Origin of the sequence: Micrococcus sp. IITD107 (genome assembly GCF_041927415.1) — a bacterium.
Taxonomy (GTDB): Bacteria; Actinomycetota; Actinomycetes; order Actinomycetales; family Micrococcaceae; genus Citricoccus; species Citricoccus terreus.
On sequence record NZ_JBHFFN010000004.1, the window covers coordinates 112904 to 170234 of the forward strand.

Below are 57331 nucleotides of genomic sequence, written 5' to 3' on the forward strand. Positions count from 1 at the left end.
ATCCGGAACACCCAGATCTCCTTCGATCGGGCTGGCGGATTCCCCTGGATTGAAGCGGACCGTCCGGCTGGCAGCACATCACGGACCACACATCATGCTCCGACTGCCGGAACTCGAACACAGAGCAACTACATCATGCCCATGCCCGCATGGTGGATGACGAAGATCCCCGGACGAGTCGGCCGCTTCTATCAGTCCAGAGTGGGAGACGGATACTCTCTCAAGGGAAACACCACCGTAGAGGCTGACAAGTCACCCTGGTGGTCAAAAGACCCGCGCAAGACCACCACGACCACCACGACACAGCATCGAACCGACGCCATCGACAACGCTGGTGGAAGGTGGGCCACCGCCGGACGCTTCCTCAGCAAAGCCGGATTCGTAGGAGACATCGTCGGCTTCGGCTTCACCGTGCACGATGAGAACGCCCAGGCACTAAACGAAGTGCACACGGATCCGCACTACGCCCATCTGACGGTCGGGGAAAAGCAGGCCGAGGTGGTTCAGAGGCGCAACGTTGCGGTGGCAAGCAACACCACGATCGATCTGGGCATCGCCGGTGGTGCCGCATTGGCTGGCGCGGCAATCGGCGGTCCAGCCGGTGCGGCTGTCGGCTTCGTCGGGCACTGCTCTGCTGGCTGCCGGACCGACACCCCGAGATCTCCTGGATGGCGTCGGTACCCTGCCGGAGTCTCATAGCCTCACGCTGGTGCGGGTGGATAACCAGTCTGTCCCCCGGTTCGCTGTCGCCTAGTTGGGCCTGGGACCCTCGTGGCGTGTGGATCTCTCCGACGCGCCGCTGACCGTCAAGGAGCTCGATAGGACGCGGGACACCGGACGCATGGTTGCTCTGACATCATCTTCGGCTGCAGCTCGCCGCTGCGAAGGGGCGCCCGTCCTGGACGTGCACCTCGACCAGGACGATGCCCAATCGGTTTTCTCCCTCATCATGATCGATGGAGTAGGACTCTTCCAGCCCGTCCCTGCCGATGACAGCGCGATGACAGACGCCAGCTTGCTCCGCCTGGTGACGGCCGGCTCTCGAGCCGTCAGTGATGTCATTATCGGAATCGTCTCGCAGGCAGTCTCTGAAGAGTGAGAGACCTGAGAATGGATAAGGTCACCAGATGTGGGGCGCCGGTTTGCGAGAACCGGGCAGGGCGGCGTCCACGCGCCACTGGTGCAGCCAGTCGGGGATCTGACGGCCGTCCGGGTTGGGCTGCCCCAGTTCCTGCTCCACGGCGCGGAGGATGTCCTCGTTGGAGACCGGTCCGTCCTTGCTGACCAGTCGGGTGGCCACGTAGGCACGGACGTAGATCTCCCCGTCCACCACGAAGCGCTGCTCGAACCAGACCGACTTGTCATCGGTGCCAAGCATCTTGGTCTCCAGGGTGTACTGCTGCCACAGGTTGATCGAGCGGCGGAAGGTGATCTGTTCGGACTGCACCACCGGGGACCACTTGTTGCGGCGCATCAGGTCCCAGACGCCCGAGCGCATCATCAGGTCGAACCGGCCCAGGTCCATCAGGGAGAAGTACATCCCGTTGTTGATGTGCACGGCCACGTCCACGTCCGTGGGCAGGGCGCGCAGCGGGAGGGACGAGGTGTCCCAGATGGTGAGCTTGGACTTGCGGCGGGCGCGGATCAGCAGCAAGAGCGTGCGGAAGATCAGATGCATGCTCCCCATGGTGCCACGGTTGGTTACTGACGAGTAGCCTGCGAGGTCGGAGCGGCGATGATCGATCCTCAGGAGCCGGAGAACAGCTCGCGGAGGTCGTCGGCGGTGATGGACTGGCTGAATGCGGCGTCCTCGTCCGTCAGAGAGCTGAACAGGGCGGCCTTGCGCTGCTGCAGGGCCAGCACCTTCTCCTCAATGGTGCCCTCGGCCACGAGCCGGTAGACCATGACGTTCTTGGTCTGCCCGATCCGGTGGGCACGGTCGATCGCCTGTGCCTCGGCTGCGGGGTTCCACCAGGGGTCCAGCAGGATCACGTAGTCCGCCTCGGTCAGGGTGAGTCCGAACCCTCCGGCCTTGAGGCTGATCAGGAACACGGAGGCGTTGCCCTCGCGGAACTCATTGACCACGTCGCCGCGGTTGCGCGTGGAGCCGTCCAGGTACGAGTAGGTGACGCCCGCAGCGGAGAGCCGTTCGGCCACCCGGCCCAGGAAGGAGGTGAACTGGCTGAACAGGATGACCCGGTGCTGTTCGGCCAGGATCTCCTGGAGCCGTTCCATCAGGTCCTCGAGCTTGGATGAGGGCACCTCGGCGTACTCCTCGTCCACGATCGCCGGGTCCAGGGCCAGCATGCGCAGCAGGGTCAGAGAGCGGAAGACGATGAACCGGTTCTTGTCCAGGTCCTGGATGAGGCCGAGGACCTTCTGCCGCTCACGCTGGAGCACCTGGTCGTAGAGGCGGCGGTGCTTGGGCTGCAGGGGCACCTCGACCACCTGTTCCTGCCGTTCGGGCAGGTCCTGGGCGACCATGTCCTTGGTGCGGCGCAGCATGAACGGCCGGATCCTGCGGCGCAGCCGGGCCATCCGCTCCTGGGCGCGGCGTGCGCCGTCGTCCGAGGGGTCTGGGTCCTCGATCGGCTTGATGTACTCCTGGGAGAACACACGCGGGGAGGCGAACAGGCCCGGTGCAGTGACGTTGAGCAGGGCCCAGAGGTCGGAGAGCGAGTTCTCCATGGGGGTGCCGGTGATGGCCAGCCGGAACGGCGCCCGCACGGCTTTCACGGCTCCGTGCACCTTGGATGAACGGTTCTTGATGAACTGGGCCTCGTCAGCGATCAGTCCGGTCCACTCCAGCGCTCCGTACTCCTCCTCGTCCAGGCGGAGCACGGCGTAGGAGGTGACCACCACGTCGGCCCCGGCCCGAGCTTCGGCGAGGTCGGTCTTGCGCTTGCGGGCGGTGCTGTCCAGCACGCGCACGTCCAGTCCGGGAGCGAACCGGGCTGCCTCCTGAGCCCAGACGGAGACCACGGAGGAGGGCGCGACCACCAGGAAGGGCGGATCCTCCGGGCGCAGCTGGCGGGCGCGGACCACCAGGGCCAGGGTCTGCAGGGTCTTGCCCAGTCCCATGTCATCGGCCAGGATCCCGCCCAGGTGGTGCTCGTAGAGGAAGCTGAGCCACTGGTAGCCCTCGAGCTGGTAGGAGCGCAGGGTGGCGTCGAGTCCGGGGGGCGCCGGGACCTCCGGGATCTGCTCCAGGTCCCGCAGCGCCCCGACGGTCTCCCGCCAGCTGACCGCCTCGAGCGACTCCTCGGCCAGGTCCTCGAAATCCTCCCACAGGGTCACCTGATAGCGGCTGATCCGGGGCTTGTCCGGCTCCCACTCCCCCAGCTGCTGGGCCTCGGCGATCAGGTCCCGCAGCTGGTCGAAGACGGGGTCGTTGAGGTTGAAGTAGGTCCGGTCCGGCAGGATCACGGACTTCTTGCCGCCAGCGAGCGCGGAGAAGACGTCCACGAAGGGGATGAGCCGCTCGCCCAGGGTGATCTCGAAGCCGAGGTCGAACCAGTCGGTGCGGGTGGTGTCCTCGGTGGTCATCTGGGTGATGCGCACGCGCGGCGCCCCGGTGAGCTCCTCATAGTCGGGCAGCTCTCCGGTGACGTTGACCTCCACGTGGTCCACGTCCAGCAGCTGGGGCAGGATGTGCTCGGCGAAGCGGGCGGTGGCCACCCCGTCCAGGGTCTGCTCATCCGTGGCCAGCGCGTCCGGCCAGATCAGTCGCACGGCCTCCAGCACAGTCTGCTCGTGCTGCAGCTGCCGCCCAGCGCCGACTCCCCTGCGCAGCACCGGCAGCTGCCGGTCCGGGGCGCTGTACTGCCAGAACCAGCGCAGTTCGGTGCGGTCATCCCCGGAGTAGACGGCCTGCAGCACCAGCACCGGCGGGGCCACCTCGGCCAGCTTCACGGTCTGGTCCGCACTGGTCACCTGGACCTGGGCCTGCAGACGCGGGGTGAACTCCCGCAGGAACTCACCCTGTTCCTCGCTCGGGATGATCATCTGCCCGCCCCGGTCCAGCAGCTCCCGAGCGGGGGCGGGGATCTCGTCCGCCGTGGGAATGAGCCGCAGCCGCACGGACCCCTTCGAGCTCCGGCCTGGGGACTCGGGCAGCTCCACGATGAACACGCCATAGGGGCCCACGCGGCGCGGGGTCTCCAGCTCCTCGCCGTCCGCCCCGACGACGACGCGCACGGCTATCGGTGAGGGCCCCTTCGTGACGGTGTCCAGGGAGGCGGCCGGATCCGTCTCGCCCAGGTCCAGGTGGACGGAGGCCTGATCGGTGGCGAGACTGACGTGCCCGAGGATTCCCCGGGGGTCGAACTCCACGCCGAGTGCCACGGCGCGCTGGAGCAGCAGCCAGGCGGCGGGGCTGCGGAAGCTCTCCCACTGCAGTTCGGCCTCGCTGCCATGCAGGTGCGGATTGTCTGCCTGGTAGAGCCGGTAGAGCTGGCCGAAGATGTCTGCGTGGTCCCGGCGCAGTCCGAACTGGGTGCCGGGGTACTGGAACGCGCGCCAGGTCAGTCCGCCCTTGATCCAGTTGTCCTTGGCGCCGGGTTTGAGCGGGATCAGACGGAGGCTGAAGCGGTTCTCCGGGTTCGTCAGGTCCTCGAGCGTGGTGGCGGTGGCACCCCAGCGGCGCGCACCGGGCTGGGGTTCGGTGCGCAGCTCCACGCCGATCGCCAGGGGCATCTCAGCGGCGGGCCGTTGGGTGAGGGGCCCGCGCGATCCCGCTCCCCCGGGGTTGCCGGAGAGCACCTGCCGCCAGGACGGCGGTGCCGGTGGCTGGGGTGCCTGGTAGGGCATCGGCGCAGCACCCGTGACACGGGACCTGGCCGAGGTCAGCGCCTCCGGTGGACGCACCTCATGGGAGCCCGGCAGGCGCAGGTCTGCCGGGTTGTAGGGTGCAGAGCCCGGGTCGTACTCGTCCCCGTCCCGACCATTCACCTGCTCCGGTGCGTGATCTGCGAGAGGTGAGGGGCCGTCGTCGGGAAAGCCGTGGGGGTTTGCGGCCCGCAGGGCGCGGCTGGTGGACTCGTACATCAGGGCGGCCACATGCTTGCACTCCGGTGCGACGGGGCAGGTGCACGAGCTGCGGATGGGACGCCAGAGCCGGACGGAGGCGGGGCCGGTGATGGTCTGTTCGTCCGCGTCCGGCCAGAGGATGACCGCGGCACCGTAGGCGTTGTTGCCGCTGCCGGCGACCGTGCCGAACAGGGTGCCCTGGAGCTGACGCTTGCCCTCGCGCGTGGTGCCGGTGCCGTCGATCGACCACTGCAGGCGGGTGACGGCGCCCTCTTCGGCGTAGATCCAGCCACGTTGGGCAGACTGCGGACCCACGAGCTCACGGATCTCGGCACGGCTGATCTGCGGGAAGGACGGTGCCTGGGCGTTCTGCAGCGCAGAGTTCCAGTTCGAGCGGGGTGGCTGGGAACGGCCTCCGCTGTAGTTCCGTCGCGACATCATGACTCCATGCTGTCACCTGTGGCGGACGAGGTGGGACGCGGGGGCGGATCTGAGGGGTGTGTGGGGACGGCGGGGGCGGACCGGTCCGCTGTGGAGGAGTCGGGCTGACGTGCTGTGGCCGACCAGGCCAGCCCGGTGCCCACGCCCATGACGAGACCGACGCCCACCATGCCCCAGTTGCCGGAGGCGAGGGACATCAGCACGCCGAAGAGGATGCCGGCCGGCACGGTGAGCAGCAGGCGGCGGGGCGAGGGGGTCATGGGTTCACGGTACTGAACGTCATGCTCGGCGGCGGGGAGCGCTGTGCTGGGTGAGGATGCGTTCGAGCCGTGAGGGGTTGCGCAGATCCAACCAGATCCAGCGGGCCACGTCATGCCCGGCTCGGCGGAGAGCATCCTCGCGTCGCTTCTCTGCCACGACGGTCTCGCTGGGCGGTGTGGAACCGGCGAAGGTGCCGGAGTACTTCTGCAGACCGTCGAACTCGCCGACCAGGCCGGTGGACCTCCAGAGACCGTCCACCCGGGCGATGAGCTGGCCGGCGGCGTCCCGGATCTCCACCTGCGGCTCGGGGAGTTCGAAGCCGAGGTGATGGATGACCACCCGGCTTAGTGACTCACCTGCACTCTCTGCGCGGGCGTCCGCGAGGGCGAGGACCGAGTCGAACCGGAGCTCCTGGGCCCGGGAGGGGAGCGTGTCCCGGAGCGCGGTGACGGTGGTGAGACCATCGGTGTGGCGGTGGAGGTAGGCATCGAGCGGCGGGACGGCGAGCTCGAGGTCGCCGGTGCGCATCAGGGCCACCAGGGCGATGGGTGCTGGGTCGGCGAGGACCGTGCCGACGAAGGTCCCGTCGCTGAGGGTGACCGGGACAGTCTGCGCAGGGTAAGAGGGGTGGCTGGGCAGGTTCCAGTGGCCGTGGACGACGGGAAGATCCGGCAGACGATGCGGGACGGTGCCGGTCTTGGCGAGAGCCCGGCGCAGAGTCTCGGCGGTGGTGCGATTGCCGTAGGGGGATTCTCGCTTGCGGCGTCGCGCTGACGGACGGGCAGCGGCCCGGAAGCTGATGGTGGCGGGCGTGGACACCAGCGGGAGACCATGCACCGCAGCAGCCGAGGCACCGGCCAGGACGAAGGGCTGCTGCACACTCTGGGCGTAGGCAAGGGCATTGAGCAGGTGCCGGTCCCACGGCACAGCCTTCAGCCACACCTCTGTGGGGCAGTAGACCCCGCGTGCCAGACGGACCAGATGCCCACGATGGAAGTCCCGGTCCAACGCTCGGGCGAAGGCTCCGCCGTCTCTGCGGTGGGTCACGATCAGCGGGCTCGAGGACTCGTGACGTCCGGCGGACGGACTGCCTTCGAGAGTGGAAACAGTGGTCATGCGTCCAGACTGGCGAAGGCGCGGCGCACGAGAGTCGGGCCGGCTCCGGATCACGGCCGGACCGTGGACAGCTCGGTGCGCACGGTCCGCTGTGCAGGAACGCGTGGGCTCGTCCGACCGTGGTAGACGGGTGGATCTGAGAATGTGTCGTCTCTGCGACTTGTCGTACCGGCAGTCGGTACGACAAGTCGCAGAGACGACGCAGAATGCTCAGAGGCGGCCCGGGGAGGTGCCCCGGGCCGAACCGATCAGAGCAGGTGGTCGGTCAGGCCGTCCGGGGTGCCGAAGCGGTGGGCGGTGATGGCGATGGCCTGCTCGTGCAGGTACGGAAGCAGCTCCACGTCGCCGGCGGAGACCACCGGGCCCGAGTACACGGCCAGGTCCGGGGACCCCTCCACGGCCTCGAACAGTGCCTTCACCGCAGCGCGGGAGCCCTCCGGATCGCCCGCCCAGTCCATGACCAGGCGCACGCGGGGGTCCCCGCCGCCGTCGGCCGAGGCCGGGACGCGGGTGCGCTGCAAGGCCCGGCCGTGGAACGCGGCGGTGTCCTCCACCACCACGGTCACGTCGCGGGCCGCCCGTAGTGCACCGAGCACCTCCTCGGGCAGCTCGGTGGGGGCGCTCACCGTCAGCGGGGCGTCCGAACGCAGGCCGGCCGCGATCACGCGCAGCAGGTGCACCAGCGGGCCGGACTCCCAGCGGACCAGGGTGGGGACCGGCAGGTGGCGCAGCACGTTGCGCTCGGCGATCAGCCCGGAGATGTCCTCGGCCACGCCGAAGGTCTGCTGCCAGGCGGCCTCGTCCAGGGCTGCCGCGGCCGAGAGCCAGTTCAGCTCCTCCACCGAGGGACCCTCACCCTGGATGCGCCCGGCCGCGGCGATCAGTCGACCTGCCGCGCCGCCGTCGGTCCCTGCCGCGGAGGCGGCCGAGGGGGTCTGCAGCGTGGAGCGCAGGATCGGCTCGTCATGCCACGTGCCCAGCCCGTGCAGGTAGTGCGGGCCACCGGCCTTGGTGCCCGCACCCACGGCGGAGCGCTTCCAGCCGCCGAAGGGCTGACGCCGCACGATCGCCCCGGTGATACCGCGGTTGACGTACAGGTTGCCGGCGTTGACGTTCTCCAGCCAGTACTCGATCTCCTCCGGGTCCAGGCTGTGCAGGCCGGAGGTCAGTCCGTAGTCCACGGCGTTGACCAGGCCGACGGCCTCCTCCAGGGTCTCGGCACGCATGACGCCCAGCACCGGTCCGAAGTACTCGGTCAGGTGCGCATCCGCACCCGGCTGCACGCCGGAGCGGATGCCCGGGGACCACAGACGGCCGGTCTCGTCCAGCTGCTTCGGCTCCAGCTCCCAGGACTCGCCCTCGCCCAGCTGGGTCAGACCGCGCTGGAGCTTCTCGCCGGGCTTCTCGATCACCGGGCCCATCTGCGAGCGCGGGTCGTCCGGGTAACCCACGTGCAGGGAGGCTGCGGCGTCCAGCAGCTGGCGGTGGAACCGCTCGGAGGTGCCCACGGAGCCGACCAGGATGACCAGCGAGGACGCCGAGCACTTCTGTCCGGCGTGGCCGAACGCGGAGTTCACCACGTCCTTGGCGGCCAGGTCCAGGTCGGCACTGGGGGTGACGATCAGCGCGTTCTTGCCGGAGGTCTCGGCCAGCAGCGGCAGGTCCTTGCGGAAGGAGCGGAACAGCTGAGCGGTCTCGTACCCGCCGGTGAGGATGACCTTCTCCACGTCCGGGTGGGCGATCAGGCTCTCGCCGATCTTCTCCTCGCCGCTGCGGTCCAGGGTCAGGAAGGAGACCAGGTGGTCGGCGTCCTGGACCCCGGCCTCGCGCAGGCCCTCGCGGATGGCCTCGAACGCCACGGCGCCGGTACGGGCCGACTGCGAGGCGGGCTTGAACACCACGGGCGAACCGGCGGCGAGCGCGGCCAGCACACCACCCACGGGGATGGCCACCGGGAAGTTCCACGGCGGGATGACCAGGGTCAGCTTGGAGGGCTGGAACGTGGCGCCGCGCACCTCGTCCAGTCCGCGGGCCAGACGGCCGTAGTAGCGCGCGAAGTCGATGGCCTCGGAGATCTCCGGGTCACCCTGGTCCAGGGTCTTGCCGGTCTCGGCGGCGGCCACCTCGAGCAGGTCCGCTCGGCGCTCCTCGAGCTTGTCCCCGATCCTCTGCAGCACGGCCTCGCGCTCGGTCCCGGAGAGGGCACCCCAGGCCTTGCCGGCCTGCACAGCCTTCCCGACGACGTCCTGCACCTCGGCAATGGTGCTCACCTTGGTCTCGCGGACCGTGTCCACCCCCAGGGTGGAGGTGGGGATGTTGGCGATGATCTGGCGTCCCCATTCGCGGTTGGCCGCCAGCGAGGGGTCGGTGTCCGGGGTGTTGGCGAAGCCGTCCACCGGTGCCGGGACATCGCCCAGGTCCCCGGCCAGACGGTTCTGGTTGCGGGCCGGCGCCGGGACGGTCAGGTCCACGTCCTGCACGGAGGCCAGGAACCGCTGCTCCTCACGGGCGAACAGGCGCTGGTCTGAGTCCAGTTCGAACACGGCGGACATGAAGTTCTCCTGGGACGCGCCCTCCTCCAGGCGGCGGACCAGGTAGGCGATGGCCACGTCGAACTCTCCGGGGTGCACCACGGGGGTGTAGAGCAGCAGCGAGCCGACGTCCTTCTTCACGGCCTCGGCCTGACCGGTGGCCATGCCCAGCAGCATCTCGAACTCCACATCCGGTGCGTGCCCGGGTGCCGACTGCTGGGCGCGGGGCACCTGGGTGCCGCTGCCTGCAGACGGCGAGGTGCCGTCGTCGGGCTGGCTGTCCTTCACGTCCTCCGGCCACGCCGTGGTGAGCCCACGCTCCCGGACCAGCAGCAGGGACAGGGCGACGTCGAAGAGGTTGTGCCCGGCCACGCCGATGCGCACGTTGCGGGTGCGCTCGGGTGTCAGGGCGTAGTTGAGCACGCGCTTGTAGTTGGCGTCGGTGGCCTGCTTGGTGGGGCAGGTGGCGACGGGCCAGCCCATCAGGGAGGCCTGCATCTGCTCCATGGGCAGGTTGGCGCCCTTGACCACGCGGACCTTGATGGGCGCGCCACCGGCCTCCACGCGGCGGGCGGCCCACTCCTGCAGGCGGATCATGGCGTCCAGCGCGTCCGGCAGGTAGGCCTGCAGTACGATGCCGGCGGGCAGGTCCTTGAGCTCGGGCTGGTCCATCAGGCGCATGAACACGGCCAGGGTCATGTCCAGGTCGTGGTACTCCTCCATGTCCAGGTTGATGAACGTGGAGGTGTGGTTCTGGGCGGGGTCCTGAGCCTGGCTGGCGGCCAGCTGGTAGAGCGGCAGCAGGTGCTCGGTGACCTCGGTGACGGCCTGGTCGAACGCCCACGGGCTGTGCGGGGCGGTGGCGGCGGAGACCTTGACCGAGACGTAGTCCACGTCCGGACGCTCGATCAGCGTGCGGATCCCGTCCAGGCGGCGCTCGGCCTCCTCCTTGCCCAGGATGGCCTCGCCGAGCAGGTTGATGTTCAGACGGGTGCCGGGCTGCTTGAGCTTGGCGATCGAGGGGCCCAGCTTGGACTCGGTGGCGTCCACGATCAGGTGCGAGACCAGCTCGCGCAGCACCTTGCGGGCCACCGGGACAGCCACCTGGGGTACGAACGGGGCGACCTTGCCGCCGGCGCCCATGGCCGACTTCATGTACCAGGGCAGGAAGCCCGGGACCATGGGGGCCAGCTCGCGCAGCGCCTCAGCGGCGATCTTGGGGTCCTCCGGGCGGACCACGCGGTCCACGAAGCCCACGGTGAAGTCCAGACCGTTGGGGTCCTTGAGCACTCCGGCCAACTGGCGCGCGGAGAAGTTCGCCGGGTACTGACGGGCGTCCTGCAGCCAGGTCTTGACCTGCTCGACGGCGGCCGGGGCCAGGCGTCGCAGGTCAGCCGGGTCTGGGGTGTCGGAGAGCGAGAGCATGGTGGCGCCGGCGCTGGGCGCGGAGTCGTGCGCAGGGGTGTTGGCAGTCATGGAGCGATTGTGTCTGAGAGACACCGTGCGTGAACAGCGAATGTTTCTGCACGGTATCGTTCGGCTTAGACGAACGCTGATGGTGGTTCAGGTGGCACCGTGATTCTGCACCCCCGGACCGGACCCTCACCCCCGTACAGCGGGGTGTGCTTCCGGGGCGGGGGTGAGGAACGATCAGACGGGAGAGTAGATGCTGGAGGTCCGGCGACTGGTGCTGCTGCGGGAGCTGTCCATCCGGGGGTCGGTGACCGCGGTGGCGCAGTCCATGAACATGGCCCCGTCCTCAGTGTCCGCGCAGCTGGCCGTGCTGGAGCGCGAGACCCGGACCGAGTTGCTGCGCCGCTCCGGACGCGGTGTACAGCTCACCGCTGAGGCGCAGGCGCTGGTGGCGCGGATCGACCCCATCCTGGACGCGCTCGAGGAGGCCGAGACCGCCCTGACCCGGGCGCGGAACTCGGTGACCGGGCGGGTGCAGCTGGCCCTGTTCCAGTCGGCGGCGATCGCCCTGCTGCCCCGGGCACTGACGATCCTGCGCGAGCGGCATCCGGAACTGCGCCTGGAGGTGTTCCAGTACGAACCGGAGACCGCCCTGCATGAGACCTGGGTCCGGGACGTGGACGTGGTGGTGGCCGAGCAGTACCCCGGGCACGCCGCCCCGCACTGGCCCGGGCTGGACCGCAAGGAGCTGCTGCGGGACGACCTGCAGCTGGTGGTGCCCGCCGACCTGACCGTGGACGGTGCGGCCCTGCCGAAGGGACGGGAGCTGGAGACCCTGCTGACCGAGCGGCCGCTGCCGTGGGTGATGGAACCAGCCCGGACGGCCACGCGGCACTGGGCCGAGCAGGTGTGCCGCTCCGCCGGGTTCGAGCCGGACGTCCGGTACATCTCCTCGGACCTGCAGTCGCACGTGGGCCTGGTGGCCTCCGGCAACGCGGTGGCCCTGCTGCCCGGACTCATGCTGGTGGACACCCCTGCGGCGGTGCGGCGAATCCGGCTTCCGGGCGACCCACTGCGGACGGTGTTCACCTCCATTCGGTCCTCATCGGCGCAGTCGCCGGCGATCACCGCTGTTCGCGGGATCCTGGAGGAGGCCGCCGCCGAACTCACCCCCGCACCCCGCCGATCATGATCACGACAACTGCCGGTTGAATCGGCGTGTCGCACCATCAACTGCGCACGTGATCTGAAGGGCGGGAGGTCGCGGGTGTTAGTATCTGCGTATGCACGCGGATAAGAAGATTGACCTCGCGACCGTCAGCTCGGACCAGATCGACCTGGCCTCCGAGGTCCTGACCCTGCTCTCCGATCCCACCCGGATCCGGATCGTGCTGACCCTGCAGGAGAACGGCGAGCTCTCGGTCAACGCCCTGGCCGAGGCGGTGGGCAAGAAGCCCTCCGGCGTCTCCCAGCATCTGGCGCGCATGCGCATGGCCCGGATGGTCACCACCCGGCAGCAGGGCACCAGCGTGCTGTACCGGCTCGTGGACGAGCACGCCCTGACCCTGATCGTCGAGGCGCTGAACCAGGCCGAGCACGCCGTGGCCCACGGGCAGCTGCCTCCCCACCACCGGGAGGGCTGAACCGACCATGCTCTCCGTCCTGCGCCACCGCACCTACGCCCAGCTGTTCAGCGCCCAGGTCATCGCCCTGCTGGGCACGGGCCTGCTCACCGTGGCCCTGGGGCTACTGGCCTTCGACATCGCCGGGGGCGATGCCGGGATCGTGCTGGGCCTGGCGATGACCATCAAGATGATCGCCTATGTGGTGGTCTCCCCCATCGCCACCGCCCTGACCGCCCGGCTGCCCCGCAAGCCCGTGCTGATCGCCGCTGACCTGATCCGCGCGGCCGTGGCCGTGGCCCTGCCGTTCGTCTCCGAGGCCTGGCAGATCTACGTGCTGATCTTCCTGCTGCAGTCCGCCTCGGCCACCTTCACCCCCACGTTCCAGGCGGTCATCCCCTCGGTGCTGCCGGACGAGGAGGAGTACACCCAGGCGCTGTCCCTGTCCCGCCTGGCCTACGACCTCGAGTCGCTGCTCTCCCCCCTGATCGCCGCCGCCCTGCTGACGGTGATCAGCTACCACAACCTGTTCGTGGGCACCGTGGTCGGCTTCATCGTCTCCGCTGTCCTGGTGGCGGCATCACGCCTGCCGCACATCCCCGCCCCACCGGTCACACCGTTCCTGGACCGGCTCACCCGCGGCACCCGGATCTTCTGGGCCGAGCGGGAGCTGCGCGGCCTGCTGGGGCTGAACCTGGTGGTGGCCACCTCCACCGCCATGGTCATCATCAACACCGTGGTCCTGGTGCAGGGGCTGCTCGACCGCCCTCAGCCGGACGTGGCCCTGATGCTCGGCGCCTACGGCGGCGGGTCCATGGTGGTGGCCCTGCTCATGACCCGGCTGCTCGCCCGCCGCCCGGACCGCACCGTCATGGTCGCCGGCGCCACGGCCCTGCCCGTGATGCTGCTGGCCACTGCGGCCGCCATCCACTGGACGGACGGCACGGCCCAGTGGATCATTCTGCTCGCCCTGTGGTTCGCGGCCGGTGCCGCCACCTCAGCCGTGCTGACCCCCTCGGCCCGACTGTTGCGCCGCAACAGCACCGAGGGCACCCGGCCCGCCGTGTTCGCCGCACAGTTCTCCCTCTCCCATGCCTGCTTCCTGGTGACCTATCCCCTGGCCGGAACGCTCGGAGCCGCCCTCGGCCTGGCGCCGGTGGCCGTGATCCTGGCCGGACTGGCCGTCGTCGGGCTGGTCCTGGCCCTGGCCTCCTGGCCGGCTGCGCCCCCGGTCCGCACCGTGCGCTGATGACCGGCATCCACCCCCGCGCACCGCCTACCATGGAAGGTGCAGTCGCATGGGGGTGGTCCTGCGCCACGCCGGCCTTTCCCGCCGCGGCTCGTCACTGACCGCGCGCACGGTGCTGACCAGGAAGGACCCCATGACCGATCTCTCCTGGCACCTGCCCGCGGACACGGAGCCGCAGGAACGCATGTGGCTCTCCTTCCCCCGGGCCACCGCCCTGATGGGCAGCACCCCGTGGGAGATCTCCGCGGCGCGCCGCGCCTGGGCCCGGATCGCCCACGAGGTGGCGGACTATGAGCCGGTGACCCTGCTGGTGGATCCGGCCGACCGGACCATGGTGCACACCTATGTGGACCCGATCGTCCCGGTGATCCCGCAGCGCTTCGACAGCCCCTTCATCCGTCTGACCGGACCCGTCTTCACCACCGGCCCCGAGGCGAAGGTTGACGCGAACGGCCGCCGCGCGCTGGGCATGATGGACTTCGTCTTCAACGGCTTCGGCCGCCGCCCGGGCCTGGACTACCTCTCGGACTCGGTGGTCACCGGGACCATGGCGCAGATGACCGGGGCCACCCGGCAGCTGTCGCTGATGACCCTGGAGGGCGGCGCGTTCGTCACGGACGGTGAGGGCACGGTGATCGCCTCCGAGGCCGCGCTGTTGGACCCGGCCCGCAACCCCGGCTGGTCCCGGCGTCAGGTGGAGCTGGAATTCCACCGGTACACGGATGTGCGCAAGGTGATCTGGCTGCCCGGCGGCCTCACCCGGGACGCCGGTCCGCGCGGCACCGGCGGCATGGTGGATCAGCTGGTGAACTTCGCCTCCCCCACCGTGCTGCTGCTGCACTGGCAGGATGACCCGTCCCACCCGGACCATGCCGTCAGCCAGACCGCGCTGGAGCTGCTCCAGGGTGAGACGGATGCCCAGGGTCGCCCGCTGAACATCGCCACCGTCCCGGCCCCGTCCACGCTCACCGACCGCCACGGACCCGTGGGCTGGTCCTACGTCAACGTCCTGTCGGTCAACGGAGCCGTGGTGGTCCCTTCCTTCGAGGACGAGCACGACGACGGCGCGCACCAGGTCTTGGAGGCCGCCTTCTGGGGACGCAAGGTGATCCCGGTTCCGGCCCGTCAGCTCTACGAGCGCGGCGTGGGCATCCGGCACGTGGGACTGACCCAGCCGGCCCGACCGGCCCGGCCCCCGGCCTCGGACACATGATCCGGGACGAGACCGTCCGGGGCTACCTGGAGAGGCTGGGCTCGGGCGAACCGACGCCGGGCGGCGGGGCCACCGGCTCGGTGCAGCTGGCGCTGGCCTCCGGGCTGATCTCCATGGCGGCCCGGTTCAGCGATCGCGAGGACCTCGCGCAGCGGTGCGCCGAGCTGGCGGACACCGCGCTGGAGCTGGCCGATCAGGACGAGGCCGGGTTCGGGGCCACCGCGGAGACGTTCGAACTGCCGGAGGACACCGAAGACGAACGCCGAGAGCGCTCCGAACGGATCCAGTCTGCCCTGCGGGATGCAGTGAAGCCGCCCCAGCGGATGGTGGAGTGCGCCCGGGAGCTGGCGGGCGTGGCCGAGGCCGTCCTCGCCGATGCCAACGCCAACGTCCTCTCTGACGTGGGCGCAGCGTTGGGTGCGGTGCGTGCGGGACTGACGGCCGCCGTCGTGACCCTGGAGACCAACCTGGGCCATCTGAAAGGCGACGAGATCCGCTCCGCCGTGGAGCAGGACGTGCGGGCGGCCGAGGAGCAGATCGACCGCGTGGACGGGCTGATCGACCAGGTCCGTCAGCTCATCAGGGGCTGATCAGTCTGAACGGACGCTGGAGCCAGCGGGGCGCTCAGTGCTCGACCGTGGGGACGCCCTGGGGCGGATCGGGCGTGGCCAGGGTCTGGTCCTCGGGGTGCACGGTCTGCTCAGTCCCGCCGAACCCGTCCTCGGCCACCTCGTACCGGGCCTGGCGATTGAACGCCCGGGTGAAGCCGCGCTCCCGGGCCTCCATGCCCTTCAGATCCGAGGCGATCAGGGAGTTGAGCCAGCGGGACTGGGGGTCGGCGTCGATCAGGATCGCCTTGAACAGCAGCGTGGCGGGCAGGGCGAGCACGGTGCCCATCCACCCCAGCACCCAGGCCCAGAACAGCAGGGAGAGGAAGCTGACGGTGGGGATCACGCCCACGGCGTCACCGGTGAACTTGGGCTGGATGATGGACTGGATGACGAAGTTCAGCACGCTGTAGGAGACCACCACGGCGAAGAACGCACCCCAGCCGCCTTCCACCAGGCCCAGCAATGCCGGCGGGATCATGCCCAGCACGAACCCGATGTTGGGGATGTAGTTGGTCAGGAAGCTCAGCACGCCCCAGACCCAGATCATGGGCACGCCGATGATCGCCAGGGCCACCACGTCCAGCAGGGCCACGATCAGTCCGAACACCGTGGTCACCACCCAGTAGCGGCGCACCCCCTGGGCGAAGTCGATCAGGGCCACCCCCATGTCGGTGCGGGAGGAGGTGAGCAGGGCGACGCGGCGCTCCACGGCCACGGAGTCCATAGCCAGGAAGAACACCGTCATCACCACGGTCACCACCAGGCCGATCACCGCCGAGACGTTGGAGAGCAGCGGGGTGATGAAGCTGACCGCGGTGGAGGCGACCGTGGACATGTTCAGGTTGCCCAGCTCGTTGAGCACCATGTCCGGGGTGACGCCGAAGCTGCCGATCCAGGTGACCATGCCCTCGTAGATCGAGTTGAACTGCGGTCCGTACTTGGGCAGGGCGTAGATCAGCTCCGAGGCGGACCAGAAGATCAGCCCGATGAACACCAGCAGGACCACCAGCACCAGCAGGACCGTGACGGTGGCACCCAGGAACCGGGGCACTCCACGGCTGTTGAGCCAGGCCTGCAGCGGGTAGGCCACGATCACCAGGTTCAGCCCCAGGAACACCGGGGCGATGATCGCCTGCAGTCCCTGGATGAACAGGATGCAGACCACCAGGCCGGCCAGTGAGAGGGCGATCACCAGGAGCCGCGGCCAGTTGCGGTCCGACCGTGAGGCGCCCTGCTCGTCGCGCGTGGCCACCAGACTGTGCCGGGGCTCGACGGTGGACCCGGTGCGGTCGTCCTGGTCGACAGCGGCGGCAGGTGCACCCTGCTCGGGCCGCTCGCCCCGCTGCTCGCTGGGGTCCTCTGCGGGGGTCTCGGGTCTGGTCACGCGGATCAGTCTACGGTCGGGCCGGACACGCTTCGGCCCCGGTGCACACCGGCGCCAGGGCCACTGCCAGTAGCATCGGACCACCCCTTTCCGGACAGGAGCGAGATGGCACCCAGTGGCACCCGGCACCCCGCCCGGCGCTTCCCCGTTCCCGCCCTCGCCCTCACCGTTGCCCTGGTCCTGACCTGGCAGATCGCCCCGGACCCCATCATCCTCGCGCTGTGCGTCCTGGTCGCCGTCGCGGGCACCGCGCGCAGCCTGCTGCGCTCTGACCCGTGGACCGCGGCCGATGACCTGACCTGCGCAAGGTGCGCGGCCGTCGTCGTGGTGGCCGCCCTGCTGCTCACCCGCCAGACCCTCGCGTTCCCGTGGCCCGCCGTGCTGCTGAGCGCGGTGGCCCTGGCCCTGGACGGTGTGGACGGGCAGGTGGCTCGGCGCCGGGGGACCACCCCCGCCGGCGCGCGGTTCGACGAGGATGTGGACGCGCTGTTCGTGCTGATCCTCTCGATCGCCCTGGTCCCGGTGTGGGGTGTGTGGTGCCTGATCCCGGGGGTGCTGCACTACGCGTTCCGGCTGATCGGCAGGGTCCGCACCGTGTGGCGCCAGCCGCTGCCCACCCGGTTCAGCCGCAAGGTGATCGCCGCCGCGCAGGGCATCCTGCTGCTGGCCGCGGGGACGCCTCTCGCGGTCAGCATCCCCCCGCTCGGCATCGCGTGTGTGGCCGCCGCGGTGGTCTCACTGCTGGTCTCGTTCGGGCGGGACATCCTCTGGCTGGAGCGTCATGCCGCGCCACAGAAGGGCGGATCCGCGCCGATCCGGACCCTAGACTGAAGCGCATGCAGCAGATCGACCAGGACCACACCCACACCCTCGTCCTTGAGTCTCGGACCTCTCTGCCCACGGATCACGGCGTCTTCACCACCTGTGCCTACACGTACCAGGGCGTGACGCATGTGGCGATGCTGATGGGCGAGCCGGAGCGGGCGGAGGCGCCGATCGTGCGCCTGCACAGCGAGTGCCTCACCGGGGACGCGCTGGGCTCGCACCGGTGCGACTGCGGGGATCAGCTGGACGCCGCGCTGGCCGCGATCGCCGCCGCCGGGACGGGCATCCTGCTCTACCTGCGCGGGCATGAGGGCCGCGGGATCGGGCTGGCCGCGAAGCTGCGCGCCTACGCCCTGCAGGACCAGGGCATGGACACCGTGGATGCCAACCGGGCCCTGGGTCTGCCGGACGATGCCCGGGACTACACCGCCGCCGCCGAGATGCTGCGCGATCTGGACTGCACCACCGTCCGCCTGCTCTCCTCCAACCCGGCCAAGGCCGAGGCGCTGACCCAGCTGGGCATCACGGTGGCCGACCGCGTGGTGCTGCCGGTGCTGGACCGCCCGGAGAACTCGCACTACCTGCAGACCAAGCGCCAGCGCATGCGGCACGATCCGCTCGCCGGCGAGGCTGGGCGGAACGGTGTGGCTCCGCACTCCGGTCTCTCCGAGCTCTCCGTCCAGGAGGACACCTTCCCGGTCTATTCCACCCTGGCCGAGCACCCTGAGGTGGTGGCGCAGATGGCCCAGAGCGCGGACGGGTTCATCGCCGCCCGCGGTGGGGACGCCGAGTTCGTCTCCGGTGAGGCCGACCGCACGCACCTGCACCACCTGCGCGCCGCGGTGGACGCCGTGCTGGTGGGCGCCGGGACGGTCTGTGCGGACGACCCGCAGCTGACGGTGCGCGCGGTGCACGGGCAGAATCCGCTGCGCGTGGTGGTGGACCCCCACGCCCGGATCCCGGTGGGCAGCCGTGTGCTGCAGTCCCCGGACGCACCCACCCTCTGGCTGGTGGGCGCGGAGGCTGAGGTCCCGTCCGGTGCGGGTGAGCATGTGGAGACCGTGAGCCTTCCCGACGGCGGCTCAGCCGGCCTGGTCGATCCGGCGGCGGTCCTCGCGGTGGTCCGGGAGCGCGTGAGCGGTTCGGTCCTGGTGGAGGGCGGCGGGAAGACCGTGTCCTCGTTCCTGGCGGCCGGGCTGCTGGACCGGCTGTTCCTGACCGTGGCGCCGGTGCTGATCGGCGACGGCGTGCCCGGGATCCGGTTCGAGGGCTCCCCTGTGATGGCCGAGGCCCTGCGCACCCCGTTCCGGCGCTACACCTTCGGCGAGGACATCTGCACCGAGTTCGTGCTGAGCGATGCGGCCAAGGACCACGACACCCCACCCCCAAGCGCAAAGTGACCTCACCCCCACCAAAGTGACCTGGTTCTGTCACTTTGCGCAGGGAGCGGGTGGAGTGGGTTGCGCCTAGCGGGACGAGTCGGCGCGGGCGCACAGGGCGGTCCAGGCGAGGATCACGGCGCCGGGCAGGGTGGAGACCGTGGCGAGCAGTCCGTAGCCGGTGGCCATGGTGACGGCCCAGTCGGGTTCCGCCCCGAGGGTGGGCGCCAGGGCTCCGACGCTGAACTCTCGCACGCCCCAGCCGCCGACCCCGATCGGCAGGCTCATGGAGGCCAGCCCGATGAGCGCCACGGGGACGTGGACCGGTCCGCCGAGCGCGGCCATGGCTACCAGGAAGAGTCCGGCCAGGGCGGCCACGCTGACGGCAGAGGTGGTCCAGACCAGGAGTTGACGCCGTGCACGCATGCCCCGCATGCAGGCGACGGCGGCGGCCAGGAACACGGCCGCGGCCAGGAGTGCCGGGAGGGTGAGCAGAGGTGGTGAGCCGGCGGCGGTCAGGACGGCAGCAGCGGTGGCGAAGACCCAGGTGGTGGCGCTGAGACGTTCAGCCCCGACGGCCACCAGCGGTGACCACCACCCACGCCGCCCCTCGTTCCGGTAGACCACCAGTCGCGCGGCATCTCCCCCGAGCCCCCCGGGCAGCACCATGTTCCCGAAGCTGGAGGCGTAGCAGTCCCGCACGGCCTGGCGGAACGGCATGCGGATCCCCTGGGCAGCGGCCAGCACCCGCCAGCGCAGGGCCTGGCTGAGCGCCACCACCAGCCCGGCGGCGAGCGCGGCGAAGACCGCCAGTGGGGTCAGCACGGCACCGGCGTCCAGCAGTGCCTGAGAGCCGACGGCCCGCACGGTCAGCCACAGCAACAGCACCGTGGCCGCCAGGGTGACGGTGCGGCGAATCCAGGGGGCCACGGTCAGCGGGCGTTGAGCAGGACGTCGAGGTGGTCGACCGTCACGGAGAGTCCCAGTCCCCCGTTCTCACCGGCCTGGCGCGTGCGCAGCTCCAGCCAGTCGGCGGCTTCGCGCTGCAGGTCCGGTTCGGCCTCGACCACCGCGCCCACCCGCTCGGTGAGGAACCGGTGGATGAACTCGGCGTCCTGCGGAGCCCTCAGCTGCCACGGGCTCTCGGAGGTCTCCACGGCGATCCCCCGCTGACGAGCAGACTGCACCATGGTCTGTCCGCCGTGGGCACCGAGCTTCTCTCCCCACCGCTGGTGATCGGCGAAGGCCCGGGCGAGCGTCTCGTCCCGGGGGTCGGCCGGGTCCAGGTGCCAGTCCTCGGTGATGCTGAGCAGGAACAGCCCCAGTCCCCGATAGCGGGTGAGAGTGGTCAGCACGGCATCCACATCGGCCTGGGTCAGCACGTCCAGCACGGCGCTGCAGGTCAGCAGCAGGCTGCCCGGGGCGGGCCGCCCGGAGGTCTCCTCCAGGTGCTCTCCCAGCGCCGCTGGAAGGTCAGACATCATGCTCAGGAGGTGGCCGGCGTCGGGAAAGGCCTGTCCTGCGAGCTGCAGCGAGGGGGCGTGCCCGTCCACCAGGTGCCAGGCGAGCTGCCGGTCCGGCAGCAGCGGGGTGAGGTGGCGGCGGAACCAGGCCGCGGACTTGCCGGTGCCCGCCCCCAGGTCCACCACCGTGACGGTGCTGCCGGGCTCGGTGCTCTCCAGCAGGGTGTGCGCGGCGGATGCGAGCAGGGGCAGGGACTGCTGGCGGGCGGCGTCGTCGAAGGGGGCGCGGGCTTCGAGCCAGTCGGGGGCGGCTCCGGTCATGGGGTCCTCTCGGTGCGGTGGGAGATGGCGTGCAGGGCGCGGAAGAGGTCGTTGGCGGTGTCCTGCCAGCGGTAGAGACCATCGCGCATGGAGATCGCTTCCCGCCGGTGCTCATAGCTGCGCTCGTCCTCGAACCACTCGACCAGGGCCTGGGTCCAGGCCTCCGCCTCCAGGGGCAGGGCCTCACCGACCACCAGTGCGTCCCGCGCCCCGGTCCCGGCGGAGACGAACGCGGGCAGACCGGCGGACGCCGCCTCGGTCACCACCATCCCATAGGTCTCCCGGACGGAGGGCAGCAGGAGCAGGTCGGAGGCGCCGTAGAGCTCGTCCACCTCGGTGGGAGTCAGTTCTCCGGTGACGGTGGTGGTCCCGGGCGGCAGCTGTTCGCAGGCCTGGATCAGCTGGGCGGCGTAGTCCGGGTCCGTGTGGGGTCCGGCGAAGGTGAGGTGCCAGTCGGTCAGGTCCCGGGCGGCGAGCGCGGAGAACACCTCGGTGAGGAAGAGCTGGTTCTTGTTGGGCTCCACGGCGCCCACGCAGATGAAGCGGTTCAGCCGGGGCGAGCCCTGGGCCACCGGTTTGAGGTCCACTCCGGGCATGGCCACCGACGCCCAGATCCCGGTGAGCTGTTTGAGGGTCTTGACCGAGTGCGGGCTGGTGGTGACCACGGCGTCCGCGGCGTGCATGTTGGTCCGTTCCCGGTCCAGCGCGGCGGGGTCGGATTCGCCGAGGATCGCGTGGAGCAGCTGGATCACCGGGACGTCCAGGTCCAACGGCGTGCTCAGCGCCGAGCCGATCAGTCCGTCCACCACCACGGGGGCATCCAGCGTGGCCGCGAGCTCGTGCACCGTGGCCTCGTCCTCGGCAGACGGGTGCGGCCAGGTCCCGGGGACGGAGTGGCGCTGGATGACGCCGGTCTGCCGCAGCAGCTCGTCAGCCCCGGCGGCCAGGGACTCGTTGTACCGCAGCCCGCCGGAGACCCGCCCCAGGTCTGGTTCGATCAGATGCAGCGCGGGCTTCCCGCCCCGGTTGAGGTGTCCGGCGAGGTGCTCGACGTCCTCCGGGCGGAAGAACCGGTCGCAGTCACTCATGGGCGGCCCGGCACCGTGTAGGACACCTTCGCCCGGGGGTTCTCGGTCAGGGTGACGGTGATGCCCACATCCGGCTGGTCGGCGAGGGCGTCGGCCAGGCGGCTGCCGATGTACTCGGCGGTGGCCTCCGTGGTGGAGAGCCGGCCGGCGAAGTCGGGGTGCTCGTCCAGGTTGGCGTAGCGCAGCGGGGACAGCGCCGAGTCCAGCATCTCCATGGCGGCCCCGATGTCCAGGACCACGGCGTGCTCATCCAGCTTGGCCCGAGAGAAGGTGGCCTCCACGGTCAGGGTGGCGCCGTGCATGCCCTGGGCGGGGCCGAAGAACTCGTTCGGCAGGCTGTGGGCGATCATCACGTGGTCGTTGACGGTGAGGCTGTACATGTCTCTCCTGCTCGGGTCGGGGTGTGCGGGTGTGGTTCGGAAGGTCAGCGGGTCGGTCGTACAGCGGGGCCGGTCAGTCAGTACGTGAGCACGTGGCACAGCGTGGTCCGCGCCAGCTCGGTGTCCGAGGTGATCTGGTCCATCACGGCGGGCAGCTCCTCACGCGGGGACTGCCCGGTCAGCAGGGCCTCGAACCGTTCGTCCCGCAGCAGGCGCAGGGCGGTCTGCAGCCGTTCGGCCCGGGTCCGGCGAGCGCGGCGCCCCTCAGCCACCTGCCCCACCTGGCTGGCCACGATCTTCAGCCGCCGGGCGTGGAAGTCAGCGCCGAGCGGCACCCGGGGAGCCTGCGAGCCGAACCAGGAGGCCTCCACCACGGTGCCGTCGTCCCCGGCGATCTCCAGGGCGCGCGCCAGCCCGGGCTCGGAGCCGGAGGTGTGGATGACGATGTCGCAGTCGCCCGCGGCCTGCTCCGGGTGCACGGCGGTCAGCCCCAGCCCGGCCAGCAGCTTCCGCCGGTCCTCAGTGGTCTCGAGCACCTCCAGCCGGTCCAGCCCCATGCCGGAGGCCAGCAGCGCGGTGGCCGTCCCGATCATCCCGGCCCCGATGATCGCCACCCGGTCCGCCAGCCGCGGCGGCTCCTGCCACAGGATGTTCAGCCCTGTCTCCGCCGCTCCGGCGAGGAGGGCGCGGTGGTGAGGGACGTCGTCGGGAATCCGCTGGAGGTCCTCTGCGGACACGATGTGGTGACTGTGGTGCGGAAGCAGGCCGAACACCCGCGCGCCCAGCCACTCCGGCGGTCCCTCATCCACCTCGCCCACGCCGAGGTACCCGTAGGAGACGGGGAAGGTGAACTCGCCGAGCTGGTGGGGCGCCTTCATCAGGGTCCCGACGGCGGCCGGCACCTTCCCGGTGTGGACCAGGGTCTCGGTGCCGCGAGACACGGCAGTGGCCGTGGTGCGCACGCGCAGCTGGCCCGCGCTCACGTCGGCGTGGGGCTCGGGCACCTCGCGCCAGGCCCCGTGTCCTGCGGTCTCTGTCCAGTACTGGAACGCCATGCTTCCCACTGTACGGCGGCGCCTGCGGGGTGGGGCGGGAGGGCGGATACGCTCGTGGGCGAACCGGCGGAACAGGTCCGCTGTGCAGGAGGGGATGAGGCGCGTGTCATCGGAGACGCTGGGCTGGCTGCTGTGGGGCATCATGATCGGGCTGGGAGTCGCCGGAGTGATGGCTGCCGTGCTCGCACTCTCCGGGCGGTGGCGCCGCTGGGTGTTCTTCCCGCGCATGCTGCTCAGCGTGGTCCCGTTCACCACGTTCCCCCTGGTCAGCGGGTTCATGGGACTGGGCCTGGTGTTCCTGGCGTTGAGCTTCGTGGCCGGCCCGGGCGGGATCCCCGGGGAGACCGAGGTGTATGACCTGCTCGGCACCGTGTTCCTGGGACTGGGCCTGGTCAGCTTCGTGTGGTGGCCGCGGCAGTGGATGCCCGCCTGGCACCGGGACTGGATGCGCCAGGGCGGGGACGATCTGACGGACCCGTGGGCGGACGAGCCGGGGCGTGGCTGACCTGTACCACTGATCGCACCCCAGCGTTCCGCGTCGCCACTGCGACATATCGCACCGGCAGTCGGTACGCAAAGTCGCAGAGGGTACGACAGTTGACCCGCCGCCCCTCACGCCGCCCCCACCCCACCCACACCACGAAGTTACCGGCGGGTATTGCATTTCGGCCGCGCGGTTGGCACCCTCAGGAGGACACCTCAGCACCGCCCCGCACACCACCGAGAGGACCCCCATGCGCCGCCGCATCTTCGAGACCGACCACGAGGACTTCCGCGAATCCGTCGCGGAGTTCGTCAAGCGCCACGTCACCCCGAACCTGGAACAGTGGATCGAGGACAAGGCGCTGCCGCGCGAGTTCTGGACGGCGGCCGGCGAGCAGGGGCTGCTGGGGCTGGAGGTGCCGGAGGAGTTCGGAGGGGGCTACCCGGAGGACTACCGGTTCAACACCGTTCTGTTCGAGGAGCTCTCCAAGGCCAGCTTCGCCATCTCCTCCTGCGTGGGCATCCATGCGGACATCGTGCCGCCGTACATCGTGAAGCTGGGCACCCCGGAGCAGCATCAGCGCTGGCTGCCGGGCATCGCGGACGGCTCCATCATCACCGCGATCGCCATGACCGAGCCCTCCGGTGGGTCTGACCTGGCCAACCTGCGCACCACCGCAGTCAAGGACGGGGACCACTGGGTGCTCAACGGCTCCAAGACCTTCATCACCAACGGCTACTCGGCGGACCTGGTGGTGGTGGCGGCGCGAACCAGCCCGGAGAAGAAGGCCAAGGGCATCACGCTGTTCGGGGTGGAGGCCGGCATGGAGGGCTTCGAGCGCGGCCGGAAGCTGGACAAGGTGGGCCAGCCCGAGTCGGACACCGCGGAACTGTTCTTCAACAACGTGCGGGTGCCGGAGGCCAACATCATCGGCGAGCTGGACACCGGCTTCATCCAGATGATGGTCAACCTGCCCCAGGAGCGTCTGGGCGCCGCGGTCTACGGTCTCTCCCACGCGCGGGCCATCCTGGACGAGACCATCGAGTACGCCAAGGAGCGCATGGCGTTCGGGCAGCCGATCGGCCACTTCCAGCACACCAAGTTCCTGCTGGCCGAGCTGGTCACCAAGGCCGAGGTCACCCAGGCCTTCCTGGACGACGCCGTCATGGCGCACTCCGCCGGTGAGCTCTCCGCGGTGGACGCCGCCAAGGCCAAGTACTGGGCCTCAGATGTGCAGGGCGAGATCCTGGATCACTGCGTGCAGATCTACGGCGGCTACGGCTACATGAACGAGTACCGCGTGGCCAAGGCCTGGAAGGACGCCCGCGTGAACCGGATCTGGGCTGGCTCCAACGAGATCATGAAGGAGCTGATCGGCCGAGACCTCGGCCTCTGAGCCCGCCTTCCGCTCAGCTCACTCCACAGGCAGTTCCCGACGACGGCCCGGCAGCCTTGCGCTGCCGGGTCGCCGTGTCTCTGGGGCCGGGTGAGGAATCGGGTCAGGAGTCGGCCGGGTCCGGAATCAGTTCGAGCAGGGCGTTCGTGCCGTCGTCGGCACCGGTGATGCTGACCTGGAGTGCGCCGTCGTTGGGCAGGGTGATGCCGGGGTCCATGCGGGGAGCCGTGAACGCGAACTCGGTGACGTCTGCGGGGCAGGCGACCCGTCCTTCGGCGACTGCCTCTGATGCGGACGGCTCCGTCCCCTCCTCGGGGGCGACCACCCGGTACTCCACCTCTCCGTGGTCGCAGACCACGTGCATGGCGTAGTCCTGGCCGGGGGTGACCTTGTCCACCAGCCCCAGGTACTCGTCCCCGTCGTTCAGCGTGGCGTAGGCGACGGCGTCCTCTGCCGGTTCGGTGGGAACCTTCCCCACCGGCTCGATCGGGACATCTCCGCCGCGGGGACTGGCCGTTTCCCCGTCGTCGACACCCAGGTCAGGGCCGGATCCCGCGCCCGAGGGGGCCACCGTGGGACTCACGGGCGCAGCCGAGTCGCCGTCCGAGGAGGTGGATCCGTCGTCGCCCACGGACCCCGATCCGGAGGAGGCCGGCGGCATGGAGCCTTCACCTTCGGGGGCAGCGCCGCCGCCCGCACCGGATCCCTGTCCGGTGCACCCGGCCATCAGCAGTCCGCCGACCAGAAGCAGCCCCGCTCCGCCCCGCAAGACCCGCCTACGTCGCCTCTGCGGCATGTCCCCCACCGTTCCGCTCAGGCCGAGCAGGCGCTCGGGAATGAGCTGAACCTACGCCGCACCGGCCACCCCCACAAGACACGGTTCGGACACGGCCTCAGCTCTGAGGCCTGATTCGACGCCGACCAACGCCCCGAGCTCAGAGGTCGTCATCGGCGGCGGGCCCGCCTTCGTTCTCCCACTTGACCATCTGGCCCACCCCACGGGCGCTGTGCCGGCGGCGCACTCCATAGCTGTACTGCCGGTCCTCGGGCAGGAAGTCCACGCCGAGCACCTCCAGGGTGTGCCGCAGGAGGCGGTTCTGGTCCGAGGTCAGGCTGGCCCGGCCGTGCTCGAAGTCGCGCACCAGCTGCTCGTCCAGACGAGCCTGTGAGGCGAGGTGGCCGGCAGAGACCTGGGCCAGTGCGCGGGCGGCGCGGGCCAGGTCCGCGGTGATCTCTTTCCCGTGCGTGTCCATGCCCCCACTGTCCTCTCCCCACCCGCGGAAAGCACCCCCTGAGGCGCGGCACCCAAGCCTGGTGACGTCGTCGGGCAGGGAGTAACGTCCACTGCGCGCGACTGCAGCGCCCATCCTGAGCCTCACCGCGCCCTCCGGAAGGATCTGCCATGCCCATCACCGAGATCACCACCGACCCGCAGGGACCCACCATGGCCATCTCGGCAGAGTATCCGGTCCCGGTGCCGCAGCTGTGGGACGCCTACCTGGACCCGCGGCGGATCGAACGATTCTGGGGTCCGGAGGGCTGGCCGGCCACGTTCACCCGGCATGACGGCTTCCCGGGCGGCCGCTCGGCCTATGAGATGCGCGGGCCGGACGGCGAGCGCTCGGCCGGGTACTGGGAGTTCACGGACGTGGAGGCGCCGCACAGCTTCACGGTGGTGGACGGATTCGCGCGGGAGGACGGCACACCGAACACAGAGATGCCGAGCATGCGCATGGAGTTCCGGTTCGCGCCCACGCAGGGCGGGTCCCGGCTGGATATGGTGACCACGTTCGGTTCGCCGGAGCAGCTGCAGGAGCTGATCGGGATGGGGATGGAGGACGGGACGCGCTCGGCGATGAGCCAGATCGATGGTGTCCTGGCCGATGTGTCCTCGTTCGAGGACAGAGCTCCCGCGCAGACCCAGATCCTCTCGGACACCCAGGTGCGCATCTCCCGGGTGGTGCGCGGGCCGCTGGAGCAGGTGTGGCGGGCGCATCAGGATCCGGAGCTGATCCGCCGCTGGATGCTCGGCCCGGACGGGTGGACCATGCCGGTGTGCGAGGTCTCCTCGGAGGTCGGTGGAACGTATCGGTATGAGTGGGAGCCCGAGACCGGCGGCACCGCAGCCCAGTCCGGCGAGCGCTTCGGGTTCACGGGAGAGCTGCTCGAGGTCCACGCCCCGTACCGCTCGGTCTCCACGGAGCAGATGATCGGGATGGAGGGTCCGGGCACCGTCAACGAGCTCACCTTGACCCCGCTGGAGGGTGGCACGCTGGTCAGCACCGTGGTCACCTACCCGTCGGTGGAGCTGCGGGACATGATCATCGGGACCGGGATGGTGGACGGGATGGAGCGCAGCTACCAGCGCCTGGAGTCCGAGGTCCTCTCCACCTGAGCGGACGGCACCCTTTCCATTCCCCCGACGACGGCCACGCACCTTCACGCAGTAGGTCACGCGACCAGTACAGATGCTTCGCGCCATCACCCGTCAGCATCGTCGACCACCTCGAGCTCCCATCGCGCCCACGTCGTATGAGCTTCGTCGTAGAGTCCCTGCATCGTCTCCACGAGCGACTGCAGGGTGAAGGGGACGTTGAGGTCCGCGCGGAGTCCTTCAACGGTGACGACGAGCGTTCGGTACTGCCAATCCATAGCGAGGTCTCCACCGGGCACCACGGCCAGGCGGGCGCCCGCGCTCGAGCTGACCTCCAGCGCTTCACAAACGCCTGTCATGGTCTGCGCTCTGAAGCGTCGCCGCAGCTCGTCCGCAGTGCTGAAGATCGTCGCTTCTGCGTCCGACGAGCTCCTTGGTGGTGGTCGATGTGCCATGTCAGAACAGTTTCATGCTGGGCGGACAGGTTTAGATGGCGCAGACTGAGAAGGGGCCGACCGCCCCCTGGCGATGCCAGGCGCTGATGAAGTGGAGAACAAGCATGGGAATCCCCGCAGGCCTGCGTGACCACTTGACGAAGCACGACCGTCAAGAAACGATCATCGACCACGGCTTCAAGCTCAACGCAGGCTGGTGGGACCGGACCCTCGGCAAGGTTTCCGGCGGCCCGGTCAGAAACATTGACAGCACCGGAGAATCTGATCGAATCACCCGCGGTGGAGTGTTCACCCTTGCGGATGAGGCGATCACCGACTCAACGGGGGTCGGGGCGCTCAGGCTCCTGTGGCACAGCCTTCACTGGGGCACAAATGACAGCAACAGGGGCAACGGTAAACGGATCTCCACCGTCGCCACAGACCCAGACAGATTCGGACGTCTACTGCGGGACGCTGCCGAAGCCTCCCGGCGAGATCCCGATGAAGCTTTCAGACTTCTGCGTCCCCACCGCCGCCCGACCATCGCACATCTCGGACCTGGGTTCTTCACCAAGTTCCTGTACTTCGCGGGCGGGGGAGATCCTGCGCACCCGTCTCTGATCGTCGACAGCAGAGTTCTCCGAACGTTGAATGCGCTCAGCGTCGAACAGGGGGAGGTTCGGTCCTTCAAGTACTTGTTCGGGTACGGGCCCCAGACGTACAAGGATGCGCTTGCTGCCCTCCATCAGCTTGCCCAGGATGCCACCGAGGAATTAGGACGCGACGTGGCACCTGATGAGGTCGAACGGTGGGCCTTCGGACGGTAGCTCTCGACCGACCGCACCCGGCTCAGTGCGCTGCCGTGTCCCGGTAGTGCTCCAGCGCCTCGAGTAGCCCGTCCACCACACCATGGTCCAGCAGCGTGGTCAACGGGACATTGGGCGCGCGCAGCGGCCGTTCGTCGGGCAGGTCCACCCCGGGGACGCGGGCGAACTGCTGGACCAGGTCCTCCATGGCGTCAGCGGTGTCGAACGGCGGGGTGCGCTCCAGGTCCATGAACGCGAGCTCGAGCTGGCCGTTCGGGTAGATCGGCACCGGCCCCTGGACTCGCCGCCCGTCGCGCACCACGTCCAGACGCGCCGTGGCCCGGTCTGAGGCCCCGAACCGCAGTGCGCCCCCACGGGCCACCCACCCCACGATCAGCCGGTACACCTCCACGGCGACCCCTTCACCGACGAACTCCACCAGCTGCGCCCGGCATCGGCTCTCCAGCTCCGGGTGCCCGTCCAGCGGAGGCACTCCCTCTGCCGGTTCCTCGTGACCTGCCACCGCGCGGTCATTCGCATGCTTGCCCATGGTCAGTCTCCTCTCGTTGCCGGCCAGTGTGGCGGACCGCCCGGACACCACACCGCGGCCCCTTCCCGACGACGGCCCCGCACCTCCCTGAGGTGGCTTAGGCATGGGCTTCTGGTCGCCTACTCTGTTCCCATGCAATCTTTCATGGACTCCCTCGCGGACCAGATCCTCTGGGTGAATGACCAGTACTGGTATCTCGTCATCGCTCTGCTGGTGATCGCCGGCGTGTACTTCTCCGCGCGGACCTTCCTGGTCCAGGTGCGGTACATCCCGGACATGCTCCGGACCATCACCGAGAAGCCGGGCGGGCACGATGCCGACCACGGCGTCTCGGCCTTCCGCGCGTTCACGGTCTCAGCGGCCTCCCGCGTGGGCACCGGCAACGTGGCCGGCGTGGCGCTGGCCATCAGCATCGGCGGACCCGGAGCGGTGTTCTGGATGTGGCTCCTGGCGCTGATGGGCGGCGCCACGGCGTTCGTGGAGTCCTCGCTGGCACAGCTGTACAAGGTGCGCGGCAAGGAGGGCTTCGTCGGCGGCCCGGCATACTACATCAAGAACGGTCTGCGTCAGCCCTGGCTGGCGGCGGTGTTTGCCGTGGTCATCACGGTGACCTACGGCTTCGTGTTCAACGCCGTGCAGTCCAACTCGATCAGCGACTCGGTCCAGGCCAATGTGGGCGGCTCCCCCACGGTCGCGATCATCACCGGCGCGGTGATCGCCCTGCTGACCGGCGTGGTGATCTTCGGTGGCATCCGTCGTCTGTCCTCGGTGACGAACGTGATCGTGCCGGTCATGGCGACCGCGTACATCGTGCTCGCCCTGGTCGTGGTGTTCATCAACATCACCGAGGTGCCGGCCATGATCGCACTGATCGTCGGCCACGCGCTGGGCTTCGAGCAGATCACCGGTGCCGCGTTCGGTGCCGCCCTGATGCAGGGCATGCGCCGCGGACTGTTCTCCAACGAGGCCGGCATGGGCTCGGTCCCCAATGCCGCGGCCACCGCCTCGGTGTCCCACCCGGTCAAGCAGGGGCTGACCCAGTCCCTGGGCGTCTATTTCGACACGATCATCGTCTGCTCGGCCACCGCGTTCATCATCCTGCTCTCCAACCCGTCCTTCGGGACCGATGAGGTGGCCGGCATCGCCCTGACTCAGTCCGCGCTGCAGGGCCAGGTCGGCATGTGGGCCGGACCGTTCCTGACCACGGTGATCTTCTTCCTGGCGTGGTCCTCGATCCTGGGCAACTACTACTACGGCCAGGCCAACATCGAGTTCCTGGCCGGCGAGGCCAAGGCCCGTCCGTGGGTGCTGTCCTACCGCGTCCTGGTCATGCTCTGCGTGTTCGGCGGCGCCCTGGGCTCGGTGGCGCTGATCTGGAACCTGGCGGACCTGTTCATGGGTCTGATGGCCACCATCAACCTGATCGCGATCATCCCGCTGGGCGGTCTAGCGGTGAAGCTGCTCCAGGACTACAGCCGTCAGCGCGCCGCCGGCCAGGACCCCGTGTTCCGCGCCTCCAGCCTGCCGGAGGCCAAGGGCGTCACCCTCTGGCGCGACGGCGAGACCACAGCCATGACCCAGGTCCCCGTCAAGGACTGACCCTTCCCCACCCTCACGGGATCCTGCCCGACGACGGCCCTGCTCACCTGAGTGCCCACCGGCACCAGGCGAGCAGGGCCGTTCCGCTTCGGTCCGTCCCACCCGGCGATCGGATGCCTCGCGGCTGATCTACTCTCAGACCTACTCGCAGCTACTCTAAATTGTTTAGAGTAGCTTCATGTCGCTCTCCGCCTTGGACTCCATCCACAGCGAACCCGTCGAGTCGAGGATTCGCCTCCTTCTGGCCGCACCTGAAGATCAGTGGTTCGACCGGAAGTCGGCCCGAGTCGCGCCGCGAGACCTGGCTCAGACACTGGTGGCCTTCGCCAATGCCGAGGGCGGGACCGTCGCCGTCGGGCTTCATGACGGAGACTATGACGGAGATCGCCTCACCCCGGAGGCCGAGAATGCCCTACGTCAGACAGCCCTGGACTTCACCACCCCACCGGTGCGGGCCGATGTCGAACGCCTGGACCTGGGACAGAGCAGATCCATCCTCTTGATCACGGTCAGGCCAGGCGAGCAGGTGTACGAGACGCATCGCGGCGACTGCTATCTCCGAGTGGGAGACGAATCCCGCAAGTTGACCTACAGCCAGCGGCGCGAGCTGGCCTACGACCGGGGTGCGGCTCAGTTTGAAGCCGAACCGGCCCCGGGAGGTGACATCACGGACGTGGACCCAGCTCAACTCACGGCCTACCGGACTGCGATTGGGGCTTCCGCCGACGACCTCACCGCGCTTCAGGCCAGGAGCCTGGTCACCCGGCACCGCGAACTCACTGTGGCCGGACTGCTCCTCCTGGGATCTCATCCGCAGGCGAGTTTCCCCCAGGCCGTGGTCAGAGTCCTGCGATACGCCGAACGCGAGGCCGGCACCGGGTCGAGACAGTCCTTGGAGAGCGGCAAGGACCGCCGATTCGAGGGACCGATCCCCGAGATCATCGACGCTGCCGCAGACTGCGTTGACACATGGATGCCGAAACGCCGCGCCCTCGGTGCATCACGCAGATTCGAGGATCTGCCTCTCCTGCCTCGAGACGTCTGGCTCGAAGGGTTGGTCAACGCCGTGGTCCACCGTTCGTACAGCATGGCTGGCGACCACATTCGGGTGAGCATCTTTCCTGACCGCCTGGAGATCGAGAGCCCGGGGAGGTTCCCAGGACTGGCCGACCCGACGAACCCCTTGGCATCGCACGGTACGCACGCAATCCACGCATCGCGCGCGTCTGCTCCGATCTCGGCATCACTCTCGAACGAGGCGAGGGCATCAAGCGCATGTTCGAGGAGATGCGCGGGCTCGGGTTGATGGACCCCTCGTACGAACAGACTGCAGGCAGCGTGAAGTTGACCCTTGCCGCAGCCGAACGGCTGGACCCTGAGATTCAGAGCCAGCTTCCTCACGGCGCCGAGCACCTGCTGCAGATTCTGCGGAGCCATGGGAAGCCCATGGGAACGGGAGAACTGATCGATGCTTCGGGACGCTCACGGCCATGGGTGCGAGACGTCATGAGCACCCTGCGTGATGCCGGCGTGGTGACATGGTCAGGAAAATCTCCCCAGGATCCGCGCGCAACCTGGCACCTGGAGATGTAGCACGAGGCGGACTGGCTCTCAGCGCTACTCGCATCTACTCTAAACTGTTTAGAGTAGATGCGAGTGAACCTTCAGTGGATCGCCTTCCCCGCTTACTTCCTATCCTCGTTCCGGCGCACGATCTCTCGGATCCAGATCGGCGCGTACGGGGAGGTGCAGTTCGGCGGGGTCGGGTAGTCCTTGAGCACCTCGAGCCGCTCGCCGATCCCGATCGCCCGGTCCCGATGCTCCGGGAACCGGATCCCGATCTCGGCCAGGCAGTTGTTCATCCCCCACTGCAGACGGTCTGGTGCGTCCTTCATCTGCGCCTCGATCGTGTCCAGCAGCCCGTCCAGGTCCATGCCCGCGGGCTTCTTCTTCACTCGTTCGGTGATCAGCGCCCAGCCCGCACTGGCCACCACCGGATCGGCATCGTTAGTCCACTGCACGCGCAGCTGCTCGGCGTGCTGGGACTTCTTGACCACGTAGTTGACCAGCCAGTCGAACACCTTGGGCGAGCGCGACTCCCGCAGCATCGCATCCAGCTGCTCGGCCGTGAACCCCTTGGGCCGCACGATCAGCAGTGCCAGCAGCCGCGCGGCCGTGTCCCCGGTCTCCCACAGCTCCACGCCGAGCTCATGGTTGGCCTTGACCCGCTTGGCCACCGCACGCAGCTTGGTCAGGTTCACCCCGTGGTCATCGCCGTGCCGCTCGTTCACGGCCCGCGCGCGGGGATCCTCCAGCGCCGCGAGCTCGTCCAACAGCTCCTGCTCCGTGGGAGTGTCTGCAGCGGAGTCCTTTGTCGTCGTCATGTCCTCATCCTGCCTCTGATCACACCGTGCCGGCAGCAATCCGGCCGAAAAGCTCGGCCCGCCGGTGTGGTTGCATGGAATCCAGCCATCGAAAGGGTCACCCCATGCGCCGCACGCGTCTCCTCATCCCGACGACGGCCCTCATCGTGGGCTTGGTCCTCACCGGGTGTTCCGGTCAGGACGCGCAGGAGAGCCCGTCGGCCGAGACACCGTCATCTGACCAGTCCGCCTCCCCCGGCCCCGGCGAGACCGGTGCCGAGGCACCTGCCGAGCCGGCCGTCGTCGTGCAGGGGTTGGAGGCTCCGTGGTCGGTGACGTTCGTGCAGGACACAGCCCTGGTGAGCGAGCGGGACTCGGGTCGATTGCTGGAGATCATGGTTGACGGTGGGACGCGGGAGATCGGGACGGTGCCCGGAGTGCGGGCCGGCAGTGAGGGCGGACTGTTGGGGCTGGCCGTGCGGGACGCGCAGCTGTACGCGTACTCGACCGGGGAGGAGTCCAACCGGATCCATCGGTTCGCACTGGAGGGCGGGACCGGACAGCTGAGCCTGGGTGAGCCGAAGCTGGTGCTGGACGGGATCCCGCGGGCGGGGAACCACAACGGCGGACGGATCGCGTTCGGGCCGGACGGCATGCTGTACGCCACCACGGGGGACGCCGGGCAGCGGGATGCGGCGCAGGACAGGGAGTCGCTGGCGGGGAAGATCCTGCGGATGACGCCGGACGGGGAGGTGCCGGAGGACAATCCGTTCGAAGAGTCGCTGGTGTACTCGTACGGGCATCGGAATCCGCAGGGGCTGGCGTGGGGGCTGGACGGGACGCTGTACGCCAGCGAGTTCGGGCAGAACACCTGGGATGAGCTGAACGTGATCGAGCCGGGGGCGAACTACGGCTGGCCGGAGGTGGAGGGGTCGGCCGGGCGCGAGGGGTTCACCGATCCGGTGCAGCAGTGGGCTCCGGCCGAGGCCAGTCCGAGCGGGATCGCAGTGCACGGGGATTCACTGTGGATCGCGGCGCTGCGCGGGTCCCGGCTGATCGAGGTGCCGCTGGATGACCTGGGCAGTTCGAACGAGCACTGGGTGGACGAGCACGGTCGGCTGCGGGATGCGGTGAGCACGCCGGACGGTGAGCTGTGGGTGCTGACGAACAACACCGACGGACGCGGTTCACCGGGTCCACAAGATGATCGGCTGCTGCGCTTCGGCGAGTGAGCCCCCGGTAGCGTTGCTGGCATGCCCATGAGCAATCCGTTCCTCGCCGTGATGCGCAGCCGCTTCGTGCTGGCGATCGGTGCGCTGGTGCTGGCCGTGCTGTGGACCGTGTTCTTCTGGCCGGCGATCATCCCCCGGCTCGGCGCCCTGGTCGGCGAGCCGGCAGGACCCACCCACCAGACCATGCTGATAGAGCACGGCACTGGCACGGTGGGGCGGGTCAGTCTCACCGCCGCGCTGCTGATGGGCATCCCAGCAGTCGCCTACCTCTGCGGCATCGCGCTGTTCCGCCTGCGCAGCTCAGATTCCGCCATGAACCTGCAGATCACCGGCGCGCTGAGGGCCGGGCTGATCACCCTGGGGACCTTCGCCCCGGGCGCACTGTCCGGTCTGCTCTTCAGCGACACCCCGCAAGGCGCCTTCCATCAGATCGCCAGCGACCACCTGGACTCCTCCGGGACAGACAGCCTGGTGGCGCAGGCCCTGCTCAGCGCAGGAACGGCAGCAGCGGTACTGGTCGCGGCCCTGGTGATCGGGATGTTCACCGCACCCAAGCCGGACCAGAAGCCCGACGGGAAAGCCAGCCCCACCGTGAAGGTGTGGATGGTGCTTCCGGTGGTGGCCGCCGTCGTGGTGGGCCTTGCTGTGGGGCTGCTGGTGCCGCTGCACCCCTGACTCAGATGAAGTCGAGGGGGTTGAACTCGTCGATCTCGATGATGCGGATGCGCGGCAGGGTGCTGGTGAAGGCGTGGACGTCGTACTCGAGGTCATGGAACTCGATCCCGGGGACGGCGCGCAGGCTGGAGGCCATGAACTCCTGGAACCCGATCACACCCGTCCGGCGGCCCTCGGTCTCGGCCAGGGCGGTCATCTGCGGGGTGAAGTCGGCGTCGTGACTGACCAGGAGGACGTCATCCTCGCGATCCAGCAGGGCTTCGGCGGTGCGCTGGATGGCCAGATCCACCACCTTGCCCTCGCCGCGCAGGGGCACCGCGCGGTACCCCATGGCCAGCAGCGCCTGCACGAACGGCATGGGCATGCCGTCATTGGCGGCCAGGAAGAACAGGCCGTTGACCGGCTGATCCCACATCTCCTCGGCGTGCTCGATCAGCCGGTTCCAGCGCGGACGCTCCTCCGGGTGCGGGCGGCGGCCGAGGACCGAGCCTCCCAGGGTGGCATCGATGTTCTCTCCGTCCACCAGCAGGTGGGTGGTGCGTTCGCTCATGACCTCGAGCCTACGCGGCCGGGCGGGGTGGCGCGGCGGGGCACGTTGCTACGCTGAAGTCTCCGAGTCCCCGGGGTAGGTGGGTGGCTCGAGAGGTCGGTCCTCGAACGAGGACACACACAGAACGGGGAGACACCGATGGGATCCACCGCCGCAGCCGCTGAACGCCGTCGGCCGTTCCTGTGGCCGTTCATCATCTGCCTGGTAGCCCTGCTGGCACTGGGCGGGATCCTCGCAGCACAGCTCGTCTCCACCAACGCCGATGACGACGGCGCCACCACCCGCAACTCCCAGGTGGTCCAGTCCATCACGCGTGAGCAGCAGGTGGTGCTGCTGAGCCTGGGCATCCAGGGGATCGTGGAGCGCACGCAGGACAGCCACCTCTTCGGCCGGGAGAACCTGCCGATCCCGTGGTCCGAGCGGGCTTCGTTCATCCAGTATGAGTTCGCCGCCAAGCTCGGCTTCGACGGAGCCGGCGTGGAGATCGAGCAGACCGGGGAGAACCGGTTCCGGATCACCGTGCCGGAGTTCGAGTTCATCGGGCATGACGGCGAGCAGTTCAAGGTGGCCGCCGAGGACAACGGCGCCCTGAGCTGGATCACTCCCCCGATCGACCCCGTGGAGATGGTCAACGAGGTCCTCAGCGACTCCGCGAAGACCGAGTACGTGGAACAGCATCAGGACCTGCTGCAGGATCAGGCCGAGTCGTTCTACAACGGCATCCTGCAGGGCATCGACCCGCAGATCACGGCCGAGTACGTCTACCGCTGACCCAGAACCAGCTTCCCGACGACGGCCGGCCGGCGAGCCTCTCGGCTCACCTGAAACCTCCGGACAATGCAAGAGCGGCCGCCCTCCCCATGGGGAGAGCGGCCGCTCTAGATGTCTACGAGAAGTAGATCAGAGGGGGCGAACAGACGAAGCCTGCATGCCCTTCTGGCCCTGAGTGGCCTCGAACTCGACCTTCTGGTCCTCCTGCAGCTCCTTGAAGCCGGAGCCCTCAATAGCGGAGAAGTGAACGAAGATGTCAGCGGAGTTGTCGTCCGGCGCGATGAAGCCGAAGCCCTTTTCAGCGTTGAACCACTTGACGGTACCGGTAGCCATGATGGCCTCCTATGGGGGTTGAGTGACCCACTGAGTTCCAGTGGGGGCGAAGCGGGACTGATACACACCGCTACTCCAACGCCCCGTCCGATCCGTGAGGATCAGCCGGTCCGCAGTTTTGACGGACTTACTGCACAACTACTTCTGGCAACGACTGTACGGGACAGAATCGGATTCGCCTAATGCCATTTTCCCGACGCCCTGTCCGAGGTGCACTCGGAGCGCCAGCCTGGCCCGCCGGCCTCACAACGCAAGAGCGGCCGTCCTCCCCGTGGGGAAGACGGCCGCTCTCAACGACTGTGGGGATCAGGCGGCGCGAACGGCGCTAGCCTGCATGCCCTTCTGGCCCTGAGTGGCCTCGAACTCGACCTTCTGGTCCTCCTGCAGCTCCTTGAAGCCGTTGCCCTCAATGGCGGAGAAGTGAACGAAGATGTCAGCGGAGTTGTCGTCCGGCGCGATGAAGCCGAAGCCCTTTTCAGCGTTGAACCACTTGACGGTACCGGTAGCCATGATGGCCTCCTAGGGGGTAAGAGTCTCCACTGAATCCCAGCGGAGTTCGAAGCGGGACTGAAACACACCGCTACTCCAACGCCCCGTTCACCCGTAAGGGCGTCCGGTCCGCAGTTCTGACGGACTTACTGCAACAACTACTTCTGACGTCGACCCTACGGTAATAGTTTTCGAACGCCTAATAATGCTTTTTGGATTTTTGATTTTTCGCACGCGGCGTCTTGCCCGGAGGTATTCCCGCGCAAGGGAGCGTGGTCGGTGATCGGTCAGTACAGAACATCGAACGTCGAGTGGCCGAGATTGATCAGACTGTCGTGGATTCGTGCGGCTTACCGCGTCCGTGCTGGACGCGATGATGAGGTGCATGCAAGCCCCAGGGACGAGTCAGTGACGACTCCCATGGGCCGGTCCGCTGGAGGTCAACCAGCGGTTGCCCAGCATGTGTTCCCATCCCTGTGGACCGCGAAAGAGGTCGCCATGACCACCTATCTGTTGACGGCAAGCAATCAATGGCTCCAACACCCGTCGATCGAGCGGGACCTGCTGTTGCGCAACGCATCTCTATACGAACGGGACCTGACGCCGGAGCCCTTCGCCTGGCCCGTGAGGAGGTCCACCTCGTACAGCCAAGGGGACAATGTGTTCCTGCTCCTGCAAGGGGCGGGTGGGCCGAGGGGCATCATTGCGAGTGGATTCTTTGCCGACGAGCCGGTGCAGTTCATCCGACGTTGGAACCGGCCTGGGACCAAGGTCGCGGCGATGACCATTCACTGGGAGACCACCGTCCTGCCGGACGAGGTGCTGGAAACCGAGCTGCTGCGCGACTACTACCCCGAGACCAACTGGGTCACTCGCGGTGCCATGACCGAGGTCGACGCCTTCGAGGAAGCCTCCCTCGAAGAGGAATGGTCGCAGCATCTGGCGCGGCTCGGTTACTTCACTGGCCGCGGCGCACCATCGGAGCTGAGTGCCTACCTCGCCTGGACCTCGCCTAGGTTCACCGAGACTATCGTGCACACGCGGAGCCACCTGAGAGCGTTTCGTCACGAACTGATGCAGCACCATCCGCCCGTGTGCAGCTTCTGCGGGTTGGATCAGGTCGAGGTTCTCGAGCCTGCCCACCTTGTTCCGCCAGCCCTGGGTGGGACCTCGATCGTGGAGAACGGGCGACTGCTATGCGCCAATCACCTTCGATCGTTCGAGCAGGGAGTGCTGAGATGGGATGGGTCCCAATTCGTCGAGTCAGCCCCCTGGCTCCGCGTCCCACCACCCCAGACAGACCATGACATGTCGGCCCGGGTGTACATCGCGTTGCAGTCCCATCTTGCACCTGAGGCCTACAACGAACTGTTGGACGGTGGCATCCCGCCCCGGATGAGCCTGAGCGACTTCGTCGAACTCTGCACGCGCCTCGGCGTGGATCATCACGTCGTACTGCAGACCGCGCTGACCATCATCTTCGACTGAGTCGGAGAACCTCTTGTGGCACCCCCCGTTTACCTGAAGGATCACGTCATGAGCGCCTTTCTGCTGACCGTCCATTCCCGTGCACTTGCTCCTGGCGGCCCCGAGTATGACTTCGTGGTCGAGCAAGCTGATCTCTTTGCCTCTGGCGACGGCCCCTACCCGTCCAGGTGGTCTACGCACGCCTACACCCGATTCCGCCCTGGGGATCAGGTCTATCTCCTCGCGCAAGGACAGCCCTACCGCGGAATCATCGCCAGCGGATACCTGACAACTGGCGAGTCATATCTAGACGAGAGTTTCCGAGACGCGTCAGAGCTAGCCCGCTACGTGGACGTCGAATGGGATGCGTTCGTTTCAGTTGACGACGCTTTGGCCACGTCGCAGCTCGTCGAGCTCGCTCCGTCGACCAATTGGAGCCCGATGTCCGGTGGCCAACAAATCGATCCCTCCGACGAAACGGCAGTTCTGGAGGCCTGGAACGAACACCTACGCCGCGCCGTCTCGACCACGTCCGCACCGATTCCAGGACATGCCGGCCCCACGGCGGTCATGGCCCGGTACCGCATCGCCCAAACCATCGTTCGCCAGCATCAAGCGGCGTTCCGTCGAATCCTCCTACGGCACCAAGCCCACGAATGCTTCTACTGCGGGCTGGAGGATGTTCGGCTCCTCGAAGCCGCCCACATCGAACCAGATGCAGACGGCGGAGAGTCCAGCGTCGAGAATGGACTGCTTCTCTGCCCCAATCATCACAGAGCTTTCGACAGAGGGATCCTGACCTGGGAGGACGGGCACCTTGTTCCTGCCGATGGGGAAGACGACGTCCCTCCCTTCCTCGTCGATGAAGAGGAGTAAGTGAGTGCCGTAGCACTCAAGGACCCGTCAAGATGGGGTCTTCAGTTGGATGCTCCGCTTATCGTGTCCGTGCCCCTCGGTAGAACTGTCACGTCAACGAAAGGACAGCAGTTTCAGCCAGTTTCTACCCAGGAGGAATGCCATGAGCATCGGCCAGACGTCCACCCAGTCCACCCAGCTGCAGAGCCCCAACTCTCGTACTCTCCCCGCGCCTATGCCGCGGCCCAGGGGATCGGCTGTGCGCAGCGATGGCATTCGCGTGGTCGGTTATCGCCCTGCTTTGCCACAGGGCGTGACGTGTGGTCGTGCTCTTCGCGTCGACTTTTACCTCGCCCCTTCTTCCGTCGTCTACGTTGCTGCCGAGGTGGAAGTTCGGGAGCTCGGTGATGACCAGATGCTGGTGGCACACACCGGATCGGTCCGCGGTGAGCTCGACGCCCTGTGGCCTACCGTCATGGGCGGGATTCCCGCGGACACTCAGGTGCTCATGAACGTCTTCACCTCGAGTGCCGCCGTGCTCTCCGAGCTAGTGACCACGCTGCCCAACGCGCCAGCACGCCTCGTCCACCTCGGAATCGACCCGGAGCTGACCCCGGGGCATCGACTCTCGTTCGCTCTGCCACAGGTCAGCCCCGCAGTCATTGAAGCCCACGGAGCTGTTCGGACGCCGTTGTCCGAACTCGGGAGCACTACAGGCGCGAAATCAGGTCTGACTGCCGAGGAGCTGAAGCTTCGCTCTTGTCGTCGCGACCTGGCTCGCCTGGTTCCCGGTCTGGTACAGGCAGACGACGTAGTGGCGGCAGGTCCAGCTCGCACGATCTTCGCGGACGGCTCTGTGTTGAAGGGTTCGCGCATCGGGGCGGGAGCTGCGGTGTCCGCTGACGGGCGTTGGATGGCCAGTCCCTTGCAGACCACTCAGCCACTGGCGGCTGAGCTCCATGCGCTCACGCTTGCTTTGGTCCTCGCCGGCTCAACCTGCACTGGCGGGAGCGTCCTGATCACGACGGACTCGAAGGACGCCATCGACCTGTTCCGTAGGGCTCAGGCCGACCCGGTCGGACTCGGCGGAGCCAAGGGTGCCAAGGTTCGCGGCGAGGTCAGGCGGCTTCGTGACGCCCTGGCGGTGGTGCAGAACGCGGGCATCACGGTCGCCGTGAAGTGGGTCAAGGGTCACTCTGGGCACGAGGGCAACGAGCACGCCGATGCTCTGGCGCGCAGCACGGCGCGCAATTCCTTGAACGGCCTGGCTGGGGACGCACTCGTCGCGCGGCTGAACGATTCCCTGGATCTGGCGCTCGCCGCCTGAAGCATAGATCCCACATCAGACCGCAACCGCCCGTCGCCCTATGAGCTGGCGCCCTGTTCCGCCGCGAACGGGGCCCCAGTCATCGGGCTCGTGACGCTGAAGTATCAGCGAGTTCCCTCAGTGCGCAGGCGTTCAAGAATGACCGCCAGTGCTCCTCGAAGGATCGGCGCCCTCATTGCAGGCCCGTAGGAGTCCCACAGGATCTCGGCCAGGTACTGCGCATTGCGAGTGACCAGCTCTTGTTGAAGGGCAGACATGGCGGGCTCTTGGGGTTCAACTGTCTCCTGGAACGACCCCACAGACATGAGGTCGCCAACTTTGGAAAGTCGCCCCATGTTCCCCATGATGTCTTTCGGAGTAGGCAGTCGATCCTGTTCCGCGTCGCTGCTGCTGGTCGCGCTCTCAAATGCGTCGTCAGTGTCCGCTGGGTCGCCCACGGTGGCCTTGTCCTGGTCGCCGTCGGTGTCCGACTCTTCAGAATCCGATTCCTCGGCCATCGGTTCGTCAATGACGGCGATGCTGGGGAATGCATCCCGGAGTATCTCCGGCACTTCCCCTGAAGGAACAACGACGTCGAGGCGGTTCGTCGTTCGAGTCAGAGCGATATAGAGCAGTCGACCCCCGTGGTCCTCATCCAGGATGGTCTGTGGCGCCACGACCGTGACGGCGTCGAATTCGAGGCCCTTGGATGCTTCCGGAGTGACCAGGTTGATGCTCTGGCCAAGCCCTCCCGTACGGGAGTCACTCCACTGCACATCTTCAGCACTGAACGCGGCTGTGATGTCGTCCCAGTACTCCGGGGGCGCGATGACGCCGACGAATCGTCCCTTGCTGCTGTGGTGGCTGGCGATCCTGGCAACTTCTCGGGGGACCAGCGCAGGACTGACATCGAACAGCTCTGGAAGCGCATTTGCGGTTCGGACGATCTTGGGTGGCGTTGTGCCCGGCGCTGCAAGGGGCAGAAGGCGCTGAGCCACCTCGTAGACCTCACGGGGTACTCGATAACCGAACGCCAGCTCTTCTTGGATGACTTCGACCGATGTTCTCAGATCATCGATGATGTCAGCCCAGGTGTCCCGCGCGAAGGGGCCTGTTGATTGAGCCAAGTCACCCACGATGGTCATAGAGCCACCCCTCGACCGACGGCGCAAGGCCACCAACTGCATGGGTGTCAGGTCCTGAGCTTCATCGACGATGATGTGTCGCCAACGTTCCTGTCTGTCCTGCATCGATGCTGCAGCCTCATCGATGAGCGCGAGATCTGCGAGCGTCCACGGTTCATCGGACATCCTCTCAGCAGGCTGTCGATACAGCAGTTCGATGGCTTCATGATCCAGGTTCGGGGCTGCCTTGCGAAGACGCTGTTTGGAACCGAGTAGTTCCCTGACGAATTGCGCAGCTGACAGCTGTGGCCACATGCGGTTGAGCTCAGCATCCAAGGACCTGGGATCGACGATGTTCTCCACATCGGCACCAGCTCTCGCGCCCAATGCTGTCGCGCACCGTTGCAGGAGGCGCGCTTTCAACGCTTCTCGTCCCGCACCGTAGTACTGGTGACGGAGCTTGGTGATGTCCTCTGCCACGTCCTCTGCCAGGAGGGTGATCGTCGACAGCGAGTTCCGACGCCGAATACGAATGGGACTTGTCGGAGTTCGGATGCGGTCGTTCAGCCCTTCGGCAATGACGTTCTGCATGGCGTGGGAGCCCTTGATCTGGGCAATGTTCGCAGGTTCGACAGCGCGTACGGGGATGCTGCGTTGCAACATTTCCTCCACCGAAGTGTGGGGAACGTCGTAGTCACCGAGGTCGGGGAGGACCTTGCTGATGTACTTGGTGAAGGCTGGGTTCGGGCCGACCACCAGCAATTCATCGGGCGGCAGAACCTCAGGATGGTTGTACAGCAACCATGAGGCGCGGTGTAGAGCGACCGCAGTCTTGCCTGTACCCGGGCCGCCCTGGACCACCAGCAGCGAGTCCATCTTGGCCCGCAGGATCTTGTCCTGTGCGGCCTGAATGGTCCCGACGATGTCCTGCATCTCGCCGGTGCGCGCCGACGTCAGACTGTCCAGCAATGCATCACTCGGTGGAAGGTATCCATCGAGCTCCGCGATCTCCTGAGCCAACTGTGCCAGGTGCTGGTCCCGGAACGACTTGATGCGGTTCCGGTCTGTCTTGAACTCTCGCTTCCGGACCACGCCTTGAGGATCCTCCGGCGTAGCCTGGTAGAACGTGGCGGCTGCTGGCTGCTTCCAGTTGATGACCAGGATGTCCTTGTCATCATTCAGGATCGCTGTCTTGCCGAGATACATGGAATCGCCGTCTTCGGTATCGATTCGCATGATCGCGGCCGCGTCGTCTGGACCGAGCTTTTGGAAGTTCTCGAAGGACTTCTTCATGGCCCGCTTCTCATGAGCAGTTCCACGCGCCTTGAGCGTCTGCTCGAATCCCTCGACCTTCTGCAAGTGGAAGTCCATGGCCTCGTCGAAGTACTGCTGCTCTGCCCGGATTTCCTGGACTTCATCGTCAACTTTCACTGGCCCCATGAGTCGGCCCTTTCAGTGAGTTCTGACGCACACCGTTGTGCATCGATACGCCTGATACTAAGCAGTAACCCAGACGCTATAAGGGTTGACGGCTTCGGAACGCCGTTCTCGGATCAGCTCTTCGTCTGACCTCCAGCGACCAGCTGCGCGAAAGCGCTCATCTCAGCCAGAGCCTGTGGGGTGTTGGGCAAGTGGTCCAACAGTGCCGGTGAGCAGACAAGGTAGGCCTTCCACTTCGCTCGGGAGATGGACACGTTCAGACGGTTCCGCATCAACAAGAAGCTCAGGCCCCGTGGCACATCCGCCGCAGAGGAGGCCGCCAAACTGGTGATCGAGATAACCGCCTCCTGGCCCTGGAACTTGTCCACGGTGCCTGCTCGAACGCCGGTCAGGCCGGCGCTGTCCAATGCCGAGCGCAGTGCCTGGACCTGTGCGTTGTACGGTGTCACCACAATGACATCGTCCTCGCACAAAGTCTTAGAAGTTCCCTCAGCATTCCAGCTTTGCCCCAGGTGCCGACGCACCAACCCGACGACGACTTCCGCCTCCTCTGTGGAGGAACCCACGTTGCCTGCATGCTCAACGAACACCGTCTCCAGGCCCGGCGCGACGCCCTCGACCGAACGGTCCTTAGTGGTCTCATGCGCGCGGAGCTCTCCTTCATACGAGAGTTCGGAGACAGGTGCCGTCACCTCAGCGTCCATACGGCGAGACTGGGCAAGGAAGTAGCCGAACTCGCCCGGCAGGACATCGTGCCCCTGGCTCAAAAAGCCCAGAGCGGAGGTGTCCACGGACTCCGGGTGACTTCCCTGGCTCACCTGTGGCAGCTGCTGGGGGTCACCGAACAGCAGCAGGTTGCGAGCGCAGGCCCCTGCCGCGATGGTGTTGGCCAACGAGTACTGTCCGGCCTCATCCACCACGAGAAGGTCCAGTTTCACCTTCTCCTTGTTCAGCGCGGCGAAGGCCCATGCGGTTCCGCCGATCACACACCCGTCTTGATGTGCGCGGACGAACTCCTCGATCTTGGAGTTCGTGTACTCGTGCACCACGCCTGCAGGCAGTTCTCGCCCCTTGGTCTGTGCCTTGCCCACCAGGTCAGGATCCAACCCGTGTGCAACGACCTTCGCCAGGACGTTGTCCACCACCTTGTGCGACTGGGCCACCACTCCGACTGTCCACCCGTGGTCACGGACCAGCTGGATGATGACGTGCGATGCCACGTAGGTCTTTCCGGTGCCTGGAGGTCCTTGCACGGCCAGATAGCTCCCGTTCAGCCGAAGGGCAGACATCGTCACAACCGAGACGTAGTCTTCATCCTCCACTTCTGCGAGTGCACCACCGTTGAGGCGCGAGGGCGAGCGGCGCAGCAGGTCGCCGAGGGGATCCTCGGGGAGTCGACCAGCGTGGACAGCGTTCGTGACCCACTCCTCGATCACGTCTTCCAGCGGTCCAGTCCGTGGCGGTGTTCCAGGAGTCACAGCCGTCGGCACGGTGTCGTGGGTCACCGGGGGCTTCTGGCTCGTCGATTCGGTGACCACGATGACGCCTGGTTCCACGTCGGTGATCGTGGCCGTCATCGCGTCCCTCATGCCGGAGTCGGCCCCGTACATCAGTGCCGGCCCGGGGAACTCATAGACCAGGAACGCGCCTCCTGACCCAGGAGTGCTCCCCTCTGACCACTCGCCGCGCAGCTTCAGGTCACGGCTGAGCGTGCGGGCACGCGAGGTGGCTTTGGACCAACCCCTGATCACCTCGGCCGACTCGACGTGGAACACGTTGCGGTGTGCGCTCCATTCGTCCACGGGCTCGCTCAGCCGGGTGAAGTGCTCCCACCAGAAGCTCTTGCCCTCGCGCTCATGGAAGCGCAGCGCTGCGCCGGCCAGCCCCCAAGCGCGTTCCTCATCCGTCCGGTCAGGCGAGAATCGGTCTCCCGCACGACTGAACGCGGCGGCTTCCAGGTCGTCGCGTTCCTGCGCGCGCTCCTCGCGTGCCAGCCGCTTGAGCCGCTCCTCCTCCGTCTCCACCGGCTCGGGGGACATCGTCTCAGCAGGCGACCGGCCGTCGTCGGGGTGGGAGGACAGTGCTCCGGCGTCCAGAGCCACCTGACGGAGCCAGTCCCGAAGTTTGAGCGTGGAGATGCAGTCGTACTCGTTGTAGTCGGCGATCTCCTGGAGCAGCTTCTCAGCCTCATCCTCCTTGCCGGCCTCCTTCAGCAGGACGTACTGGGCGTACTGGTCCACGCTGTCGGCGGCGTTGGTGACTCCCTCACGGACTTCACCGGCCATGTGCAGCGCTTCGACCTTCTTGATGGAGTAGGACGAGGTGCCCAGCTGCAGTGCACCGCCCACCAGGCCGTACAGGTCCACGAGCACCTGTCCGCGCAACAGGTCATCCACGCGTTCCTCCCCCACACCGTGCCGTTGTGCAATGGAGCTCAGGTGGGTGCGCTCGTAGGCGGCGTAGTGGTAGATGTGCATGTCCGGATACGCCCGGCGTTTGGCCTCCACGTAGTCCAGGAAGTCCAACAGTGCCTGCCGCTCTTCGGCGAGATCGTGCGCCCAGAACGCTCGGAACTCTCCCTGTGCGTCCACGAGTCCGAACAGGTAGTCCAGCCCCCATGTGGTGCCGTCCGGGGTCCAGAGCGGATCACCCTCGAAGTCGAAGAAGATGTCCCCCGGGCTGGACGCCGGCAGGGTGGCGAGCAGCTGCGGATCGATCACCTCGTACAGAGGCTGGTCCAGGCCGGCGCTGGCGATCTGCAACCGTGCCTGGCCGGACAGTCGCTCCATGGTCCGCCGCGGCACACCTCCGGAGGGATCGCCCGGGTTCCAGTCCGCAATGTCCTGCATGGTGCGCAGCCCGGCGGACCGCAGCTTGGCGCGTTGTGAGGAACGCAGGTTGTAGACCTGCCACATATCCCCCGTGGCCTCGATCTGAGCGGCGCAGTCATCACAGGATCCGCACCGGGTGTACCGCTCGTCCTCCCAGCTCACGGGCTCGGTGCCCTCGAGACGTGCGGCAACCATCTGGGCCAGACGGCGGCGCCGCAGCACATACACGGGCTCAATGTCCTTGAGCCGGTGGGTGCTGACAGTGCCATCCCCCAGGATCAGGTCCACCTGGTCATCCACCGGCACCCCCGCTGCGCGCATGCGTCCGGCATACGCAGCCAGCTGCAGCAGCGCGGTGACCTTGGCGCTGCGGGCGAGCTTGGTGTCCTGAACGCGGTAGCGCCCGTCGGGCTGACGGACGATGAAGTCTGCAAAGCCCACGAACGGCAGACCATGGTCGTCGTCGGTGGCGAAGGTTGCCTGGAAGACGACGTCCGCTCCGTCACCGAAGGCTTGCAGGGTCGCCTGGACGGCCACGTCCAGCGAGGCCGGATCCTTCACGTTGGGACGCTCAATGCGCGCCACGGTGCGGGAACCGTCGTCGTAGTCCGTCAGGACCTTCTCCTCATGCGCATCGCCCAACGTGGCCGTACGCGCGAGCATCGCATCGGTGGGGCGTTCCAGCACGTCCAGGCGCCCGAGCTTCTCATCCAGCTGGCGCAGCCAGGAGAACTCGCAGGCCGAGGCCACGGTGAGGTCGCTGGCACTGGTGACGACTCGGCCGCGCTGATCCACGAACATCTGGTCTCCTGACGACGATCCGACGGTTGGGATCATCCTGCCGGAAGGGCCGGACGCGTTAGGGATCTCTTCGTGCATGTATGGCGGTGCGGCTTCTTATCGTGTCCGACCCCACTGGTCTACTGACATCAGCAAGAGCTGGTTCACTTCCCACCCGCTTTCCTCGCACCGAACGGAGCACCACATGACCACTGACCAGACCGCCCCCTCCCTGTCCCCCAACGAACAGGCCCACCGTGGCCTGAAGCACCTGGCGACTCGACTCGAACCGATCATCGCCACCACCCTGAAGCCACACCTGGAGGGCCTCCAGTGGACGGTCCTGCTTCAGGAGATCGACCGGCTCAAGGGCAAGTCCCCGCACGCATACTCCCCCGGCGATCCGCAGGCCCAGCTGCGCATCCTCACCGAACGTCTGGGCAACTTCGGCTACCCGTTCGACGATCACACCCGTGCTGTCTCCACGGTGGCCGGTGAACTCCGGATCGTGCGCAATCGGCTGTCCCACATGGATGAGCTTTCGCTGCTCGACGCCTGGCGGACCCTCGACTTCATCGTGCGCCTCTTGGCACGCCTGGGGGACGCAGAGGGAAGTACGGAAGCTGAGACCATGCGTGATGGCATCCTCCGCCTCATCGCCCCTGCTCAGTCGGAGGAAGACGAACAGGAATCCGAGGAGAAGGACGAGCATGTGGAGCCAGCCCCAGAGGTGTATGCCCGGACTGAGTCTTCACAGGACCGCCCCCGCACCGGGCTGCCCAACGAGCGCCTGCAGTTCGAGCCCTGGACTGTCATTCCGGTCGGCACCGTGGACGTCCTGAACAACCTCAAGCGTAAAGAGAACGCCGATCTGGTCCGGTCAGTGATCGAGGAGATCGTGGAGCACGAGGGTCCTGTGCATCTTAAGCGGTTGGCACGCCTCACCGGACGCGCCTTCGGCCTGGGCCGTGTGGAGTCCAAGCGGGTCAGCCAGATCAAACACCAGGCGAAGAGCTCTCTGGTAATCGAGGACAACGGGTGGTACTGGCCGAATGACCTGGACCCTGCCACCTGGCAGGAGTTCCGCCCGAGCCCGAGTTCCACCAAGCGCGAGTTCACCCTGGTCGCACCTCAGGAGATCCGCAACGCGTCCAAGGTCGTGCGGTCTCAGTTCCCTGATGTCACAGACACCGAACACCGCCGCTTGGTTCTCCAGACCTTCGGCAAGAAGCGGATGACTCAAGGCGTCAAGAAGCACCTGCTTGATGCCCTGGGGTCATGAACTCCTCTACCCGTACAGCGATCTCTGAAAGGCAGTACCCATGGCTTCGAACACCGCCCCCAGGCGATTTATGCGCGCTCCCCGCCAGCCCATGCCAGACCGAGACATACGCATTGTCGAGCGGTATGCCGGCGGAGAGACCCTGGAGTCGATCGGCAACAGCTATGGCATCACCCGCGAGCGCGTGCGGCAGATCGTCAAGAAAGTTGGCGGGACCTCGGCTGATGAGTCCCGAAAGCGCCGAGTCGACCAGCGTGAGATCGCCTACCGGCAGCGGCTCGACAGGTTCATGGATCTATACGGACCTGTTGCTGGGCGAATGGCTTCGCTGGGGATGTCACGCGAAGAGGCCGTGGGTCGCCTCAAGATGCTCCATCCAGACCTGGAGGTGGAGTTCGCCCACGATGCATTGCGCACTTCCAGTCTCGTCTTCGACCGCAGCGTTGAGGACATCTTCTCCACCGGTGCCATGGAAGCTGCCATCTGGTATCTGATCGGCGCAGAGCGTGGACTCGCACCGGACTTGAAGTATGCGTCGGTCCACTTGGACTTCAAGGTGATGCACGAGCTCTCAGAGACGCTTCTCGCGGGAGACGCCACGGAAGAGAATGTCGCCACCGTGCTGGGCATCATCGGAGCAGCCAAGAAATTGGGCGAGTCAGACCCCGGACTGACCATCACCGGCGCCCGCTACAACGAGCTCCGACTGGAGTTGCTGGAGACCTTGGGATGGGTCTCAGCACGCGGGTCGACTCCGTGGCCTCCCACCCGCCAGACCTTTTCCCTTCGTTTCGGCAGTTGGAACGCCGCCCTGGCATCCATGGGGTTGTCGATCTCCGATCGTGGACGAAGCCGTGGGTTGTTGAAGTTCACGGAAGACGACTACTTGAACGCCATACACATGTTTCTTGAGCGTCAGGAAGCGGCCGGGAGACCAGCTACCTTCGACGCATACGACCAGCTTGCCGGCGAACTGGCCGAGACCGCCGCAAGGATCCCCTCGGGTTCATCGGTCCGAAACTACTTCGGCGGCTGGACCGCTGCCCTTCGACAAGGATCTGAGCGTGCCGAAATGCGCCACGACGCTCCAGATGACATCAATCCAACTATTGTTGAACAAATTGCTGGTCCGCATCACCGCAAAACACCCACGGGTGTGGTGACGCACTGAGCACACTGAAAGTTGGCCGCTTCATGTCCGAAACGCACCGATCGCTGGTTGGCGAGATACTCGACGCACTCTCGACAGCCCTACGCCCGTTTCTGTCGGATGCCTTGCAGTCAAGGATCAGTACCAATGACTGGACGGAACTGCTTGAACTCAAGGACGAAGCAGACGGGCGCGAGGTACGCAAGGTCAACGAGTCGGACCTTGTTGCCCAGATCCGAATCTTAACGACGCGGCTGCCAGAAGTTGGTTACCTGCTCGAGCTGGATCGCCGTCAGTCGCGTTATCTCGGCGAGATCCGGGACTATCGCAACGATTGGGCGCATGGACAGACCTTCGAAATCGACGACGTCCGTCGTCTTGGCGACACGGTCAACAGACTCTTGATGAGTTTTGGCCTGGAGCACAGCGCAGGCGCCGTCTTAGAACTTCTGAACACTGTTGTTGCGCCAACGAATGTCAACCTGGAGATCTCATCACGCCACGTGGAGGAAGCTAGTCTCATCTCGCATCCGCCCTCAGACGGCCAGCAACGTTTCGACGAGCCCTCTCAGCAGAACCCGACCTCGGATTCGGCGGAAGTATCGCCGCCGTCTGCAGCAACGCTCTCCATCTCTGCCGAGCATGAATCCCAGGTCAACTTCGCACTTGTCAACTGGATCGCCATGGCCGCACCGACCAATGGCCACGAATCTGGCGTCGGATTGATTAGCTCCGTGACCATTCACAATGATGCTGGTCAGACGGGGACGGCAACTTTGACGACCCAGCTGATGGGCAGCCAGGGACCACTGTCCGATGCGTCTGAACGCATCCTCGAGCTTTCCCCCGGAGAGATCAGGTTGACGGACACGGGTCTTCTTCCTGACCCCGCAAGATTCTTCGACGTCACTGCGCCCGAGGCCGGGAGAATCAACTTCACTCTCACCCAGGCACAAACGACGTTGGCTTCACTCTCAAGTCCAGTGACGGTAGAGCCCGCCCAGTCATGGGCAATGAATCGTCAGCGCATCAGCCTGTCGGGCGAGCTTCTCGCGGCGTGGGTACAACCCCAGGACCCAGCCCTCACACCGGTGATCAGCAAGGCGCAAGACATCCTGCAGGCTCGCACCGGCGACAGCGCACTCAACGCACACCAGTCAGATCCCAGCCGCGACGAGGCGATCATTCAAGCGGTGTTTGAGGCCGTGCAGGACCAGGGAATCCGCTATTCCAATCCTCCGGCGAGTTGGTTCAATTCTCAGATCATCAGAAGTCCGCACCAGGTTCTCACAGACCGGATCGGCACCTGTCTTGACACTTCAATCCTGCTGGCCTCCGTGCTTGAAGAGATCGGAATGCATCCACAGATCTGCCTAGTCGACGGTCATGCGTTCGTGACGGTCAGTGCTTCGGAGAACGCGGTCTCAAATAGCGGCGATGACTTCTCAGAAGCTCGCCAGCTTGTCGCTGCATCAGTGTTAAGGGTGCTCGAATCTACCGCGGTCACTCTGGAGCGCAAGGCTGACTTAAGCACCGCCAGCCGCAGTACCAAAGAGAACTATCTGGGCCCCTCGAGCGATCCGGCCAATTTCAAGTACCTCACCGACGTAAGGGTGGCCCGTCGTGCAGGCATTTTCCCCTTGCCAGTACGCCGAGTCTCGAACGACGGTGACGTCCAGATCATCGCCTATGAGCCCGCGAAGCTTGACATATCTTCAGCCTGGAGAGACTCAAAGAGCAAGGCTTCCGTCCCCGTTCGTCAGCCCGATGGACGCATCCTTCCTAGCCGGGTGGTCCAGTGGAAGAACCAACTCCTCGATCTTTCCCTGCGCAATCGCCTGTTGAACTTCAGCAGTGACCGTCACCGCCTATCACTTGGTGTGACTGCCAAGAACGTCGACTTGTTCGAAGACCTCCTAAACAATGGAAGGTCTATCGAGCTGCTCCCGGCCGATGACATTTCGGCCAGTGACCACGAACTGCATGTCACAGGTATGCAGCTTCCCGAAGACCGGCGCGATGATCTCATGTTAGAGAAATCCCAGGTCTACGTTGCTGACTCATCTACGACCTATGCCCGCCGGCTTCGAAAAATGGCTACCGACGCCAGGACTGAGTTGCAACAGTCCGGAACTAATAACCTCTACATCGCGCTCGGAACCCTCGTATGGACCGCCCGTGATTCGAAGGGCAGTAAGACTCTTAGGTCACCTCTGATCCTCATCCCTGTCGAGCTGTCTTCGGCCGGCAAGAATTCCACGTATCGGATCACCATGGATCCAGCCGGGGAATCGACGCCGAACTACTGTCTCCTGGAGAGACTGTGGCAGGATCATCAGCTCAAGCTTCCGGGCCTTGAGAACCTCGTCGCGGATCAGTTCGGGATGGACGTCGAACAGGCTTTCTCTTCAATCACAGCGACGTTGAACGAGAAACAGCTCGACTTCTACGTCGAACGCACCGTCGACCTGGCGACCTTGCAGTTCGCAAAGTTCCGTCTTTGGAAGGACCTCGACGAGAACTGGGAACAGTTCGCTAAGAACTCGCTGGTGGACCATCTCATTCAACACCCCACGGAAATCTTCGAAGATTCTGCGGCCAGCTCAGCCTCGCCCCATGTCGAGAACCTGGACGATCTTGCCAACAGCCTTCCCATTGCGGCTGACGGAAGCCAGCTGGATGCCATCTCGCTCTCGAGGCAAGGCCGTACCTTTGTCATAGAAGGACCACCAGGGACTGGCAAGTCGCAGACCATCACGAACCTACTCGCGGCTGCCATGGCGGATAACAAGCGCGTTCTGTTTGTAGCAGAGAAGTCGGCAGCGCTCGATGTCGTTTCAACCCGCCTCAAATCAGTGGGACTGGGACCTTTCGTCCTCGACCTCCACGACAAGAGCGCGAGCGTCGCCTCTGTCCGAGGACAGATTCTGAAGTCACTCGACCACACCGTTCGAGGCGACGACGTAGGTCTCCGTGTGCTCAAACAGGATCTGGAGATGCTCCAGCGAAAGTTGACGCGCTACTCCCGACAGCTTCACGAGAACAACCCTGTGGGTTACTCAGCTTATTCTGCGCGTTCCTTCGAGCTTGCGATGGATGACGCGATCTCACCGGTCGATGTGACGGAGGAATTCGCCGCGACGAAGAGTGAAGAGACCGTGGACAATATCCGCCGGGCATTGCTAGAGGTGCCCGAGTTAGCTGAGCATGTCGACCGGGTACCCCACCACCCGTGGGGTTTCATCAATGAGTCGGTGCCGGCAGACCTAAGCTCCGTCCTAGATGCGGCCGATCGCTACACGTCCGCTCGGGACCAGCTACTCAGCGTCGACCAGCCAGCCGGTGTGCGCGAGTACCTTGACACGGACCCCTCCCCAGAAAGCATTGAGGAGCTGGTCAAGCTGGCCAGCGCTCCACGTTCACTGTCATTCCTTGAGGCTGCTTTGACACCAGAATGGAATGCCTCCATTGAGCAGGCCCTCACCGACAGTGAAGCCCTCCAAGCAGCTGAAGCCCTGTTCGGACGGACATTGACCGAGCAGGCCCGCAAAGACGACCTGTTGAAGTTGGCGGACGACGCTGAAGCCGCCGCTTCATCAGGGTTCCTCGGGATCGGCCGCCGAAAGAAGTTGCAGTCAATCGCCGACTCCATCACCGGCGGGTGGCGCGGGACTGACGACGCGCTATACGGCCTAGCCGAAACACTCCGGACTGCGGCAGAGTCTCATGCCGCGGCATCCGAGATCGAGATCTCGGTGCGATCGTCTACAGGTATCGATCTCCCCACCAACTGGTCCGCCTTCTCAGAAGACTCGCTTGCGCAGCTTCGCCAGCAGCACGCTGATCTGTCGTCTATGGCGCGTCGATGGGACACGCTGCGGTCTGGGATCCCAGTCGAGGCTCAAACTTTCATCGATGCTCTGGTCACCGGTGAGACGTCAACCAGCATCCGAGAGCTGACTGACTACGGCAAGGCCTTACGCGGCTTACTCCACGATGCGGGTGTTACCGAGAGCGCGTGGCATGAATGGCAGAGCGGAATGCCGCTCTACAGACGCTGGGTGACGACAGACGTGCCCCGAGCACAGGGGTACTTGTCGACCGACCAACTGACGTCCTGGGCCACATTCGTCTCCAGCCTCGAGACTCTCCGCGAAGAAGGTCTTGAAACAGCGCGCGCCCATCTTTTGGACGGGACCGCCGACGCGGACCTTGCTGTGCAGAGCTTCGACAAGGGATTGGCCCGAGCGGCGCTGTCCGAACGTTTGATCACCACCGGGCTGAGGCGCTTTCCCGCAAAGACGCATGAACGCGACATCAAGCAGTTCGAGGCCAAGATGTCATTGGTCCGACAGAACATGCAGTGGAAGATCCCGCAAACTCTACTTGTCCGCCGTCACGAGTACGAACGGGCCCACCCAGCAGGTCTTGGCAGAGTCAGACGGGAGATTGCCAAGAAGCGGGGGGGCCTGTCGGTTCGCCAGTTGATGGAAACGCATGGCCAACACATCCAGGCCCTCATGCCATGCATCCTTGTCAGTCCAGATTCGGTTGCGAGGTTCTTCCCCCCACAAGCTGACATGTTCGATCTAGTGGTCTTCGACGAAGCATCGCAGATCACTGTTGCAGATGCTGTAGGTGCTATGGGACGAGGAACCGCAGTGGTCGTGGTCGGCGACAGCAAGCAGATGCCGCCCACGAGCTTCGGCGCGGGTTCATGGGCAGTTGCAGACGACGCAAGCGACACAGACACGGAGCTGGATCTCGAAGTCGTGACCGACGAGGAGTCGATCCTCAGCGAATGCATCCAGGCACGCGTTCCTCGACGGTGGCTCTCCTGGCATTACCGCAGCAAGGACGAATCGCTGATCGCGTTCAGCAACCAGATGTACTACGAGAGCAAGCTCGCCTCCTTCCCAGCGCCACGATTCGGTACGACTGGTCCTGAACATGACGGGTTCGGCGTGAGCTGGGTGAAGGTGGACGGCCGATTCCTCAGAGACACCAGCGAAGGGTCCAGAAAACTGCTCAGGACCAACCCAGTTGAGGCTCAGGCAATCGTCGACGAGATCAGTTCCAGGTTCCGTTCAAATTCGGGGCCGCACTCCATTGGCGTAGTCACATTCAACAAGCAACAACGTGACCTGATTGAGGACTTGATTCGGGCGCATGATGATGACCGCATGGCACGCTCCCTGGACTCAGAGGAGGAGGGCCTGTTCGTCAAGAATCTGGAGAACGTCCAGGGCGATGAGCGCGATGTCATCCTGTTCTCCACTGGGTTCAGTGTGAATGACAAGGGTGTACTGCCGTTGAACTTTGGTCCCTTGAACAACCCCGGCGGGGAGAGGCGTCTCAATGTCGCCGTCACACGTGCCCGGCGGCAGGTCATCGTCTTCTCCAGTTTCGAGCCCGAGCAATTGCGAGCAGACGAGACTGGGTCGCTCGGCATCAAGCATCTTCGGGCGTACCTTGAGATGGCGAAGTACGGCCCAGAGACACTGCCCGTTGGGGAACGGTCTCTGGATCGGACGGACCGCCACCGCGACCATATCGCCGATGCTCTCCGCGCCGAAGGTCTTTCGGTTTCGACTGACGTCGGCTTGTCTGACTTCAAGGTCGACATCAGTTTGGCAGACCCCCAGGATCCAGACTCCCCGCTGGTCGCGATTCTGTTGGACGGGGAGGAATGGTCGCAACGTCTAACCGTTGGGGACCGCGACGGACTGCCTGGGCAGGTTCTCAAAGGAAGCCTTCGGTGGCCTGGTGTTGCGCGGATTTGGATGCCTGAATGGCTCCAAGACCAAGAGGCGGTCAAGGAGCGCATTATGTTCAGCTACCGCTCCGCCGTAGCGGCTCGCGACAAGGCCAAGACTCAACAAGGGACTCGCAAAGCAGATCAGAGAGTCACCGCCAAGGCGTCTCTGCCTTCTACCGTGCGTGAAGTCCCGTCCATCTCAGACGAGATCGACGAGCTCTCGAGGACCGACTTGCTAACAGGCATGGACACGGACCAAGTTGACGTGGAAGAGGCGCCAGCGCCAATATTCCATGCGAGCGTCGCCCCGGCTAGCCCCTCCACCCCGCCGTCACGTCAGACAGACTTGCTCCAAGTACGAGCCGAAACCATTCGCGCGGACAATGCGCCAAGTGGACCCCGTCACGTGAACCAAGACATGAGGACATACGACCCAGCTGCATTCGACCCATTGACCTTCGAACCTGATCCTGTTCTCCAGGCCCACGTACCTTCAGGTGGCAGCGTGGAAGATTTGGACCGCATGTGGGACGCTGACGTCGAAGCTATGGTCAAGGCGAAGATCGCAGCAGTTGTTGCAGCCGAATGGCCCATTCACGAAGACAGGCTTGCTCGAGTAGTCAATGGCTCTTTCGGTCTCAAGAAGTCTCGGGCCTCTCGCCTTGACGCTGTTCAGAATCACATTGACGAAGACTTGTACGTGACAGACGGCGACGGCTTCGTCTGGCCCGCGTCGATTGACCAGGACTCCTGGTTCGAATACAGGACATATGGCGAGCCCGAGCACGTGACCATTACGGATGCCTGCCCCCTTGAGGTCGCCAATGCGTTGCTCCATATCCTGTTGAAGACTGGCCCCTTGGAAGCTGATGCTCTTTTCGAGAGATCCAAAGCTCGGCTTGGGTACGCTCGGCGCGGCAAGAACGTCAATGATCTTCTTGACCGCGCAGTCGAACTCGGCCTGCATACGGGTCGGCTCAGGGAGGACGCTGGCGGACGGATCTCAGCAGGAATGGTCCTCTGATCGTAGGATCATCGTCGCCTCCGCGACCGCGAGACGACCACACCACGCCTTGAGGGCACCGCCCCATGGAAGTTGTGCCACGCCGATGTCCTTCGTCCGCTCTGGCTGTCTCCCCCTCAGCCTCCTCCCACGAGCCGGTTCTACCCAGACATGACGAGGTCGTCATCCGAGCGGTGCCGATCCGAACCGATAGGCGTTACGGGCGGCGGTGGGCTCAGGTCGATCCTGAGCTTCTCGGCGTCGGCTCCGAGGTACTGGATCAAGTCCTCCTGGCGCGGCTGGCCCATGACGAACCGGTAGGCGCCCACGGTCCTGCGCAGCTGCTCGTACTGCTTGGCCTCACGGCTCAACGGCATGGCCGGCACGTACCGCTCGATCATGGCGCCGTTCTCCAGCGGGAACACCCAGTACGGGTTGATCAACGAGTCGCCCTCTGGCCGGTCTCCCTCGGCTGATGCGAACATTGCCGCCCACGGATCACCACCACCTGGTCTGACAGCTGCCTCCGCATACGCCCGTGCCACGTTCTTCCGCACCGCGTGCCCCTTGTATCGGTGCACTCGCCCCTCACGTTGTTCCAGGTCCACCGGGTTGCTCGGCAGATTCCAATGCACCACGGCATGGCTGTACGTATGGAAGTCCAGGCCCTCCTGTCCCACCGACGTGCTGGCCATGACGAACGGCCAGAACGGAGAGGTGTACCCCTCACGAATCGTCGCCTCACGCTCCACAGCCGCATCGCTGGACTGGTGCCTGCCGAACCGAGCAGCCACATGCGAGTTCAGGTGCTGCTTGGTGACCGTGATCTGACGCCCCTGCACCCGCACGTCCTGCACCTCATTCGAGGCCGACCGGATCGACGCCGTCGCCGCGATCTT

General features: G+C 66.4%; 47 protein-coding genes (2 of these 47 cut by a window edge). 25 read left to right on the top strand and 22 right to left on the bottom strand.

Features of this window, described 5'->3' with window-relative positions; genetic code table 11:
* A protein-coding gene (locus ACEXHE_RS08835) for a hypothetical protein (protein WP_374785521.1) crosses the window boundary here: on the top strand, window positions 1-699 show its 3' portion. 621 nt of this gene lie to the left of the window's left edge; the window shows 699 of its 1320 coding nt (coding positions 622-1320); its start codon lies off the left edge, out of view; its stop codon occupies window positions 697-699.
* A gap of 79 nt (window positions 700-778) precedes the next feature.
* Complete coding sequence (locus ACEXHE_RS08840; protein WP_374785522.1) at window positions 779-1099, top strand: hypothetical protein; 321 nt, start codon at window positions 779-781, stop codon at window positions 1097-1099.
* Between the two features lie 21 nt (window positions 1100-1120).
* Here the strand turns inward: ACEXHE_RS08840 and ACEXHE_RS08845 are convergent, their stop codons facing one another.
* The 5 genes from ACEXHE_RS08845 to ACEXHE_RS08865 form a co-directional block, all read right to left on the bottom strand.
* Complete coding sequence (locus ACEXHE_RS08845) at window positions 1121-1678, bottom strand: thioesterase family protein (protein WP_091695700.1); 558 nt, start codon at window positions 1676-1678, stop codon at window positions 1121-1123.
* A gap of 68 nt (window positions 1679-1746) precedes the next feature.
* Entirely contained in the window at window positions 1747-5469 is a 3723-nt protein-coding gene (locus ACEXHE_RS08850; protein ID WP_374785523.1) for an SNF2-related protein, read from the bottom strand.
* Window positions 5466-5729: a hypothetical protein gene (locus tag ACEXHE_RS08855; RefSeq protein ID WP_374785524.1), complete on the bottom strand. Its 264-nt coding sequence runs from the start codon at window positions 5727-5729 to the stop codon at window positions 5466-5468. The genes ACEXHE_RS08850 and ACEXHE_RS08855 overlap by 4 nt, the downstream gene beginning before the upstream one ends.
* A gap of 19 nt (window positions 5730-5748) precedes the next feature.
* Entirely contained in the window at window positions 5749-6846 is a 1098-nt protein-coding gene (locus tag ACEXHE_RS08860) for a hypothetical protein (RefSeq protein WP_374785525.1), read from the bottom strand.
* A 248-nt stretch (window positions 6847-7094) separates the two neighbouring features.
* Window positions 7095-10853, bottom strand: a complete 3759-nt coding sequence (locus tag ACEXHE_RS08865) for a proline dehydrogenase family protein (protein ID WP_374785526.1) — start codon at window positions 10851-10853, stop codon at window positions 7095-7097.
* A gap of 190 nt (window positions 10854-11043) precedes the next feature.
* On the opposite strand from ACEXHE_RS08865, the gene ACEXHE_RS08870 reads away from it, so the two are divergent.
* From ACEXHE_RS08870 to ACEXHE_RS08890, 5 genes are all read left to right on the top strand, one after another.
* Entirely contained in the window at window positions 11044-11982 is a 939-nt protein-coding gene (locus ACEXHE_RS08870; protein WP_374785527.1) for a LysR substrate-binding domain-containing protein, read from the top strand.
* A 91-nt stretch (window positions 11983-12073) separates the two neighbouring features.
* A complete protein-coding gene (locus tag ACEXHE_RS08875; protein WP_091695685.1) occupies window positions 12074-12433 on the top strand; it encodes a metalloregulator ArsR/SmtB family transcription factor in 360 nt (119 codons plus the stop codon).
* A gap of 7 nt (window positions 12434-12440) precedes the next feature.
* A complete protein-coding gene (locus ACEXHE_RS08880; RefSeq protein WP_374785528.1) occupies window positions 12441-13661 on the top strand; it encodes an MFS transporter in 1221 nt (406 codons plus the stop codon).
* Between the two features lie 133 nt (window positions 13662-13794).
* Complete coding sequence (locus ACEXHE_RS08885; protein ID WP_374785529.1) at window positions 13795-14874, top strand: agmatine/peptidylarginine deiminase; 1080 nt, start codon at window positions 13795-13797, stop codon at window positions 14872-14874.
* On the top strand, window positions 14871-15464 hold the full coding sequence (locus tag ACEXHE_RS08890; RefSeq protein ID WP_374785530.1) for a cyclodeaminase/cyclohydrolase family protein: 594 nt from the start codon (window positions 14871-14873) through the stop codon (window positions 15462-15464). Before ACEXHE_RS08885 ends, ACEXHE_RS08890 begins: the two co-directional genes overlap by 4 nt.
* A 34-nt stretch (window positions 15465-15498) precedes the next feature.
* Here the strand turns inward: ACEXHE_RS08890 and ACEXHE_RS08895 are convergent, their stop codons facing one another.
* Window positions 15499-16869, bottom strand: a complete 1371-nt coding sequence (locus ACEXHE_RS08895; protein ID WP_374785531.1) for an AI-2E family transporter — start codon at window positions 16867-16869, stop codon at window positions 15499-15501.
* 105 nt (window positions 16870-16974) lie between these two features.
* Here ACEXHE_RS08895 and ACEXHE_RS08900 point away from each other — a divergent pair, with 105 nt between their 5' ends.
* Both ACEXHE_RS08900 and ribA read left to right on the top strand, forming a co-directional pair.
* Window positions 16975-17700 (top strand): CDP-alcohol phosphatidyltransferase family protein, encoded by a 726-nt coding sequence (locus tag ACEXHE_RS08900; protein ID WP_374785532.1) that lies wholly within the window; start codon window positions 16975-16977, stop codon window positions 17698-17700.
* A gap of 5 nt (window positions 17701-17705) precedes the next feature.
* A complete protein-coding gene (gene ribA, locus ACEXHE_RS08905) occupies window positions 17706-19094 on the top strand; it encodes a GTP cyclohydrolase II (protein ID WP_374785533.1) in 1389 nt (462 codons plus the stop codon).
* A 66-nt stretch (window positions 19095-19160) separates the two neighbouring features.
* On the opposite strand, the gene ACEXHE_RS08910 is transcribed toward ribA, so the two are convergent.
* From ACEXHE_RS08910 to ACEXHE_RS08930, 5 genes are all read right to left on the bottom strand, one after another.
* Window positions 19161-20003, bottom strand: a complete 843-nt coding sequence (locus tag ACEXHE_RS08910) for a lysylphosphatidylglycerol synthase domain-containing protein (protein WP_374785534.1) — start codon at window positions 20001-20003, stop codon at window positions 19161-19163.
* A gap of 2 nt (window positions 20004-20005) precedes the next feature.
* Window positions 20006-20857 (bottom strand): hypothetical protein, encoded by an 852-nt coding sequence (locus ACEXHE_RS08915; RefSeq protein ID WP_374785535.1) that lies wholly within the window; start codon window positions 20855-20857, stop codon window positions 20006-20008.
* Window positions 20854-21945 carry a glycosyltransferase family 4 protein gene (locus tag ACEXHE_RS08920; RefSeq protein WP_374785536.1) on the bottom strand — a complete coding sequence of 364 codons (1092 nt, stop codon included), beginning with the start codon at window positions 21943-21945 and terminating at the stop codon, window positions 20854-20856. Before ACEXHE_RS08920 ends, ACEXHE_RS08915 begins: the two co-directional genes overlap by 4 nt.
* The gene (locus ACEXHE_RS08925; RefSeq protein ID WP_277246334.1) at window positions 21942-22325 is read right to left on the bottom strand and encodes a 6-carboxytetrahydropterin synthase; all 384 of its coding nucleotides are present in this window, start codon (window positions 22323-22325) and stop codon (window positions 21942-21944) included. Before ACEXHE_RS08925 ends, ACEXHE_RS08920 begins: the two co-directional genes overlap by 4 nt.
* 77 nt (window positions 22326-22402) lie before the next feature.
* Window positions 22403-23380 (bottom strand): zinc-binding alcohol dehydrogenase, encoded by a 978-nt coding sequence (locus ACEXHE_RS08930; protein ID WP_374785537.1) that lies wholly within the window; start codon window positions 23378-23380, stop codon window positions 22403-22405.
* A 94-nt stretch (window positions 23381-23474) separates the two neighbouring features.
* Here ACEXHE_RS08930 and ACEXHE_RS08935 point away from each other — a divergent pair, with 94 nt between their 5' ends.
* Together ACEXHE_RS08935 and ACEXHE_RS08940 are read left to right on the top strand one after the other, a co-directional pair.
* A complete protein-coding gene (locus ACEXHE_RS08935; protein WP_374785538.1) occupies window positions 23475-23885 on the top strand; it encodes a hypothetical protein in 411 nt (136 codons plus the stop codon).
* A 229-nt stretch (window positions 23886-24114) separates the two neighbouring features.
* Window positions 24115-25260, top strand: coding sequence for an acyl-CoA dehydrogenase family protein (locus ACEXHE_RS08940; protein WP_091695652.1), 1146 nt, complete (start codon window positions 24115-24117; stop codon window positions 25258-25260).
* 103 nt (window positions 25261-25363) lie between these two features.
* On the opposite strand, the gene ACEXHE_RS08945 is transcribed toward ACEXHE_RS08940, so the two are convergent.
* On the bottom strand, window positions 25364-25921 hold the full coding sequence (locus ACEXHE_RS08945; protein WP_374785539.1) for a hypothetical protein: 558 nt from the start codon (window positions 25919-25921) through the stop codon (window positions 25364-25366).
* 274 nt (window positions 25922-26195) lie between these two features.
* Window positions 26196-26513, bottom strand: coding sequence for a hypothetical protein (locus ACEXHE_RS08950; RefSeq protein ID WP_374785540.1), 318 nt, complete (start codon window positions 26511-26513; stop codon window positions 26196-26198).
* A gap of 149 nt (window positions 26514-26662) precedes the next feature.
* Here ACEXHE_RS08950 and ACEXHE_RS08955 point away from each other — a divergent pair, with 149 nt between their 5' ends.
* The gene (locus tag ACEXHE_RS08955; RefSeq protein ID WP_374785541.1) at window positions 26663-27655 is read left to right on the top strand and encodes an SRPBCC domain-containing protein; all 993 of its coding nucleotides are present in this window, start codon (window positions 26663-26665) and stop codon (window positions 27653-27655) included.
* Between the two features lie 86 nt (window positions 27656-27741).
* On the opposite strand, the gene ACEXHE_RS08960 is transcribed toward ACEXHE_RS08955, so the two are convergent.
* Complete coding sequence (locus ACEXHE_RS08960; RefSeq protein WP_374785542.1) at window positions 27742-27912, bottom strand: hypothetical protein; 171 nt, start codon at window positions 27910-27912, stop codon at window positions 27742-27744.
* A gap of 281 nt (window positions 27913-28193) precedes the next feature.
* On the opposite strand from ACEXHE_RS08960, the gene ACEXHE_RS08965 reads away from it, so the two are divergent.
* Complete coding sequence (locus ACEXHE_RS08965) at window positions 28194-28895, top strand: hypothetical protein (RefSeq protein WP_374785543.1); 702 nt, start codon at window positions 28194-28196, stop codon at window positions 28893-28895.
* A 22-nt stretch (window positions 28896-28917) separates the two neighbouring features.
* Here ACEXHE_RS08965 and ACEXHE_RS08970 read toward each other — a convergent pair whose 3' ends face one another.
* Complete coding sequence (locus tag ACEXHE_RS08970; protein WP_374785544.1) at window positions 28918-29424, bottom strand: hypothetical protein; 507 nt, start codon at window positions 29422-29424, stop codon at window positions 28918-28920.
* Between the two features lie 144 nt (window positions 29425-29568).
* Between ACEXHE_RS08970 and ACEXHE_RS08975 the strand changes: the two genes are divergently transcribed.
* The 3 genes from ACEXHE_RS08975 to ACEXHE_RS08985 all read left to right on the top strand — a co-directional run bounded on the left by ACEXHE_RS08975 (window position 29569) and on the right by ACEXHE_RS08985 (window position 32616).
* The gene (locus ACEXHE_RS08975; protein ID WP_374785632.1) at window positions 29569-31023 is read left to right on the top strand and encodes an alanine/glycine:cation symporter family protein; all 1455 of its coding nucleotides are present in this window, start codon (window positions 29569-29571) and stop codon (window positions 31021-31023) included.
* A gap of 178 nt (window positions 31024-31201) precedes the next feature.
* Window positions 31202-32329: an RNA-binding domain-containing protein gene (locus ACEXHE_RS08980; RefSeq protein ID WP_374785545.1), complete on the top strand. Its 1128-nt coding sequence runs from the start codon at window positions 31202-31204 to the stop codon at window positions 32327-32329.
* The gene (locus ACEXHE_RS08985; RefSeq protein ID WP_374785633.1) at window positions 32212-32616 is read left to right on the top strand and encodes an ATP-binding protein; all 405 of its coding nucleotides are present in this window, start codon (window positions 32212-32214) and stop codon (window positions 32614-32616) included. Before ACEXHE_RS08980 ends, ACEXHE_RS08985 begins: the two co-directional genes overlap by 118 nt.
* A gap of 92 nt (window positions 32617-32708) precedes the next feature.
* On the opposite strand, the gene ACEXHE_RS08990 is transcribed toward ACEXHE_RS08985, so the two are convergent.
* Window positions 32709-33407, bottom strand: a complete 699-nt coding sequence (locus tag ACEXHE_RS08990) for a DNA alkylation repair protein (protein ID WP_374785546.1) — start codon at window positions 33405-33407, stop codon at window positions 32709-32711.
* Window positions 33408-33511: 104 nt separating this feature from the next.
* Here ACEXHE_RS08990 and ACEXHE_RS08995 point away from each other — a divergent pair, with 104 nt between their 5' ends.
* Together ACEXHE_RS08995 and ACEXHE_RS09000 are read left to right on the top strand one after the other, a co-directional pair.
* Complete coding sequence (locus tag ACEXHE_RS08995) at window positions 33512-34618, top strand: PQQ-dependent sugar dehydrogenase (protein WP_374785547.1); 1107 nt, start codon at window positions 33512-33514, stop codon at window positions 34616-34618.
* Window positions 34619-34639: 21 nt separating this feature from the next.
* Window positions 34640-35293: a hypothetical protein gene (locus ACEXHE_RS09000; protein ID WP_374785548.1), complete on the top strand. Its 654-nt coding sequence runs from the start codon at window positions 34640-34642 to the stop codon at window positions 35291-35293.
* Window position 35294: 1 nt separating this feature from the next.
* Here ACEXHE_RS09000 and ACEXHE_RS09005 read toward each other — a convergent pair whose 3' ends face one another.
* The gene (locus ACEXHE_RS09005; protein WP_091695637.1) at window positions 35295-35843 is read right to left on the bottom strand and encodes an NYN domain-containing protein; all 549 of its coding nucleotides are present in this window, start codon (window positions 35841-35843) and stop codon (window positions 35295-35297) included.
* A gap of 138 nt (window positions 35844-35981) precedes the next feature.
* Here ACEXHE_RS09005 and ACEXHE_RS09010 point away from each other — a divergent pair, with 138 nt between their 5' ends.
* On the top strand, window positions 35982-36614 hold the full coding sequence (locus ACEXHE_RS09010; protein WP_374785549.1) for a hypothetical protein: 633 nt from the start codon (window positions 35982-35984) through the stop codon (window positions 36612-36614).
* 129 nt (window positions 36615-36743) lie between these two features.
* Here ACEXHE_RS09010 and ACEXHE_RS09015 read toward each other — a convergent pair whose 3' ends face one another.
* Window positions 36744-36947: a cold-shock protein gene (locus tag ACEXHE_RS09015; RefSeq protein ID WP_309812863.1), complete on the bottom strand. Its 204-nt coding sequence runs from the start codon at window positions 36945-36947 to the stop codon at window positions 36744-36746.
* Window positions 36948-37253: 306 nt separating this feature from the next.
* A complete protein-coding gene (locus ACEXHE_RS09020; RefSeq protein ID WP_091695626.1) occupies window positions 37254-37457 on the bottom strand; it encodes a cold-shock protein in 204 nt (67 codons plus the stop codon).
* Between the two features lie 477 nt (window positions 37458-37934).
* On the opposite strand from ACEXHE_RS09020, the gene ACEXHE_RS09025 reads away from it, so the two are divergent.
* The 3 genes from ACEXHE_RS09025 (at window position 37935) to ACEXHE_RS09035 (ending at window position 41085) form a co-directional block, all read left to right on the top strand.
* The gene (locus tag ACEXHE_RS09025) at window positions 37935-38924 is read left to right on the top strand and encodes a hypothetical protein (protein WP_374785550.1); all 990 of its coding nucleotides are present in this window, start codon (window positions 37935-37937) and stop codon (window positions 38922-38924) included.
* A 48-nt stretch (window positions 38925-38972) separates the two neighbouring features.
* Complete coding sequence (locus ACEXHE_RS09030) at window positions 38973-39779, top strand: HNH endonuclease (RefSeq protein WP_374785551.1); 807 nt, start codon at window positions 38973-38975, stop codon at window positions 39777-39779.
* Window positions 39780-39921: 142 nt separating this feature from the next.
* Window positions 39922-41085: a ribonuclease H family protein gene (locus ACEXHE_RS09035; protein ID WP_374785552.1), complete on the top strand. Its 1164-nt coding sequence runs from the start codon at window positions 39922-39924 to the stop codon at window positions 41083-41085.
* Window positions 41086-41189: 104 nt separating this feature from the next.
* Here ACEXHE_RS09035 and ACEXHE_RS09040 read toward each other — a convergent pair whose 3' ends face one another.
* Together ACEXHE_RS09040 and ACEXHE_RS09045 are read right to left on the bottom strand one after the other, a co-directional pair.
* Window positions 41190-43628, bottom strand: coding sequence for a HelD family protein (locus ACEXHE_RS09040; protein ID WP_374785553.1), 2439 nt, complete (start codon window positions 43626-43628; stop codon window positions 41190-41192).
* A 113-nt stretch (window positions 43629-43741) separates the two neighbouring features.
* Window positions 43742-47260, bottom strand: a complete 3519-nt coding sequence (locus tag ACEXHE_RS09045) for a TM0106 family RecB-like putative nuclease (RefSeq protein ID WP_374785554.1) — start codon at window positions 47258-47260, stop codon at window positions 43742-43744.
* A 184-nt stretch (window positions 47261-47444) separates the two neighbouring features.
* Here ACEXHE_RS09045 and ACEXHE_RS09050 point away from each other — a divergent pair, with 184 nt between their 5' ends.
* From ACEXHE_RS09050 to ACEXHE_RS09060, 3 genes are read left to right on the top strand one after another with little or no spacing between them, the layout of a single operon-like run.
* Window positions 47445-48521 (top strand): DUF3320 domain-containing protein, encoded by a 1077-nt coding sequence (locus ACEXHE_RS09050; RefSeq protein WP_374785555.1) that lies wholly within the window; start codon window positions 47445-47447, stop codon window positions 48519-48521.
* 40 nt (window positions 48522-48561) lie between these two features.
* Window positions 48562-49692, top strand: coding sequence for a sigma factor-like helix-turn-helix DNA-binding protein (locus tag ACEXHE_RS09055; protein ID WP_374785556.1), 1131 nt, complete (start codon window positions 48562-48564; stop codon window positions 49690-49692).
* Window positions 49693-49715: 23 nt separating this feature from the next.
* Window positions 49716-56453, top strand: a complete 6738-nt coding sequence (locus tag ACEXHE_RS09060) for a DUF4011 domain-containing protein (RefSeq protein WP_374785557.1) — start codon at window positions 49716-49718, stop codon at window positions 56451-56453.
* 140 nt (window positions 56454-56593) lie between these two features.
* Here ACEXHE_RS09060 and ACEXHE_RS09065 read toward each other — a convergent pair whose 3' ends face one another.
* On the bottom strand, window positions 56594-57331 hold the final stretch of the coding sequence (locus ACEXHE_RS09065; RefSeq protein WP_374785558.1) for a helicase-related protein. 2520 nt of this gene lie beyond the right edge of the window; only the last 738 of its 3258 coding nucleotides appear in the window; its start codon lies off the right edge, out of view — the gene reads right to left on this strand; the stop codon is at window positions 56594-56596.

Coding starts and splice junctions, on each gene's coding strand:
- ACEXHE_RS09040 (WP_374785553.1), bottom strand. CDS start 43,628: ATGGGGCCAGTGAAAGTTGACGATGAAGTCCAGGAAATCCGGGCAGAG.
- ACEXHE_RS08885 (WP_374785529.1), top strand. CDS start 13,795: ATGACCGATCTCTCCTGGCACCTGCCCGCGGACACGGAGCCGCAGGAA.
- ACEXHE_RS08975 (WP_374785632.1), top strand. CDS start 29,569: ATGGACTCCCTCGCGGACCAGATCCTCTGGGTGAATGACCAGTACTGG.
- ACEXHE_RS08940 (WP_091695652.1), top strand. CDS start 24,115: ATGCGCCGCCGCATCTTCGAGACCGACCACGAGGACTTCCGCGAATCC.
- ACEXHE_RS09000 (WP_374785548.1), top strand. CDS start 34,640: ATGCCCATGAGCAATCCGTTCCTCGCCGTGATGCGCAGCCGCTTCGTG.
- ACEXHE_RS08995 (WP_374785547.1), top strand. CDS start 33,512: ATGCGCCGCACGCGTCTCCTCATCCCGACGACGGCCCTCATCGTGGGC.
- ACEXHE_RS09025 (WP_374785550.1), top strand. CDS start 37,935: ATGACCACCTATCTGTTGACGGCAAGCAATCAATGGCTCCAACACCCG.
- ACEXHE_RS08915 (WP_374785535.1), bottom strand. CDS start 20,857: ATGACCGGAGCCGCCCCCGACTGGCTCGAAGCCCGCGCCCCCTTCGAC.
- ACEXHE_RS08930 (WP_374785537.1), bottom strand. CDS start 23,380: ATGGCGTTCCAGTACTGGACAGAGACCGCAGGACACGGGGCCTGGCGC.
- ACEXHE_RS08945 (WP_374785539.1), bottom strand. CDS start 25,921: ATGCCGCCGGCCTCCTCCGGATCGGGGTCCGTGGGCGACGACGGATCC.
- ACEXHE_RS08990 (WP_374785546.1), bottom strand. CDS start 33,407: ATGACGACGACAAAGGACTCCGCTGCAGACACTCCCACGGAGCAGGAG.
- ACEXHE_RS09005 (WP_091695637.1), bottom strand. CDS start 35,843: ATGAGCGAACGCACCACCCACCTGCTGGTGGACGGAGAGAACATCGAT.
- ACEXHE_RS08935 (WP_374785538.1), top strand. CDS start 23,475: ATGAGGCGCGTGTCATCGGAGACGCTGGGCTGGCTGCTGTGGGGCATC.
- ACEXHE_RS08855 (WP_374785524.1), bottom strand. CDS start 5,729: ATGACCCCCTCGCCCCGCCGCCTGCTGCTCACCGTGCCGGCCGGCATC.
- ACEXHE_RS09035 (WP_374785552.1), top strand. CDS start 39,922: ATGAGCATCGGCCAGACGTCCACCCAGTCCACCCAGCTGCAGAGCCCC.
- ACEXHE_RS08965 (WP_374785543.1), top strand. CDS start 28,194: ATGGGAATCCCCGCAGGCCTGCGTGACCACTTGACGAAGCACGACCGT.
- ACEXHE_RS08970 (WP_374785544.1), bottom strand. CDS start 29,424: ATGGGCAAGCATGCGAATGACCGCGCGGTGGCAGGTCACGAGGAACCG.
- ACEXHE_RS08955 (WP_374785541.1), top strand. CDS start 26,663: ATGCCCATCACCGAGATCACCACCGACCCGCAGGGACCCACCATGGCC.
- ACEXHE_RS09055 (WP_374785556.1), top strand. CDS start 48,562: ATGGCTTCGAACACCGCCCCCAGGCGATTTATGCGCGCTCCCCGCCAG.
- ACEXHE_RS08920 (WP_374785536.1), bottom strand. CDS start 21,945: ATGAGTGACTGCGACCGGTTCTTCCGCCCGGAGGACGTCGAGCACCTC.
- ACEXHE_RS08900 (WP_374785532.1), top strand. CDS start 16,975: ATGGCACCCAGTGGCACCCGGCACCCCGCCCGGCGCTTCCCCGTTCCC.
- ACEXHE_RS08845 (WP_091695700.1), bottom strand. CDS start 1,678: ATGCATCTGATCTTCCGCACGCTCTTGCTGCTGATCCGCGCCCGCCGC.
- ACEXHE_RS08980 (WP_374785545.1), top strand. CDS start 31,202: ATGTCGCTCTCCGCCTTGGACTCCATCCACAGCGAACCCGTCGAGTCG.
- ACEXHE_RS09015 (WP_309812863.1), bottom strand. CDS start 36,947: ATGGCTACCGGTACCGTCAAGTGGTTCAACGCTGAAAAGGGCTTCGGC.
- ACEXHE_RS09050 (WP_374785555.1), top strand. CDS start 47,445: ATGACCACTGACCAGACCGCCCCCTCCCTGTCCCCCAACGAACAGGCC.
- ACEXHE_RS08925 (WP_277246334.1), bottom strand. CDS start 22,325: ATGTACAGCCTCACCGTCAACGACCACGTGATGATCGCCCACAGCCTG.
- ACEXHE_RS08875 (WP_091695685.1), top strand. CDS start 12,074: ATGCACGCGGATAAGAAGATTGACCTCGCGACCGTCAGCTCGGACCAG.
- ACEXHE_RS09060 (WP_374785557.1), top strand. CDS start 49,716: ATGTCCGAAACGCACCGATCGCTGGTTGGCGAGATACTCGACGCACTC.
- ACEXHE_RS09030 (WP_374785551.1), top strand. CDS start 38,973: ATGAGCGCCTTTCTGCTGACCGTCCATTCCCGTGCACTTGCTCCTGGC.
- ACEXHE_RS08870 (WP_374785527.1), top strand. CDS start 11,044: ATGCTGGAGGTCCGGCGACTGGTGCTGCTGCGGGAGCTGTCCATCCGG.
- ribA (WP_374785533.1), top strand. CDS start 17,706: ATGCAGCAGATCGACCAGGACCACACCCACACCCTCGTCCTTGAGTCT.
- ACEXHE_RS08865 (WP_374785526.1), bottom strand. CDS start 10,853: ATGACTGCCAACACCCCTGCGCACGACTCCGCGCCCAGCGCCGGCGCC.
- ACEXHE_RS08890 (WP_374785530.1), top strand. CDS start 14,871: ATGATCCGGGACGAGACCGTCCGGGGCTACCTGGAGAGGCTGGGCTCG.
- ACEXHE_RS08880 (WP_374785528.1), top strand. CDS start 12,441: ATGCTCTCCGTCCTGCGCCACCGCACCTACGCCCAGCTGTTCAGCGCC.
- ACEXHE_RS09010 (WP_374785549.1), top strand. CDS start 35,982: ATGGGATCCACCGCCGCAGCCGCTGAACGCCGTCGGCCGTTCCTGTGG.
- ACEXHE_RS08960 (WP_374785542.1), bottom strand. CDS start 27,912: ATGGATTGGCAGTACCGAACGCTCGTCGTCACCGTTGAAGGACTCCGC.
- ACEXHE_RS09045 (WP_374785554.1), bottom strand. CDS start 47,260: ATGTTCGTGGATCAGCGCGGCCGAGTCGTCACCAGTGCCAGCGACCTC.
- ACEXHE_RS08860 (WP_374785525.1), bottom strand. CDS start 6,846: ATGACCACTGTTTCCACTCTCGAAGGCAGTCCGTCCGCCGGACGTCAC.
- ACEXHE_RS08950 (WP_374785540.1), bottom strand. CDS start 26,513: ATGGACACGCACGGGAAAGAGATCACCGCGGACCTGGCCCGCGCCGCC.
- ACEXHE_RS08850 (WP_374785523.1), bottom strand. CDS start 5,469: ATGATGTCGCGACGGAACTACAGCGGAGGCCGTTCCCAGCCACCCCGC.
- ACEXHE_RS09020 (WP_091695626.1), bottom strand. CDS start 37,457: ATGGCTACCGGTACCGTCAAGTGGTTCAACGCTGAAAAGGGCTTCGGC.